This window comes from Photobacterium proteolyticum (assembly GCF_001939735.1).
GTDB lineage: Bacteria > Pseudomonadota > Gammaproteobacteria > Enterobacterales > Vibrionaceae > Photobacterium > Photobacterium proteolyticum.
The window spans coordinates 230,686-272,215 of record NZ_MJIL01000087.1; the positions used below are offsets into that span (position 1 = coordinate 230,686).

At 48.9% G+C, this 41,530-nt stretch carries 35 protein-coding genes (1 of these 35 cut by a window edge); 15 read left to right on the forward strand and 20 right to left on the reverse strand.

Going from position 1 to position 41,530, the window contains the following annotated elements; all coding sequences use genetic code 11:
- From lapB to aroA, 6 genes are all read right to left on the reverse strand, one after another.
- Positions 1-614: the 5' portion of a lipopolysaccharide assembly protein LapB gene (lapB, locus tag BIT28_RS19150; RefSeq protein ID WP_075766541.1), read on the reverse strand. The gene continues 556 nt to the left of window position 1, outside the view; the window shows 614 of its 1,170 coding nt (coding positions 1-614); the start codon lies at positions 612-614; its stop codon lies beyond the left edge, outside the window.
- Between the two features lie 6 nt (positions 615-620).
- Positions 621-905, reverse strand: coding sequence for a LapA family protein (locus BIT28_RS19155; RefSeq protein ID WP_075766542.1), 285 nt, complete (start codon positions 903-905; stop codon positions 621-623).
- A 130-nt stretch (positions 906-1,035) separates the two neighbouring features.
- Positions 1,036-1,329: an integration host factor subunit beta gene (gene ihfB, locus BIT28_RS19160; RefSeq protein ID WP_075766543.1), complete on the reverse strand. Its 294-nt coding sequence runs from the start codon at positions 1,327-1,329 to the stop codon at positions 1,036-1,038.
- Positions 1,330-1,401: 72 nt separating this feature from the next.
- Positions 1,402-3,072 (reverse strand): 30S ribosomal protein S1, encoded by a 1,671-nt coding sequence (gene rpsA, locus BIT28_RS19165; RefSeq protein WP_075766544.1) that lies wholly within the window; start codon positions 3,070-3,072, stop codon positions 1,402-1,404.
- Positions 3,073-3,171: 99 nt separating this feature from the next.
- The gene (cmk, locus tag BIT28_RS19170) at positions 3,172-3,855 is read right to left on the reverse strand and encodes a (d)CMP kinase (RefSeq protein ID WP_075766545.1); all 684 of its coding nucleotides are present in this window, start codon (positions 3,853-3,855) and stop codon (positions 3,172-3,174) included.
- A 254-nt stretch (positions 3,856-4,109) separates the two neighbouring features.
- Positions 4,110-5,390, reverse strand: coding sequence for a 3-phosphoshikimate 1-carboxyvinyltransferase (aroA, locus tag BIT28_RS19175; protein WP_075766546.1), 1,281 nt, complete (start codon positions 5,388-5,390; stop codon positions 4,110-4,112).
- Between the two features lie 166 nt (positions 5,391-5,556).
- Between aroA and BIT28_RS19180 the strand changes: the two genes are divergently transcribed.
- Positions 5,557-5,982, forward strand: a complete 426-nt coding sequence (locus BIT28_RS19180; RefSeq protein WP_075766547.1) for a nucleotide triphosphate diphosphatase NUDT15 — start codon at positions 5,557-5,559, stop codon at positions 5,980-5,982.
- A gap of 325 nt (positions 5,983-6,307) precedes the next feature.
- Here BIT28_RS19180 and BIT28_RS19190 read toward each other — a convergent pair whose 3' ends face one another.
- Positions 6,308-6,985, reverse strand: coding sequence for a hypothetical protein (locus tag BIT28_RS19190; protein ID WP_075766548.1), 678 nt, complete (start codon positions 6,983-6,985; stop codon positions 6,308-6,310).
- 312 nt (positions 6,986-7,297) lie between these two features.
- Here BIT28_RS19190 and BIT28_RS19195 point away from each other — a divergent pair, with 312 nt between their 5' ends.
- Positions 7,298-7,816, forward strand: a complete 519-nt coding sequence (locus tag BIT28_RS19195; RefSeq protein ID WP_075766549.1) for a lipocalin family protein — start codon at positions 7,298-7,300, stop codon at positions 7,814-7,816.
- 48 nt (positions 7,817-7,864) lie between these two features.
- Here the strand turns inward: BIT28_RS19195 and serC are convergent, their stop codons facing one another.
- Positions 7,865-8,947 carry a 3-phosphoserine/phosphohydroxythreonine transaminase gene (serC, locus tag BIT28_RS19200; RefSeq protein ID WP_075766550.1) on the reverse strand — a complete coding sequence of 361 codons (1,083 nt, stop codon included), beginning with the start codon at positions 8,945-8,947 and terminating at the stop codon, positions 7,865-7,867.
- 295 nt (positions 8,948-9,242) lie between these two features.
- Positions 9,243-11,894, reverse strand: coding sequence for a DNA topoisomerase (ATP-hydrolyzing) subunit A (gyrA, locus tag BIT28_RS19205; RefSeq protein ID WP_075766551.1), 2,652 nt, complete (start codon positions 11,892-11,894; stop codon positions 9,243-9,245).
- A 431-nt stretch (positions 11,895-12,325) separates the two neighbouring features.
- Here gyrA and BIT28_RS30215 point away from each other — a divergent pair, with 431 nt between their 5' ends.
- From BIT28_RS30215 to yfaE, 6 genes are all read left to right on the forward strand, one after another.
- Positions 12,326-12,460: a hypothetical protein gene (locus BIT28_RS30215; protein WP_281251582.1), complete on the forward strand. Its 135-nt coding sequence runs from the start codon at positions 12,326-12,328 to the stop codon at positions 12,458-12,460.
- Between the two features lie 222 nt (positions 12,461-12,682).
- On the forward strand, positions 12,683-13,390 hold the full coding sequence (gene ubiG, locus BIT28_RS19210) for a bifunctional 2-polyprenyl-6-hydroxyphenol methylase/3-demethylubiquinol 3-O-methyltransferase UbiG (protein ID WP_075766552.1): 708 nt from the start codon (positions 12,683-12,685) through the stop codon (positions 13,388-13,390).
- A gap of 191 nt (positions 13,391-13,581) precedes the next feature.
- Positions 13,582-14,268: an HAD family hydrolase gene (locus BIT28_RS19215; RefSeq protein WP_075766553.1), complete on the forward strand. Its 687-nt coding sequence runs from the start codon at positions 13,582-13,584 to the stop codon at positions 14,266-14,268.
- Positions 14,269-14,648: 380 nt separating this feature from the next.
- The gene (nrdA, locus tag BIT28_RS19220) at positions 14,649-16,916 is read left to right on the forward strand and encodes a class 1a ribonucleoside-diphosphate reductase subunit alpha (RefSeq protein WP_075766587.1); all 2,268 of its coding nucleotides are present in this window, start codon (positions 14,649-14,651) and stop codon (positions 16,914-16,916) included.
- 49 nt (positions 16,917-16,965) lie between these two features.
- Entirely contained in the window at positions 16,966-18,099 is a 1,134-nt protein-coding gene (gene nrdB, locus BIT28_RS19225; protein ID WP_075766588.1) for a class Ia ribonucleoside-diphosphate reductase subunit beta, read from the forward strand.
- A complete protein-coding gene (yfaE, locus tag BIT28_RS19230) occupies positions 18,096-18,389 on the forward strand; it encodes a class I ribonucleotide reductase maintenance protein YfaE (RefSeq protein WP_075766554.1) in 294 nt (97 codons plus the stop codon). The genes nrdB and yfaE overlap by 4 nt, the downstream gene beginning before the upstream one ends.
- A 7-nt stretch (positions 18,390-18,396) precedes the next feature.
- Here the strand turns inward: yfaE and BIT28_RS19235 are convergent, their stop codons facing one another.
- Together BIT28_RS19235 and BIT28_RS19240 are read right to left on the reverse strand one after the other, a co-directional pair.
- Positions 18,397-20,016 carry an EAL domain-containing protein gene (locus BIT28_RS19235; protein WP_075766555.1) on the reverse strand — a complete coding sequence of 540 codons (1,620 nt, stop codon included), beginning with the start codon at positions 20,014-20,016 and terminating at the stop codon, positions 18,397-18,399.
- A 362-nt stretch (positions 20,017-20,378) separates the two neighbouring features.
- Positions 20,379-21,593: a CinA family nicotinamide mononucleotide deamidase-related protein gene (locus BIT28_RS19240; protein WP_075766556.1), complete on the reverse strand. Its 1,215-nt coding sequence runs from the start codon at positions 21,591-21,593 to the stop codon at positions 20,379-20,381.
- Positions 21,594-22,140: 547 nt separating this feature from the next.
- On the opposite strand from BIT28_RS19240, the gene tyrP reads away from it, so the two are divergent.
- The 3 genes from tyrP to BIT28_RS19255 all read left to right on the forward strand — a co-directional run bounded on the left by tyrP (position 22,141) and on the right by BIT28_RS19255 (position 25,348).
- Positions 22,141-23,349 carry a tyrosine transporter TyrP gene (tyrP, locus tag BIT28_RS19245; RefSeq protein ID WP_075766557.1) on the forward strand — a complete coding sequence of 403 codons (1,209 nt, stop codon included), beginning with the start codon at positions 22,141-22,143 and terminating at the stop codon, positions 23,347-23,349.
- Positions 23,350-23,682: 333 nt separating this feature from the next.
- Positions 23,683-24,549, forward strand: a complete 867-nt coding sequence (locus tag BIT28_RS19250) for a DUF3943 domain-containing protein (RefSeq protein ID WP_075766558.1) — start codon at positions 23,683-23,685, stop codon at positions 24,547-24,549.
- A gap of 85 nt (positions 24,550-24,634) precedes the next feature.
- The gene (locus tag BIT28_RS19255; RefSeq protein WP_075766559.1) at positions 24,635-25,348 is read left to right on the forward strand and encodes a sulfite exporter TauE/SafE family protein; all 714 of its coding nucleotides are present in this window, start codon (positions 24,635-24,637) and stop codon (positions 25,346-25,348) included.
- A gap of 18 nt (positions 25,349-25,366) precedes the next feature.
- Here BIT28_RS19255 and BIT28_RS19260 read toward each other — a convergent pair whose 3' ends face one another.
- Complete coding sequence (locus tag BIT28_RS19260; RefSeq protein WP_075766560.1) at positions 25,367-26,569, reverse strand: methyltransferase; 1,203 nt, start codon at positions 26,567-26,569, stop codon at positions 25,367-25,369.
- A 147-nt stretch (positions 26,570-26,716) separates the two neighbouring features.
- Positions 26,717-27,691, reverse strand: coding sequence for an HTH-type transcriptional regulator CysB (cysB, locus tag BIT28_RS19265; protein WP_075766561.1), 975 nt, complete (start codon positions 27,689-27,691; stop codon positions 26,717-26,719).
- A gap of 322 nt (positions 27,692-28,013) precedes the next feature.
- Here cysB and BIT28_RS19270 point away from each other — a divergent pair, with 322 nt between their 5' ends.
- Positions 28,014-28,775: a DNA repair protein gene (locus BIT28_RS19270; protein WP_075766562.1), complete on the forward strand. Its 762-nt coding sequence runs from the start codon at positions 28,014-28,016 to the stop codon at positions 28,773-28,775.
- Positions 28,776-28,873: 98 nt separating this feature from the next.
- Here BIT28_RS19270 and BIT28_RS19275 read toward each other — a convergent pair whose 3' ends face one another.
- From BIT28_RS19275 to BIT28_RS19285, 3 genes are read right to left on the reverse strand one after another with little or no spacing between them, the layout of a single operon-like run.
- Positions 28,874-30,133, reverse strand: coding sequence for a quaternary amine ABC transporter ATP-binding protein (locus BIT28_RS19275; RefSeq protein WP_075766563.1), 1,260 nt, complete (start codon positions 30,131-30,133; stop codon positions 28,874-28,876).
- Positions 30,126-31,025, reverse strand: coding sequence for an ABC transporter permease (locus BIT28_RS19280; protein ID WP_075766564.1), 900 nt, complete (start codon positions 31,023-31,025; stop codon positions 30,126-30,128). Before BIT28_RS19280 ends, BIT28_RS19275 begins: the two co-directional genes overlap by 8 nt.
- A 57-nt stretch (positions 31,026-31,082) precedes the next feature.
- Positions 31,083-32,081: an ABC transporter substrate-binding protein gene (locus BIT28_RS19285; protein WP_075766565.1), complete on the reverse strand. Its 999-nt coding sequence runs from the start codon at positions 32,079-32,081 to the stop codon at positions 31,083-31,085.
- Positions 32,082-32,463: 382 nt separating this feature from the next.
- On the opposite strand from BIT28_RS19285, the gene miaE reads away from it, so the two are divergent.
- Positions 32,464-33,258 carry a tRNA isopentenyl-2-thiomethyl-A-37 hydroxylase MiaE gene (gene miaE / locus BIT28_RS19290; protein WP_075766566.1) on the forward strand — a complete coding sequence of 265 codons (795 nt, stop codon included), beginning with the start codon at positions 32,464-32,466 and terminating at the stop codon, positions 33,256-33,258.
- 125 nt (positions 33,259-33,383) lie between these two features.
- Here miaE and topA read toward each other — a convergent pair whose 3' ends face one another.
- Positions 33,384-36,029 (reverse strand): type I DNA topoisomerase, encoded by a 2,646-nt coding sequence (gene topA, locus BIT28_RS19295; protein ID WP_075766567.1) that lies wholly within the window; start codon positions 36,027-36,029, stop codon positions 33,384-33,386.
- A gap of 601 nt (positions 36,030-36,630) precedes the next feature.
- On the opposite strand from topA, the gene BIT28_RS19300 reads away from it, so the two are divergent.
- Positions 36,631-36,879 carry a YciN family protein gene (locus tag BIT28_RS19300; RefSeq protein WP_075766568.1) on the forward strand — a complete coding sequence of 83 codons (249 nt, stop codon included), beginning with the start codon at positions 36,631-36,633 and terminating at the stop codon, positions 36,877-36,879.
- Positions 36,880-36,944: 65 nt separating this feature from the next.
- On the opposite strand, the gene BIT28_RS19305 is transcribed toward BIT28_RS19300, so the two are convergent.
- From BIT28_RS19305 to BIT28_RS19315, 3 genes are all read right to left on the reverse strand, one after another.
- Positions 36,945-37,358 carry a DUF805 domain-containing protein gene (locus tag BIT28_RS19305; RefSeq protein ID WP_075766569.1) on the reverse strand — a complete coding sequence of 138 codons (414 nt, stop codon included), beginning with the start codon at positions 37,356-37,358 and terminating at the stop codon, positions 36,945-36,947.
- 9 nt (positions 37,359-37,367) lie between these two features.
- The gene (gene sohB / locus BIT28_RS19310; RefSeq protein WP_075766570.1) at positions 37,368-38,429 is read right to left on the reverse strand and encodes a protease SohB; all 1,062 of its coding nucleotides are present in this window, start codon (positions 38,427-38,429) and stop codon (positions 37,368-37,370) included.
- Between the two features lie 422 nt (positions 38,430-38,851).
- Complete coding sequence (locus BIT28_RS19315; RefSeq protein ID WP_075766571.1) at positions 38,852-40,222, reverse strand: hypothetical protein; 1,371 nt, start codon at positions 40,220-40,222, stop codon at positions 38,852-38,854.
- 263 nt (positions 40,223-40,485) lie between these two features.
- On the opposite strand from BIT28_RS19315, the gene BIT28_RS19320 reads away from it, so the two are divergent.
- Positions 40,486-41,244 (forward strand): YciK family oxidoreductase, encoded by a 759-nt coding sequence (locus BIT28_RS19320; RefSeq protein ID WP_075766572.1) that lies wholly within the window; start codon positions 40,486-40,488, stop codon positions 41,242-41,244.
- Positions 41,245-41,530: the final 286 nt, after the last annotated feature.

Consider the following 41,530-nt stretch of genomic DNA (forward strand, 5'->3'; position numbering starts at 1 on the left):
TTTTTCAGAAACTGTTTGGCTTTATCCGAGTTAAGGGCACTCATTTCGAGCATAGCCATCTCGCACCAGTAATGGGCGATGTCATGCTTCAGCTTGGTTTTGCCCATTTTCACCAACTGAGAGGCCACCTCGATGGCTTTTTCCCATTCTCGGGTCTGCTGGTAAATTGTCAGTAGCTGCTGCAGCGCCCCTTTGCGGTGATCGGGTTCATCCAATAGTTGTTCGAAAATTTTTTCGGCACGATCAAAAAAGCCGGCAGCCATGTAATCTTTTGCCAGTTGCTGTAGCGCCAGATTTCGCTGATCTATGGTTAGGTTGGGGCGGGCAATTAAATTCTGGTGAATACGAATGGCGCGATCAACCTCACCCCGGCTGCGGAAAAGGTTTCCCAGAGCAAGGTGAGTATCAATGGTTTCGCTATCAACCTGGAGCAGCTCTATAAACACGTCAACCGCTTTATCTGACTGATCAGATAACAGCAGGTTCAAGCCAGTCACATACTGGCGCGACATGTGGTGAGACTGCTCCTGTTGTTTGTTACTAGCGCTCCTGTTACCCATATACCAGCCATAAGCAGCGGCAATCGGGAGTAACAGGAACAACAGCTCTAGCATTAACGATTATTCCTTAACAGGCTCAGCACGTAGCTGGTTCAGCTCTTGCTGTTGTTTGGCTACCTTTTTGCTTAGGCGGTTTCTTGAGAAACGGGTTTTCAGATACAGCAGGCCACAAATCAACCAACCAATCGCAAAACCGGAACCGAATGCAATACCAAGCAAAGTAGATAGTTGGAACTCACCCTGAGCTACAAGAAAATCGAAATTTACCAGCTGCTGGTTCTGGGCACCAAGAGCCAGCGTGAGCAAAAAGCAAACAGCTAAAATCAGAAAGCTAATTATCTTCATCGTAAATCCTTCTCACTTGATCAAAAGTTTGATGGGTTGATTATGCAAGATTTTGACACATCAGACCATGATCAATAGACATAAAAAAACGGCATACTATCAGCATGCCGTTTTTTTGTTCTAATCACGCTTAACCAGCAGCAATTGCCGAGTTAACTCGATCGCGCAATTCCTTACCAGGCTTGAAGTGCGGGACGTACTTGCCGTCCAGCTCAACTTTGTCGCCTGTCTTAGGGTTACGACCGACGCGTGGAGCACGGTAATGCAATGAGAAGCTACCAAAGCCACGGATTTCAATACGATCGCCCTCAGAGAGAGTGGTCGCCATGTGCTCAAGGATTTCCTTGATTGCATCTTCTACCTGTTTGGCAGAAAGATGTGTTTGTTGACTACACAGTCTTTCAATTAATTCAGACTTTGTCATAAACACCCCGTTTTTAGTATGTTTCTCAATAGTATAACCGCTTAGGGGGAAAAGTGATCCCCCTTAGCTCAATTATTCGCCTTTAGCCGCTTTGAAAGCGTCAGCCATAGCGTTACCGAAAGAAGCATCTTCTTGCTTGTTCAGGTTAGCCATTGCTTCTTGCTCTTCAGCAACGTCTTTAGCACGAACAGATAGGTTGATTACGCGGTTCTTACGGTCAACGCCTGTGAACTTAGCTTCAACAGAATCGCCAACAGAAAGAACTAGAGTTGCGTCTTCAACACGGTCAACAGATGCTTCAGAAGCACGTAGGTAACCTTCAACACCTTCAGCTAGCTCGATAGTTGCGCCTTTCGCGTCAACTGCAGAAACAGTACCAGTAACTAGAGCACCTTTCTTGTTAACTGCAACGAAACCGTTGAATGGGTCTTCTTCGATCTGCTTAACGCCAAGAGAGATACGCTCACGCTCTGCGTCTACTGCTAGAACTACTGCAGAGATTTCGTCGCCTTTCTTGAAGTCACGAACTGCTTCTTCACCTGAAACATTCCAAGAAATGTCAGATAGGTGAACTAGACCGTCGATGCCGCCTTCTAGACCGATGAAGATACCGAAGTCAGTGATAGACTTGATCTTACCAGTTACGCGATCGCCCTTAGCTTGCATTTCTGCAAATGACTGCCATGGGTTAGCTTTACACTGCTTAAGACCTAGGCTGATACGACGACGCTCTTCGTCGATATCAAGAACCATAACTTCAACTTCGTCGCCCACGTTAACAACTTTAGATGGGTGGATGTTCTTGTTAGTCCAATCCATCTCAGAAACGTGAACAAGACCTTCAACGCCTTCTTCGATTTCAACGAAGCAGCCGTAGTCAGTTAGGTTAGTTACGCGGCCAGAAAGCTTAGTACCTTCAGGGTAACGCTTAGCGATTGCTACCCATGGATCTTCGCCTAGCTGCTTAAGACCTAGTGATACGCGAGTACGCTCACGGTCGAACTTAAGAACTTTAACGTTGATTTCGTCGCCAACATTAACGATTTCGCTTGGGTGCTTAACGCGTTTCCAAGCCATATCAGTGATGTGTAGAAGACCGTCAACACCGCCAAGATCAACGAATGCACCGTAGTCAGTAAGGTTCTTAACGATACCTTTAACTTCCATGCCTTCTTGTAGAGAAGCAAGTAGCTCGTCACGCTCAACGCTGTTTTCAGATTCGATAACTGCGCGGCGAGAAACAACAACGTTGTTGCGCTTCTGGTCAAGCTTGATTACTTTGAACTCTAGCTCTTTGTTTTCTAGGTGAGCAGTGTCACGAACTGGACGTACGTCAACTAGTGAACCAGGTAGGAACGCACGGATACCGTTAAGTTCAACTGTGAAGCCACCCTTAACTTTACCGTTGATGATACCAACAACTGTTTCAGCATCTTCGTAAGCTTTTTCAAGCTGGATCCAAGCTTCATGACGCTTAGCTTTTTCACGAGAAAGTTTAGTCTCACCGAAACCGTCTTCGATTGCGTCAAGTGCTACGTCTACTTCTGCACCGATTTCGATTTCAATTTCGCCAGCAGCGTTTTTGAATTCGTCAGCAGGGATAGAAGACTCAGACTTAAGGCCAGCGTCTACAAGAACGTAACCGTTCTCGATAGCTACTACAGTACCTTTAACGATCGCACCTGGGCGAGTTTCGATTTCGTTTAGAGACTCTTCAAAGAGTAAAGCAAAAGATTCAGTCATTATTTAATCTTCAATATGATTAACAACCATGGGTATCCTACCGCATGGGGTTGGTAGTAATGTCAGTATTCATCCGTGACACCGACGCCATCATGCTGATCACTCAGCAGATAATTTTTTTTCAACATAAGCCAATGCCTGGGCAGTAACTTGCTCTATTGACATCTCAGTAGAGTCTAGCACCAAAGCATCAGCAGCGGGACGCAACGGAGCCACCGCGCGGTTGCGGTCGCGATCGTCGCGTTCCTGAATTTCGCTTAAAAGACTGTCAAAGTTAACATCTAAGCCTTTCTGTTGCAACTGGTTCATGCGGCGATTTGCACGCTCTTCCGCACTGGCATCAAGGAAGATTTTCACTTCGGCACCCGGAAAGACCACGGTCCCCATATCACGACCGTCGGCAACCAGTCCTGGCGCCTCGCTAAATGCACGCTGACGACGCAGCAGTGCTTCGCGCACGCGTGGCAATGCGGCTACTTTTGATGCCGCCATGCCTGTTTCTTCTCGACGAAGCTCGCCGGACACATCCTCGCCTTCAAGAATAACCTTGACCAACTCGCCTTCGGCCTTGAACTGAACATCAAGGTGTGCCGCTAGCGGAACCAGCGCATCTTCAGATTCAAGATCAACACCATGGTGAATCGCTGCCAGTGCCAGTACGCGGTAGATCGCACCGGAATCAAGCAGTTTCCAGCCCAGTTTATCTGCCAATAGCATACATAGCGTCCCCTTGCCGGCGCCGCTTGGCCCATCAACAGTGATCACTGGAGCATGAGTAGACATAGGTTTTCTCCGAATTCGTTCAAATATCGAGCTTTAATACCAAACATTTAGCCAATGGCGCTGGCCAATAGGTTTGGTATTACAGCTCACAAACGGGGGCGTATTATACGGGAAAAAAATCGTGAGTACTATCAAATCGAATTACTCAAACCACCGAATGTTTGTTATCTGGCATTGTTGCTGGCCCACAGAAGACAAAAACCCGCCAGGTAGCGGGTTTCTCTAATAACAGAATGACTTAGCGGTTTGTCAGCTTAGCAACTTAGCTCGGCCAGCTTGTCAAAATAGTCCGGGAAGGTCTTCGAGGTACATTTGGGATCATTAATGGTCACCGGAGTATCGCTCAATGCCACCAGCGAGAAACACATCGCCATCCGGTGATCATCATAGGTGTCAATCGCCGCATGCTTGAGTTGCGCCGGCGGGGTAATGATAATGTAGTCACTGCCCTCCTCGACCTCGGCACCGACCTTTCGTAGCTCGGTAGCCATTGCAGCAAGGCGATCGGTTTCCTTGACCCGCCAGTTATAGACATTGCGGATTGACGTCACCCCGTCAGCAAACAGCGCTGCCGTCGCAATGGTCATTGCCGCATCCGGGATATGGTTGAAGTCCATATCGACAGCCTTTAGCTCACCACGGCGGGCAATGACATAATCGTCGCCCCACTCAATCTCAGCACCCATCGCTGCCAGTGCATCGGCAAACTGAACATCACCCTGGATACTCTTCTTGCCAATACCGGTTACTTTTACTTGCCCGCCCTTGATAGCAGCCGCTGCCAGGAAGTAAGATGCCGACGAGGCGTCGCCCTCGACCAAAAACTCGCCCGGTGCCTGGTAGATCTGACCTGCCGGAACAACAAACTCCTGGTAGTCACGGTTCTCTACGGTTACTCCGAACTGGGCCATGATATGCAGAGTGATATCAATATAGGGCTTGGAAACCAGCTCGCCTTTAATTCGGATTAAGGTATCGGTCTTGGCCATGGGTGCCGACATCAAAAATGCGGTCAGAAACTGGCTGGAGATAGAGCCATCGATTTCGACTTCTCCACCCTGAAGGCCCGTTCCCTTGATTTTAAGCGGTGGATAGTTGTCATTTTCCAGGTAGGTAATCTCAGCACCGGCAGTGCGAAGCGCCTCGACCAAGTGGCCGATCGGACGCTCCTTCATACGGGGTTCACCAGTCAGAACAAACTCTCCCTCACCGAGACATAATGCCGCGGCTAACGGACGCATCGCGGTACCGGCATTACCCAGGAAGAGTTCAAGCGCCTGCTCGGGTTTAAACGCCCGCCCCAACCCGGTGACTTCGCAGACTGTTTTGTCATCGGACAACTGATAGCTCACACCCAGCTGCTTGAGGGCATTGAGCATGTGACGGATATCGTCGCTGTCAAGCAAGTTGGTAAGTCGCGTGGTACCTTGAGCTAACGCCGCCAATAGAAGGGCACGGTTTGAAACACTCTTCGACCCTGGTAGATTTACTTCGCCATTGATCTGATTTATCGGCTGTAACGTTAAACTTTCCATCTGTTATCTATTCAATCCTGTTTTTTGGGCGTTCCAGCAGATTAGCGAATAATGTCTCAGTTAGCTAGTACTGATTAAACCCAATCGATATCACAGAAAATGGTAAGATGAGTCAGCCGTAAATTCACAGGCATCCAGAGAGATTTTTCGTTACAAGGAGAGAGATGTGTCAGCTGAAACACCCAAAGTCGGGGTCGGTGTGATCATTGTTAACGACCAGGGAGACGTCTTGATTGGCAAAAGGAAGAATAGCCACGCGCCCTACTATTCGATCCCCGGTGGCCACATGGACATAGGTGAGACCTTTACCCAGTGTGCTGCGCGCGAGATAGAAGAAGAAACCGGGCTGCTGATTAAAAACCCAAAAGTCATTGCCGTCACCAACAACCTGCAAACCTACCATGAGTCCGGCAAGCACTACATCAGTGTAACTGTGCTGGCCACCGAATTTAGCGGGCAGCTGGAGCTACGCGAGCCTGATAAGTGCGAGGGGTGGCAATGGGTTGATCCTGCTCACCTTCCCCTGCCGCAGTTTGACGCCAGCGAGCAGGCTATTCGCTGCTACCTGGAAAAACGCTTTTGCCTTGAGTAATACCAATCTATACCCAAACTACCTCAAGATGCAGAATTCAGAGTGAGTCCAGCGAGCTCAGTTCAAGGAAAATGACGGTAGGAATGGCTATTCCCTTTCAACGTTATTTGACACAGAAATGGGGTCGCTGGCTCACTCCCAAAGGGCGAGTTTACTTGGCTTCTATGCGTTGTTACCGATTATTAATTTAGAGCCACTAGATTTTCTAATCGGTGCCTAGCCTACAAGCCAAGTAATTCTCGCTGAAACGAGCATCTTGAGGTAGTTTGGGTATACATATATAAAAACCGGTGTCGTGGACACCGGTTTGTTTGTTTGTCTGGTTCTAGCACTCAAACTTGAGGGATGCATTATCCACCCAGTCTTCGCCAAGTATTTCAATGGCCAGGGATGAAATACGCTGCATGACAGGAAGTGTCGTCAGCCCGCTAAAAATCAGGCCGCAAGAGTCTGAAACAAAGAAGCGCTTTAAAAGATTGGCAAGCAAATTAATTCGAGCTTCCTGTTGACTATCGAGGCTCCTCGTCAGTGACAGGGTAAGATTGTCTGCACCGGCAACAATGCATAACTTTGCTATATCATTAAGCTCATACTCGGACGCAATTTCATCCAGCGGCAAGCGAAGGTTCAGCGTGTAATGGCCGCATTGTTCCTTAAGCGAAACCAGCATATTAAAAATGTCATGGCGCAGCGCGGAACGATACAGCGCAAGCGGAAAATCGACTTCTACTTCTGCAATAGCGCTGTCGCTTGCAGCCGCCGCATGCGGAAGCATCGCTTCGCTGTCGCTACCTGAAAAGTACCCAGTGCTCACTAGGTGCTTTTTCAGTGAATAAAAGAATGGCTTCTGCTGATTGAAAACCAGGTAACACGTTGCATCCTGCAGCTGTTGACTCGCCTTATGCTCGCTAAACAAAGAAGTCAGGCACTCCTTGTCGCGGCCTTGCAAACTCAGTAACTGAAAATCTGATGCTTTCTTTTGATATACATTTGAGCTCATCATCGTTCTAGCTAATCCCTCGCAATAATTTCCCCATATGATACAAGAAAATAGCCTCGACACTGTTTCCGCTGAGGGAAACTGTGTTTATCGGGATGGTTAAATTTCGTACAGTGATTGTGATGTATATCTGATGCTATCGGCAGAAATATGTATAAAATGGCATCGGGAACCTCTTGCCACTCGCTGAGCAACCATATTCTTCACCACTACCATTCCAGGCTGGAATAGTGATCTTATCCGTCAAGATCTTACGTACACTACGAGTATTACCCTAAAACATCACTCTTACAGTCACCCGACAAAAGGTAGAAGATGAACTTTATTACCCGTTTTTTGACTACAGTTGCTCTATTTTACTTGTCTGGCTGCACTGGTATGCCAGAGCAAATAACGCCGGTCAAACCGTTCAGCATAGACCGTTATCTTGGAACCTGGCACGAAATAGCACGTCTTGACCACAGCTTTGAACGGGGCCTTTCCCAAGTCTCAGCAACATACAGTCTTAATGAGGATGGCTCTGTCAAAGTAATCAACCGGGGCTATAACAAAGCGAAGAATGAATGGAAGGAAGCTGAAGGTAAGGCCAAGTTCGTCGGCGCCAACGATACAGCCCACCTCAAGGTGTCTTTTTTCGGCCCTTTTTACGGCAGCTACGTTGTCTTTCACCTCGAACCCGACTACTCCACAGCTTTGGTTAGCAGCTATAACACAGATTATTTCTGGATTCTTTCCCGCGACAAATCACTGCGCGAAGACAAGGTGCAATACTACCTCTCGATTGCCGAGCGAAATGGCTTCGATACCAGCAAGATCATCTTTCCGCAGCAGTGATAAAAAAGCCTCTCAAAAGAGAGGCCTTGATATATGGAATTCGAGCTCCTAGGCGTTTTCTTGCTCAAATTTCTGCATGAAGTCCACCAGCGCCTGAACGCCCTCAAGCGGCATGGCATTGTAGATAGACGCCCGCATACCGCCGACAACACGATGCCCCTTCAGTGCCTTCAGGCCGGCAGCATCCGCCTGCTCAAGGAACACCTTGTCCAATTCCGGCTTTTTCAGCTGGAACGGAACATTCATCAGCGAGCGGTTCGCAGGGTGTACCTCGTTGCGGTAAAAATCAGACTGATCAATAAAGCGATATAGCACTTCAGCCTTGGCCTCATTGCGCTTTTGCATCTCTTCGACCCCGCCGATCCCTTTCAGCCACTTAAACACTTCCCCGGCCAGATACCAGGCAAAGGTCGGCGGCGTATTGAACATCGAGTCCTTATCAACCAACACGGTATAGTCAAGAATACTCGGCAACACCTGCTTGGCCTTTCCGAGCAAATCATCACGCACGATAACAATCGTCAGACCGGCCGGACCGATATTTTTCTGGGCACCGGCATAGATCACACCGTATTTCGATACATCGATTTTTCGAGACAGAATGGTCGAAGACATATCGGCAACAATCGGTTTGTCTGTCACCGGCAGATCACGGATCTCGATACCGTCGATAGTTTCATTCGGACAAAAATGTACAAATGCAGCATCACCTGACAGCGGCCACTCAGATGCAGGCAATACCGCCTTCTTGCCGTCACGCTCACAGGTAATATCAACAACATTCGGCTGACAGTATTTCTCGGCTTCCTTGGCCGCACTGTTAGCCCAGTAACCACCATCCATATAGTCGGCGGTATCTGCCTCACCTAACAAATTCATCGGTACCGCCGCAAACTGGCCGCGAGCACCACCGTGACAGAAGAGTACATGGTAGTTAGCAGGGATCGACAGCAACTCTCGCAGATCTTTTTCTGATTGCTCGGCAACCGCAAGAAACTCCTTGCTGCGGTGGCTGATTTCCATCACAGAGGTGCCCAGGCCGCTCCAGTTAACCAATTCTTTCTGTGCTTTCTGTAAGACATCTGCTGGGATCATTGCCGGACCAGCACAAAAATTGTAGACCTTTTCCATGATGTAAGACTCGCTCCTGCTCTGCATAGGGATAATATAGCTATTTGTCACATCTGGAGCCCGCAGGCTAAGTGTGACAAAGATCAATTACTTTTGTTTTTACACCTTTATGCGTACGCTGAAAAGCCTTAACAACAAGTATTTCTGCAAAAAAGAACAACTGACCGGATATTCAGGGCAAACTGAACAATTCACAGACTCAACAGGAAAAATAGCAGCCGTTTGGGCTCCTCGTCAGACATAAAAAAACGCAGCCCGTAGGCTGCGCTCTTGTTAAGCAAGTCTGTCGTGAAGCTTATTCTTCGTCAGTAGAAGGTGCTTCATCAGAATCTGATTGCTCGGCTGAATCGGCGCCGGTATCAGCAGCTTGCGCTTCTGTTACTTCTGCATCTTCGATATCGGCATCAATGATGTCTTCCTCTTCAGGCTCATCGATACGCTGCAGGCCAACAACCAACTCTTCTTCAGCAGTACGGATTAGTGTAACACCCTGGGTATTACGGCCAACGCGGCTGACTTCAGAAACACGAGTTCGAACTAACGTACCACCATTGGTGATCATCATGAACTCATCGCCGTCTTCGGCCTGAACAGCACCGACAACTTTGCCGTTACGCTCAGAGACCTTAATTGATACAACACCTTGTGTCGCACGGCTCTTCGATGGGTACTCCTCGAGCGAAGTTCGCTTACCGTAACCATTTTCGGTTACAGTCAACACGTCACCCTCGTTGTGAGGAACGATCAGAGACACCACTTTGTCGCCGTCGGCCAGTTTCATACCGCGGACACCCGCAGCAGTACGGCCCATACCGCGTACTTGCTCTTCAGAGAAGCGGACCACTTTACCCGCTTCGGAGAACAGCATGATTTGATCGGTACTGTTTGTCACATCGACCCCAATCAGCGAATCGCCTTCGCGTAGGTTCACCGCAATGATACCTGCGCTACGCGGACGGCTGAAGTCAGTCAGAGGTGTCTTCTTAACGGTACCGTCTGCCGTCGCCATGAAGACGAACTTATCTGCTTCGTATTCTTTAACCGGCAGGATTGCAGTAATACGCTCGCCTTCTTCCAGAGGAAGGATATTGACGATAGGCTTACCACGCGCGGTACGGCTCGCCAATGGTAGCTGGTACACTTTCAGCCAGTACATACGGCCACGGCTAGAGAAGCACAGAATGGTGTCGTGCGTATTGGCAACCAGCAGGCGCTCAATGAAGTCTTCATCCTTCATTCGCGTTGCCGCCTTACCCTTACCACCACGACGCTGAGCTTCATAATCACTCAGCACCTGGTATTTCACGTAGCCTTCGTGTGAAAGCGTAACAACCACATCTTCCTGAGTGATCAGATCCTCAAGATCGATATCATGGCTAGCGGCAGTGATTTCAGTACGACGCGGATCATTGAACTGCTCTTTAACCAGTTCAAGTTCTTCACGGATCACTTCCATCAGGCGCTCAGAGCTACCTAGGATATGCAACAGTTCTGCAATTTCTTCCAGCAACGATTTGTATTCGCCCAGGATTTTCTCGTGCTCTAGACCGGTCAGCTTGTGTAGGCGCAGATCAAGGATTGCCTGTGCCTGCTGCTCTGTCAGGTAGTACTGGTTGTCACGAATACCGTATTGCTCTTCCAGCCATTCCGGACGTGCCGCATCGGTACCGGCACGTTCCAGCATTGCAGCAACGTTACCCAGATCCCAACCACGCGCAACCAGACCAGCTTTCGCTTCAGCCGGTGTCGGAGCACTCTTGATCAGCTCAATAATTTCATCGATATTGGCCAGCGCCAGTGCCAAACCTTCAAGGATATGGGCACGCTCACGGGCTTTGCGCAATTCGTAAATAGTACGGCGTGTCACCACTTCACGGCGGTGGTTCACGAAGCACTTCAGCATCTCTTTCAGGTTGAAAAGCTTAGGCTGACCATTGTCCAGCGCAACCATGTTGATGCCGAATGTCGTCTGTAGCTGCGTCTGAGCGTACAGGTTGTTCAGCACAACCTCGCCAGTCGCATCACGTCGACACTCGATAACAATACGCATACCGTCTTTGTCAGACTCATCGCGCAGTGCACTGATGCCTTCAACTTTTTTATCTTTGACCAGCTCTGCGATCTTCTCGATCAGGCGAGCTTTGTTCACCTGATACGGGATCTCGGTAACAATAATGGTCTCTTTGCCATTCTTGTCCGCTTCGATCTCGGCTTTTGAGCGCATGTAAACTTTACCGCGCCCGGTCTTATAGGCATCAATAATGCCCTTGCGACCGCTGATCAGTGCCGCTGTCGGGAAGTCCGGACCTGGAATATATTCCATTAGCTGATCAATGGTGATGTCTTCATCATTGATATAGGCCAGGCAGCCATCGATGACTTCGCCAAGGTTGTGCGGCGGAATGTTCGTCGCCATACCGACGGCAATACCCGAAGCACCGTTAACCAGAAGGTTCGGAATTTTCGTAGGCAGTACTGCCGGAATCTGTTCAGTGCCATCATAGTTAGGCACATAGTCAACCGTTTCTTTATCTAGATCGGCCAGCAGCTCGTGGGCAATTTTTGCCATACGAACTTCGGTATAACGCATCGCAGCCGCGGAGTCGCCATCGATAGAACCGAAGTTACCCTGACCATCTACCAGCATGTAGCGAAGAGAGAAAGGTTGCGCCATACGTACGATGGTGTCGTAGACCGCGCTATCACCGTGTGGGTGATATTTACCGATTACGTCACCAACCACACGGGCTGATTTTTTATATGCTTTATTCCAGTCATTGCCTAGCACATTCATCGCGAACAATACGCGACGGTGCACTGGCTTAAGGCCATCACGCACATCCGGAAGAGCACGACCCACGATAACTGACATCGCGTAGTCGAGGTATGAGCCTTTCAGCTCCTCTTCAATGTTTACGGGCGTGATCTCTTTTGCAAGATCGCTCATGGAGCCAATATCCCTCAGGTAATTTCTGTCGTATTTTTATACGTGCAAGGTGCGAGAATATAGCATAAATCAGCCTAGATAGGCACACCTTTCACAATTTATGTTGTGAGTAATTTAGCGGATTTACCAAAAATCAGACACTAACTTGACGCCTTTCTGGCATTAATCACGCTCAAACGGTTATTTTTCACCCACTTCGATGAATTGAGATTTTTCTCAAAATAAAAAAAGTGCTACCAATTGTAAAAAATGGATCTTGTCGCTTTTTATGCAACTTGGCGCAAAACCTGACTGAAAGCTGAATGGTTATCTGATCAAGGTCACTTTAATCATCATAATGCGGCGTAAAATTGCTGTTGCACCCAACCGTTTAGCAATATGAAACGGACCTGCACACTGATATTTTTCAAGGGAAAATAAGTGAGGTCACTATGTTAGGCAAAGCTATCAACACCATCGGACTGTGCATCATTGGCGGTAAATACATTTTAATGCTAATTCTCGCTGCAATGACGGTTTTTTCAGGCTCTCTCAGCCCTGAATTGCTGGCATTTAACAACAGTTAACAATGATCATACCCCAAGCACCCTACTCCCAGACTCGTATCAAACCGAACAGGGGAAAACCTGAAGCAGTAGCCTTGATCTGCTGCTTCCTTTTCTAGGAACGTCCAAAATCTGCGGCCTGCCCCCTCGCCGCTTATCGTCTGCCCAGGCAACAAAAACTATTATTTCCTGCTCCGGTCTTCCGCTATAATGTCGCCACCAATAAAGGAAATGGCGATAAGAATGACCAAGCAGTTGAATGTCGATCCGGCAGAAATCAGTAAATTTGAAGAAATGGCCTCCCGCTGGTGGGATCTGGAGGGTGAATTCAAACCACTTCATCAAATCAATCCATTACGCCTGAATTACGTCATCGATAATGCTGGCGGCCTGTTTGGCAAAAAAGTCCTTGATGTAGGTTGCGGCGGTGGCATTCTGGCCGAAAGCATGGCTGTAGAAGGCGCAGACGTAACGGGCCTCGACATGGGTAAGGAACCACTTACTGTCGCTCGCCTTCATGCACTGGAAACTGGCACCAAACTGGAATATGTCCAGCGAACCGCCGAAGAGCATGCCGACATGTTCCCGCAAACCTACGATGTCGTGACCTGTATGGAGATGCTTGAACACGTACCGGATCCCGCTTCCGTCATCGCGTCATGTGCCAAAATGGTAAAGCCTGGCGGCCATGTCTTTTTCTCGACCCTCAACCGCAACATCAAATCCTACTTGTTTGCCATTGTCGGGGCCGAGCAGCTATTGAAACTGGTTCCCAAGGGAACCCACGATCACAATAAGTTCATTCGGCCATCAGAACTGATTGACATGATCGACCAAACCCCGCTGCAGGAGCGCCACATTACCGGCCTCCACTATAACCCGCTTACCGACAACTACTGGCTGGGTAACAATGTAGACGTCAACTACATTGTCCATACCGTCAAACCCTAACCGGTTTCGCAAGGGCGCTTTTCGGCGCCCTTCAGTAAAACCCGGATACGACCTCTTCAGCGACTTTCAACACACCCGTGTTTTCTGCGGCTACAATAAGAAAAGTAACTCGCAATATTTTACGTTACCGCCAACTATTTCAATTGGATAAGGTACGATAGTCCCCTCTTTATGATAAGGATATTGTAATCATGAGCCTGCCTATCAGAGCCGTACTGTTTGATCTCGACGGTACTTTACTGGACACTGCGCCCGACATGGCCGAGGCCGCCAACAAAGTACTGGCGGACTATGACCACGGCCCGCTCACCGAGGAACAAATTCAGGCCAATACCAGTTACGGGGCTAAAGGGCTGCTAACCGCGGGCTTCGGCTCTATTCCCTCCCACCTGGATGCCCAGCAGCTCAGACGTGAGTTTCTCGGCTATTACCAGCAGAACATCTGCGACGGCACATCCATCTACCGCGGCATCAACCCGCTACTCGCCTATCTCGATCACCAGCGTATTCCCTGGGGGATCATGACCAACAAGCCCGGTTTTCTGACCGAGTTGCTGCTACCGTTTTTCCCTGAGCTGCAAAAAGCACAAGTCATTGTATGTGGTGATACGCTAACCGTTGCCAAGCCGCATCCAGAGCCATTGCTTCACGCCAGTGAAATGCTTGGCATCGCGCATACGGCGTGTGCCTATATCGGTGACATAGAAAAAGACATGATAGCGGCCAATGCTGCCCGTATGCATGGGTATGTTGCCGGTTGGGGATATATCGGTGAGGATCATACCCCGAGCACCTGGCAGGCCAAAGGTATCCTGCCAACGCCCGAAGCGTTGATAGATATGCTTGAGCTGCAGAACAATCATCAGGACTCAGAATAAGTCATTTCTTAATCAATAAGTTCACCGCATCTTGAGTACGTCAAAATTGATAAAAATCAAGGGAATTTTTTTTTATCCTGATAATTTTTCCCTCGGATTTTATTTGATTTTTTCTATTATATTGGCGCATCTGTCTAAATCAGTTAGTGAACGCTAACATTTTTTTTGCCATCCCCATGTTATCCACAGGCGGTTAAAAATTACCGCCTTGCCAAACGGCCCTTTCATCACTATCTTGTAACCCCATAAGCTCAACACCCCAATATATAGTGTTTTCGTTTCACCGCAGGAAGTGAACAAAGATCACAATCTTTGCTACTCTTAATGTGAAAGTTGCAAAAAACACTGTTATTCAAGAAATACTGGGAAAAAGACCAAAAATGAATCAACAGCTAACTGTTACCAAGCGTGATGGACGCAAAGAAAGTATCGATTTGGAGAAAATCCACCGAGTGATCACCTGGGCTGCCGAAGGCCTGGAAAATGTCTCCGTATCACAAGTCGAGCTAAAATCTCACATTCAGTTTTACGAAGGGATCAAGACTGAGGATATTCACGAAACCATCATCAAAGCAGCGGCTGACTTGATATCAGAAGAAACACCAGACTATCAGTACCTTGCTGCACGTCTTGCTATCTTCCACCTGCGCAAGAAAGCCTATGGTCAGTTCGAGCCACCAAAACTTTTTGACCACGTTACGAACCTTGTAGAAAAAGGTAAGTACGACAACCATTTGCTCGAAGACTATAGCAAAGAAGAGTTTGACCTGATGGACAGCTACATTGACCATTGGCGTGATATGAACTTCTCTTATGCCGCTGTTAAACAGCTGGAAGGCAAGTACCTGGTTCAGAACCGTGTGACAGGCGAAATTTTCGAAAGCGCCCAGTTCCTGTACATGATGATCGCTGCCTGCCTGTTCGGCAAGTATCCGAAAGAAACCCGCCTTGGCTACATCAAGCGTTTCTATGATGCGGTATCAACATTCAAGATTTCACTACCGACACCTATCATGTCTGGTGTACGTACCCCGACACGCCAGTTCAGCTCCTGTGTACTGATCGAATGTGACGATAGCCTGGATTCAATCAATGCCACAGCAAGCTCGATCGTACGTTACGTTTCCCAGCGTGCCGGCATCGGTATCAACGCTGGCCGCATTCGTGCTCTTGGCTCGGAAATTCGTGGCGGTGAAGCCTTCCACACCGGCTGTATCCCGTTCTACAAATATTTCCAGACTGCCGTAAAATGTTGCTCGCAGGGCGGTGTTCGAGGCGGTGCCGCAACCCTGTTCTACCCAATTTGGCACGGTGAAGTCGAGTCATTACTGGTTCTTAAGAACAACCGTGGTGTTGAAGAAAACCGCGTCCGTCACATGGACTACGGTGTTCAGATCAACAAGCTTATGTACACCCGCCTTATCAAGGGTGAAAGCATCAGCCTGTTCTCACCATCAGATGTTCCTGGCCTGTATGATGCATTCTTTGCCGACCAGGACGAATTTGAACGCCTGTACGTGAAGTACGAGCAAAACAGCAGCATCAAGCGCAAGACCATCAAGGCCATTGAGCTATTCTCGCTGCTGATGCAAGAGCGTGCATCTACCGGCCGTATCTACATTCAGAACGTCGACCACTGCAACACCCACAGCCCGTTTGATCCGGCTGTTGCACCAATTCGCCAGTCTAACCTATGTCTGGAAATTGCCCTGCCGACCAAACCACTGAACAACGTTGAAGACGAAAACGGCGAGATCGCCCTGTGTACGCTATCAGCGTTTAACCTGGGTGCTATCGACTCACTGGATGATCTGGAAGAGCTGGCCGATCTGACTGTTCGCGCGCTGGATGCCCTGCTTGATTACCAGGACTATCCGCTTCCGGCTGCACGCCGCTCGACAATGAACCGCCGTACCCTGGGTGTCGGTGTGATTAACTTTGCCTACTACCTGGCGAAAAACGGTGTTCGCTACTCAGACGGCAGCGCAAACAACCTGACTCACCAGGCATTTGAAGCAATGCAGTACTACCTGCTGAAAGCATCTGTCGGTCTGGCAAAAGAGCAAGGCGCGTGCCCGTCATTTAACGAAACCACCTATGCTCAGGGCATCCTGCCTATCGATACCTACAAGCAGGACATCGATAAGATCTGTAGCCAAGAGCTTCACTACGACTGGGAAACGCTGCGCGAAGAGATCAAAACACACGGTCTGCGCAACTCAACCCTGTCTGCCCTGATGCCATCTGAGACCTCCTCTCAGATCTCGAACGCAACCAACGGTATCGAGCCACCACGTGGTTTCGTATCAGTCAAGGCGTCGAAAGACGGTATCCTGAAGCAAGTTGTACCTGAGTACAGCAAGTACAAAGACAACTACGAGCTACTTTGGAACATCGGCAGCAACGACGGCTACCTGCAGCTGGTCGGTATCATGCAGAAATTCATCGATCAGGCGATTTCAGCCAATACAAACTACGACCCGAGCATCCAGCCGGGCGGCAAAGTACCGATGAAGCTCTTGCTAAAAGACCTGCTAACAGCGTATAAACTCGGCGTGAAAACCTTGTACTACCACAACACCCGCGACGGCGCTTCAGACAGCCAGGGTGATGCAGGCGCAGATGACTGCACCAGCTGCAAGATTTAACTGAATTGAAACGATGGGAGCTTAAGCTCCCATCGATGTTGAGGATATGATGGCATATAGCACTTTTTGTCAAACCAATAACGATCAGCTAAAAGAACCGATGTTCTTCGGCCAGTCAGTCAACGTTGCTCGTTATGACCAACAGAAATTTGAAATTTTCGAAAAGCTGATTGAAAAGCAGCTTTCCTTCTTCTGGCGTCCGGAGGAAGTGGACGTATCGGGCGACCGCATTGATTACAATAATCTGCCCGATCACGAAAGACACATTTTCATCAGCAACCTGAAGTATCAGACCTTGCTTGATTCCATTCAGGGCCGCAGCCCGAACGTTGCGCTACTGCCAATTGTTTCGATCCCGGAGCTTGAAACCTGGATTGAGACCTGGTCGTTTTCAGAAACGATCCACTCGCGCTCTTATACCCATATTATCCGCAACATCGTGACGGATCCGGCCATTGTGTTTGACGATATCGTTGATAACGAGCACATCATCAAACGTGCCGGCGATATCTCGAAATACTATGACGAGCTGATCTCTGCCACCAATGATTATCATCGCCTGGGCGAAGGTACCCATACCATTAACGGTGAAACCGTTACGGTTAACCTTCGTGAGATCAAGAAGAAGCTTTATCTTTGCATGATGTCGGTCAATGCGCTGGAAGCGATCCGCTTCTACGTCAGCTTTGCCTGCTCGTTTGCTTTCGCCGAGCGCGAGCTGATGGAAGGTAATGCCAAGATCATCAAGCTGATTGCCCGCGACGAGGCACTTCACCTAACCGGCACCCAGCATATCCTGAACCTGCTGCGTACCGGTCAGGACGATCCTGAGATGGCTGAGATCGCCCAAGAGTGTGAGCAAGAGTGCTTCGATATCTTCAAAGAGGCTGCCGAACAGGAAAAAGAGTGGGCGGAATACCTGTTCAAAGATGGTTCAATGATCGGTCTGAACAAAGACATCCTGTGCCAGTATGTCGAATACATTACCAACCTGCGCATGAAAGCGGTTGGCCTTGAGCATGCTTATCCGGGTGCGACGCAAAACCCAATTCCGTGGATAAACTCATGGCTATCTTCGGACAACGTTCAGGTTGCCCCGCAGGAAGCTGAGATCAGCTCATATTTAGTCGGTCAAATTGACAACGACGTCAGCGCCGACGATCTGGGTGACTTCGAGCTATGAGTCAATTGACCATCAAGGTTAACGGACAAACGGTTCACGGCAACAGCCGTGAACCGTTACTAAACCAACTGGAAAAAGCCGGCCTGCAACCTGAGTTCCAGTGCCGAAACGGCATGTGCGGTGCGTGCCGCTGCAAATTGAAGGCCGGTGCCGTCAATCAGGATGATGTGATGGCTTTTGTCGCCCCTAACGAAGTATTATCCTGCTGCTCGGTGCCCAAGAGCAACCTCGAGATCGAATTCGATTACCTGCTGGCAGAAAACCCACAGGCCGAAGCCGCCAACAGCTAGCAACTAACTACGACACCAACTCTACCTCTTCGCTCAGCGTAGGCCGCTTGAATGTATTCAACCATTCCAGCAATGTCCGCTGCGGCATTGGTTTAGCATAATAAAACCCCTGATGATAGTTCACCCCTCGCTGCAGCAGGCTCTCTGCCTGCTGAACTGTCTCCACGCCTTCGGCTATAATCGACATATCCAAGCGACGAGCCAGTTCTATCATCGAATCCAGAAGCGGAATGGCGGTGCCTTCTTCTACGAGCTCTTTAATAAAGACCTTGTCGATTTTAACCACGTCGAACGGAAAACGCCGGATCAAATCAAGCCCAGAATAACCGGTGCCGAAATCATCCACTGCAATTCGAAAACCGCAGGTCTGTAGCCGGTTGAGCTGGGCGATGACAGTCACCATCTCCGACTCCGAAAAGGCCAGTTCCTCGGTCACCTCCAGAAGCAAGTGCTTGGTGATCAGCCTGTCGTTATTGCAACGCTGGCAGATACGATCCGCAAACTCGTGATCGAGCAGTGAGTGACGGCTAATATTCACCGACAGATAACGCGAGTCCATCAGGGCTTCATTGTCTCGAATAAAATCGATAGCCGTGTCGAGTACGAAATCGGTGAGCGCGGAGATTTTTCCCAGTTGCTCGGCCAGCGGAATAAATATTAGCGGCGAAATCATCCCATGAACCGGATGTTGCCAGCGCAATAGCAATTCAAAGCCAAGGGGATTATCGATACGAGGATCAACGATTGGCTGAAAGTAGACTTCCAGTTCGCGATTTTTTAGTGCCCACTCAAACGTGGCCGGCAAAGACTGGCGTAATACCCTGCGGTGGCTCGCATAGGCATAAATAAGACTAAAAACACTACCAAGCAGTATCGATATCCAGTACTGCTCTATCAAATAATGTAATTTAAACCTCGGCGTCACCAGAAACTCAAGCTCTAGCGGGTACTGGGGAGAGGCAAAATTCAAGACACTCACCTGATGTTTTGCCTCATTAACATCAATGCTATTGTGATCACTCAGTTGAGGCTTTCCCGCAACAGTAACGACAAAGGGTAAATTATCAAACGGCAGCCCATTTCCAACTAACTCAGTAAGAACATCGGGCGGGATCAGTGCATTTGCCCCCATGCCATCCTGGCCACGCAGGTATACAAAAAAGGATTGGGTCTTCCCCGTTTTCGCCCGGGTTAAAGAAAGTGTTCTGCTGCCAGCGATTTCCGGCCAGCGCGCAATCGTACTGGGAAAAATACGTATCGATGTCCGGCCAAGGTTACTGGTACAGTATACTCTGTTATCCTGGTTAATCAGGCCTATCTCTTTCACACGATATAAAAGGAAAACCGTTTTACGCAACGCCCCGACATCACCCGGCGTACAGGCCATATTGTCCATCAGCAACGGCTGAAGGCTCGCAGCAGTATTATCAACAAAACTATTAATTCGAGATAGCGCATCTTCACCTAATATCGAAAGATCCGCATGGAGCTTCCAGAAATAAAAGGGCAAGCTAAGAAAAAATGTCAGTAAATAAATAACAACCACATCTCTAAATAAGGAGCGGTTAGTACCTGTCTGATTTCCTAAACCTTTTCGCTTCGATGTTTTATTATTATCACCATGCATCCAAGCCAACTTGTTTAGTTATTTTTCATTAAAATATGGAAGTGATGTCTAATTTTTATCTTTATAGTGGGGATACTACATACTATTTCGACAAATAAAAAGAGCGGATCAAACGAACAGTTCAAATATGATATTGACCTTATCATAGCAATGATAATATTCACATATTTTTGCAACCGACACTAAGTTGCAAACATTATTTTTTGCGATAAATATATCTTTTTACTTTAGATTTCAGCCAATATCCATATAAAACAAATACAATTCATTGTTAATTATAATGATAGTTCTATTAGTAATAGGGTCATTAGAATAAAAAATAAAAGCTGCCAAATGACAGCTTTAAATAACAATTTAACTTATTAAAGCAAGAGAAATACTTCCTGCTCTGTTGCCAGTGATTCATACTGGCCGATAACCGGACATTGATCTAGGTACCTTCTCAGCATATCTAACATGACGGTGGCAATGACACTGCGCTGGGCACGGTGATTATAGTTACGTTTAGGCGTGATCCGTTGTGCCCAACTCCCCGTCGGAGTCGACAGCGCTACAATCACTCCCCCGTTATAACAGGCTCCCGATACCAATGCCAACTGAGCTCCCACTTCTTCACAAACGGCAGCGGCTACCGCCGCGACTTCTTTCGGGCTTTCACTTTCTAAGTTTGGCTCTGCCGACATTGTCCAGGCCTGCTGTAAGGCATTTCTGCTCTCGTCATGATCCTGCAACCAATTTGCTAGCCAGCCGCCGGTAAAATGCTCAACAACCGTCAGGCGCTGATCGGTCGCCACCAGCTTTTGACCCACATGTTGCACCAAGTCAACATCAACGCTGACAACATTATCGCCTAACAACTCAATCATCTGTTGCTGTACCGAGGCTGCCAGCTCGGCTGCCCGGGGCGTAAATAGCTTTACTTCAATAAACGGTAGCGAAGAGCGATACCCGACTTCAAATCCGGCAGGCAGTTGCAAAGATGCCAGCGTTTGACCGATCCCTGACTCAGACAGACCAAAGGTGTAAAACCGATGGCAGTCAAGCGCATGAACAGTATCAAACTTTGACTTAAGACGAGGCAGAATTTCCTCCTGCGTCATCTTCTTAAACTCACTGGGAACACCGGGCGTAAAATAGACCCATGCCCGATTAAGCTTGATCACAAAACCACAGGCTGTGCCAATCGGGTTCTCGATCAATTCAGCCCCTTCAGGCAGCATTGCCTGCTTGAGGTTTGTTTTAGGCATCTCCCGCCCGAGAGCCTGATACTTGGCTTGCATCTGCCGGACCCAGTAGTCCGACTGCTCCAGGCCAGAATCAGCAGCAATAGCAGCCGCCTGAGCAGTTAAATCATCCGTTGTCGGCCCCAGCCCACCATTAACCACTACAATATCAGCCGTTAGGCTACAATGCTCAATTTCAGCCGCTAAGCCTTCAAGCTTATCGCCAACAGTCGTTCTGCGGGACAAAGGAAAACCATGTTGGAAAAACAAACGCGATAGCCATGCGGCATTTGAATCGACAATATCCCCATGCAGTACTTCTTCCCCGGTACTGATCATTGCTACTTGCAACATGCTTTCCCTCTTTTTGTCATTATGATCGGTATCTAATACACCTTATACCCAAGCTACCTCAAGATGCTAGTTTCAGCGAGAATTACTTTACTACTAGGTCGAGCCGCGCAGGCCAGGCACAAATATAAAGTTGATTTTATAGCCGGCCCCACGCACTTGTGTGTTTTTTGGAAAAGTCAACACCCTGACTTACCCACCACCCAAGACGTAAAGTAATATTTACAACTAAAAATACAATTGTTGACAGTCAGTATCACTACCTTTAAGGTAGCAAGCAGTTTCAATCAGGAGCAGACTTCGTATACGCAGGCTGTTTAACTATAGAAAGGTCAAATAACGTGAAAATTTGCTTCATCTACACCGACTATCGATAGCCACAGTGGCACGAACAGGTGTAAAGAATAGTTACCACCCGGTAATCAACATTCATCTCGATTCCGCCATTGTGGCCATTTCTCTTCCGGGAGATAAGAGCACAGGTATGTGCCTGTCAAACAGCAGCCATCTCCCCCACTAACTAGAACTAACAACAGGGAAATTTAACGCAATGACCATGAACAAAACACTCGGCAGCACATTGATTATTGCCGGAACCACCATAGGTGCCGGTATGCTGGCACTGCCACTGGCTTCAGCCGGACTTGGCTTCGCTACAGCGACACTTCTCATGTTCGGTATCTGGGCACTAATGATTTACACCGCGCTGCTTATGCTGGAGGTCCACCAGCACGCCGATCAAAATGCAACCCTGCACACCCTTGCTCACCAGTTACTGGGCCGTAAGGGCCAAGTCATTGCCAGCTTTGCCATGTTGTTCCTGTTCTACTCTCTCTGCGCGGCGTACATTGCCGGTGGCGGAGCCCAGCTCAATGACAAGCTAAACAACTGGATGGGAATGCATGTCGGCCCACAAACCGGTACAATTATTTTTACTCTGCTGATTGCTTCGGTCGTTTCGGTGGGTACTCACTCGGTTGATATGGTGAACAGGATCCTGTTTGCCCTCAAGATTGTCGCGCTTGCTACCATGCTTTTCTTGCTGGCACCACACGTACAGGGCGGACACCTCGTTGATATGCCAGTCCAAAAAGGCCTATTGCTTTCTGCTCTACCAGTCATATTTACGTCTTTCGGTTTTCACGGCAGCATTCCGTCCATCGTTCGCTACGTCGGCCTGGATATGAAAGCGCTTAGGAAAATCATGATTGTGGGCTCGGCAACACCTCTGATGATCTACGTTTTCTGGCAGGTTGCCAGCCAGGGCGTATTGAGCCAGCCAGATCTAATGGCCAGTACCACGCTTGGCTCTTTCATCGCGACGCTAAGCCAGATGCTACACAACCCTATGGTAAGCCAGTCTGTGTCTATCTTTGCCGATCTGGCACTGGCAACCTCGTTTCTGGGTGTAAGCCTGGGCTTGTTCGACTTTTTATCTGACAGCCTTAAACGCGGCAACCAGGCAAAAGGACGCCTGCAGACCGCCCTGGTTACTTTCGTACCACCTCTGGGCTTTGCCCTGTTCTACCCGCAAGGATTTATCATGGCACTGGGCTTTGCCGCCATCGCTCTAGTGATCCTGGCTATTTTCCTACCTGTCGCGATGGTAAAGGCCCAACGCAAACAGCGCCCGGGCAGTGAAACCGACTACCAGGTAAGTGGTGGCTCTGCAGCACTGGCGCTTGTCACTGGTCTGGGGATCATGATCATCTCGGCTCAGTTCCTGCAAATGGCCGGCATCATTCCTGCCGTGGGTTAATAGATAGCATCAGGTTAATAACGCAAGGTAAATAGACCCCAGATTAATAGACAGATACATAAATAGGCTGACAACCTAATGGGCACCCATTTATTGCCAGCTTGTTACAACCATAAGGCTTGCACATGCAAGCCTTATTCATTATCAGCGATAATGATAAATTTTGCAGGCAAAATTCACCATCTGACGCCAATTTCCGCGAAAAAGCAAAAACAACAAGTATTTCCTCTAGGAATTTCCCCCCATTTCAGTAATACTCTTGCCCGTCCTTAACCCCACCCTGATTTCGTTAATTCGGAGCGTACCTTGCGCACTACACACTTGTCCTCTGCGATGCTGGGCTGCTCGCTAAGCATGTCTGCTTTGGCATGGAATGATGTTACAACATCCTACGATACCTATACCCAACCTTTATTCTTGCACGCTTATACCGAGACGGTTCAGTACTCGGCCTCAAGTTCAGCCCCTCTTCTGGCTGCCAATGCTGACAACGAGCTGAAGGAAAATCCTCTGCCGCTGCATCTATCGGGCTCGTCAGAGAAAGACTGGGACTATTTGCTGGGCCAGTCGTATACCATTCTAGGACTTAGCGTTGCTACCGTCGGGCTAATGACACTGTTGCCGGAGAGTGTGACAAACTGGGACGAAGAAGATCGTAACCTGAGTAACCTTGGGAAAAAATGGTGGGACAATGTCAGTGCAGGGCCGGTTTGGGATGAGGATGCGCACTATCTTAACTACATTATGCACCCTTACTTTGGCGGGGTTTATTATACTGCGGCCCGCCATTCAGGCTTTAATGAGTGGGAATCGTTCTTATATTCCGCGACGATGTCGACGTTCTTCTGGGAGTATGGGGTAGAAGCTTTTGCCGAGGTCCCTTCCATTCAAGATATCATCGTAACACCGTTATTCGGTGCCGCCGTGGGTGAATGGATGTACCAGACCGAAGCCGATATTACTGCCAACGGCGGCGAGGTCATGGGATCAGAAAAACTGGGGAACATCAGCCTGTTCCTGCTAAATCCAGTCGGCCATATCCACTATTGGATGACGAACTGGTGGGAAGGAGATACCGAAGTCAGCTTCACCTATACCCCTTGGTTTGGCAACACAGAAGCAGCCAACTTCGCCCTGGACGCCGGCGCAAACTACGATAGCGCCTTTATCGGCCTGCAAGTCAGGCTCGACCTAAACTAGCCGACACAACCTCTTAATATATGGTGATTTTTCAGGCACGCTCCGACATAATATGGTTTCTGTAAATTGTCACACATAGGCTGAGATGGATTTAGGTATATTACTGGCGATGACGCTGATTTTTATTGGCTCGTTCGTACAAAGTTCAATAGGTTTTGGACTGGCGATAGTGACCGCACCTATCCTGTTTCAAATTTCACCCAGCTATGTCCCGGCCCCTATTACTGTCGTAGCGCTTTTCCTGTCCGTCATCAATGCCAGCCATCACAGGGCAACCATTTCCCTGAAAGGATTGTGGATGGCGTTCATCGGCCGGGTGCCCGGCTCGGTGGCTGGCGCATTTCTGCTCTATTGGGTTGACGCGAACCAATTGTCGCTTTGGCTGGGCGTGCTGGTGATCCTCGCCGTGGTCGTCAGTTTACTCCCTTTCCGTATTCAGCCAACGCCAAACAGAATGATGATTGCCGGCTTTTTTTCCGGCTTCTTTGGTACCAGCTCCGGGATCGGTGGACCGCCAATGGCGCTGTTGCTACAGCATCAGGAGGGAAACTTAATCAGAGCCAACCTGTCGGCCTTCTTCGTGGTCAGCAGTTTGCTATCTTTGATCGTCCAGATCCCGATCGGCTATATGACGATGCACCATTTTTATCTGTCATTACCACTGCTCCCGGCTTCCTATCTCGGGTACAAGGTCGCAATGCGCTATATAAACCGAATCCCCAAAAAAACCGTTCGCCAGGCCTCGTTGGCTATTTGCTTTGTGTCGGGGATAACGGCCATTGTCTCGGCCCTTTCTTAAAGGGACTATGGATTAGGATTAAAGGGATTCAGGCATCCACTCTGCATGAATTAATATATTCCTTGGCGTAATCGGCTTGGGACAAAAAGTGCCAACGGACACCTGATATCCCGACTCTTCCATATAGCAGGCCCGGTCGAACACCAGCCACATCTCCAGCGGACGCCTGAACAACTGGCGTACTAACTCCATTCGCTCCACAAGCGCAAAACGATTTTCACCCATCTGCTGCCAGTATTGATAGTCAATACCCGCAGGCAGAGTAACTTGCTTCTTGTCGGCTGCCCAACGGCAAAACTCCTCAAATCCGTTATTAAGCTGGGCTTTCTGGACATTTGGTACAGGCATATAGTCATCACAGCCTCGTACAAACCGTTGTAAGCTGTCAAAACCGAGACGAAAACTCACTTCGACAAAGCGCTGTTTGCGCACACGCTGGCCTGCCGTCACGGTCTCCTGCAACGGCAACCTCAAGTCATGCTTACCTAAAGTCAATGTGCTTTGCCGGCCGATCCGCGACAGTGGCTGATAATGGCTCGCTCGGATCAAGTGATAGCAACACGGAGAGATACTTACGGCCCGGCCTTGCTTGGCAGCCACACGCTGCAATAGCGATACATGCAAATCCCCACAAGCGTGGAGGGCAACCGCATGTTGCTGTGAGCAAATATGCTGCTCGCAGGCCGGATCAAAGGCATCACCCTGGACAAAATCAATCGGCAACTTAAGCTTACGGGCTGCCGCTTCCCCTTCTTCACACAATGCCTGTTGCCACTCCAAACTGGTAACCGCTGTGCCGTGACTCGCAGCCAGTACCCGGCCGAGATACCCTTTGCCGGCGCACCACTCTAGCCAGGGTAATTCCAGCGTCGGGATGACTTGATTAAATGCGGTGATCTGCTGCCACTTTCGTCCGGGGATCCCAATATCCAGCCCTTTAGGCAAAGGCTTTTGCTGACTGGGGTAAGACTCGGTCATTGCGAGCTGATACAGCTCCGCGGCATCAGGGATCCACTCGGCTAATGCCTGTGACAATGCGTCGCCGTCTTCGATATAGCGTGCAATCGCCTCGTCATCCAGCGACATCAGCCACTGGCAAAGCCCGGGATGACTTTGCGTCCAGATCAGTTGATTTGAGGCAAACGGCATGAACTGCCAAAACTCGCGATTTGAGGTTAACAGCGCATCAAGGCGGCTATACAGTGGGGAATACCCTGTCATGAAACGACTACTCTTCAGGCAAAATGGGGATCAGCCCGGCATTTTATAATAGAGCCGCTATTTTTACTCATTATTTTGACCAAGAAGAGGTTTGACCCAAAAGAAAGGGCCGCACAAGTGCAGCCCTTATCACGCTTTGTCTTGTTACTACTTAACCGGCAAATCCATGCTAGAGAACATCGCCTCGATTTCTGCGTTGGTTTTCAGCGCCACCGCCTGATCAACCACATTTCGCGTCAGGTGCGGGGCGAATCGCTCCATAAAGTCGTACATGTAAGTGCGAAGGAAGGTTCCCTTCTTAAAGCCAATCTTGGTCGTGCTGGCTTCGAAGATATGGCTGGCATCTATCGCCACCAGATCGTCATCGGTTGCCGGATCCATTGCCATGCTGGCAATCACGCCAACCCCGATCCCCAGTCGTACATAGGTCTTTATCACGTCGGCATCTGTCGCGGTAAACACGATTCTGGGCGTCAGTCCCGAACGGTTAAACGCGCTGTCCAGCTCTGAGCGACCGGTAAAGCCGAAGACATAAGTCACCAACGAGTAGGCAGCCAGGTCATGAATCGTAATTTCGGACTTCTTGGCCAGTGGGTGATCGGCCTTGACAACAATGGAACGATTCCAGTGGTAACACGGCAGCATGATCATATCTTGATATAAATGCAGCGCCTCAGTGGCAATGGCGAAGTCTGTGGTGCCCTTCGCAACGGCATCAGCAATCTGGGATGGCGTCCCCTGGTGCATATGTAACGAGACTTTCGGGTACCTTGCAGTAAAGCCCTGAATCACGGAAGGCAGTGCATAGCGGGCCTGAGTATGCGTTGTGGCAATATTCAAGGTTCCGATTTCCGGGTGGGTATGTTCACCAGCCACTGACTTAATACTTTCGACGCGTGACAGAATATCACGGGAAATTCGGACAATATCCTGACCAGCCGGTGTCACCTTGGTCAGATGCTTACCACTACGTTCGAAAATTTGGATCCCCAGCTCATCTTCCAGCAAACGAACCTGCTTACTGATGCCGGGTTGAGATGTGTACAAGCTCTCTGCTGTAGAAGAGACATTGAGGTTATGATTTACAACCTCAACAATATATCTTAACTGTTGTAGTTTCATGGTACCGCCCAACTTATAGTCCGTTACATCATATCAGTGCAACCATGTATTTCATCATGTTATATATCGAATCTCTTCATTTTCATAGCATTTCTTTACGATTTTACAGCATGTGAGCGCGGTTTTTGTTCAATAAAAAATAATACCGCAACCAGAGCTAGAACGAAGGGTCTGATAAGCCCTACCGGTAATGAATAAAACTACTTATCTATCCGAGCATTAGCGGACTACTGTAGCAAAATTGACTGTCATGCTATGCCGTAATTGCCAGATAGTGTATCTTATAGGGCTCGACCAAACGCACGGAAGACAGACGTATCTTATGAGTATACCTTTAATGATTGGCCTCATTTCGTTGTTGCTAATACTGATTGTTGGATACAACATCATCATTCAGTATCGCCAACGTCTAGAAAGCGCGAAGCACCAAGAGCTGGCCAAATTCATTGCAATCATTGATGCTACTGAAGATCTTATCGGTAACGCTCACCATTTGCCGTACAGCAAAGAACTTCTGGTGTGCCTGAACCAACGAATTTTGCACGCGCTGGAGAGTATGAGCGAAGCTGATCCTTCGGACAGAAACCTGCCTGCGCGAATCAAAAATGTTGCCGAGCAAATCAACCAGCTCCAGCAGAATTATTCCAATGCCGATGTGGCGAGCTTCAAAGTGCCGAGCACCGACAAACAGGCGATTGGAATGCTGCAACTTGTAAAACGTCTGAAAACCGTTATTAAGAGCGAACATAGCAAAGGTCGATTTGCTACTCAGGCTTTTGTGGCCGAGAATGCCCGCCTGGAAGGTATTCAGTTACGGATCAACATTGAAAATGTTATCAAGCGTGCCAACGATGCCCGCATGAAACGCCAGCTTGGTACGGCGAAACAGCTACTTAAAAAAGGCATTGATGTACTGGCGAGCAAAAATGACAATTACGCCAACCAGACCCGTGATAAGCTGCAGAAGATGCTGGGCGAAATTGACAGCAGCCAAAATCAGAACCATGAGCATGAACGCCAGCAAATCATCGAGAAAGAACAGGATGATTTGGATGTATTGTTCCAGCCTAAACGGAAATGGTAGGGCGACAGTTTAGGTAAGTTTCCGATACAAAGAACACCACAAACAAGGCCGCGTAATGCGGCCTTGTTTTATTTACATCATCTATACCCAAGCCACTATCAGGCAGCCAGCGACTTACTCGTCTTCAGCTTTTTTACCTTTTCATCGTCCTCTTCACTTCCCGCCTGATCACTGAGTACTTCCGCGAGCGTCGAACGGGACAATCGCCCTTCAACGTCACCGTCCGCGTTGATAACCGGCAACGGGTGCTCGCTGTCGAGCGTTTCAGGGATCACGGCTTCCAGCAAGGCGTCGGTATGAACCGCTGGCACACTATCGAGCAATGACGGGTCGATGGCCTTGTCATACTCAGACTGCTCGACACCCTCAAGCGTTTCTTGGGTGATCACGCCCTGATAGCCATCTTCGTTAATATAATAGCCATAATCATCCTTGGACTTGCGCATCTCGGCAAGTGCCTCACCGATAGTCTCAGCAGAAATACGGCAGACCTGCGGCTTCATGACCGTCTCGACAGTCAGAGCACGCGCCCGGTTGACATCCTTCACGAAGGCTTCAACATAATCGTCAGCAGGATGGAGCAAAATATCAACCGGCTCTCCCTGCTGTACCAACACGCCATCGCGCAAAATGGCAATACGATCGCCAAGACGCAGCGCCTCATCCAGATCATGGGTGATAAACACAATTGTCTTGTGTAGTTTTTCCTGCAACTCAATAAGCTGATCTTGCATCTCGCTCCGGATCAGGGGATCCAACGCCGAGAACGCCTCATCCATCAGCAAGATATCAGCATCGGTACACAAGGCTCTGGCCAGCCCGACACGCTGCTGCTGACCACCGGACAGATTTGCGGGAAAATGCTTGTCATAACCGTCAAGCCCTACGGTTTCTAACCAGTATCTTGCCAGCTTTTCACGCTCTTGCTTCGCGACCCCCTGGATCTGTAGCCCGTAGCCAATATTATCCAAGACACTACGATGAGGCATTAGCCCAAAGCGCTGGAATACCATCGACATCTTATGACGACGAAACTGCTGCAAGGCCTTATCGTCAAACGACATCACATCACTGCCTTCGACTTCTATTACCCCTGCGGTAGGATCTATCAAGCGATTGAAATGACGGATAAGGGTCGATTTTCCCGAGCCCGACAGCCCCATCACAACGAAGATTTCGCCGGGGTAGATATCCATATTGATGTCACTGAGTCCAACGGTATGCCCGGTTTCGGCCAGGATGTCGTCCTTGGACTTGCCCTCTTTCACCTGCTGCAATACTTTGCCGGCATTGGGACCAAAGACCTTGTAAAGGTTCTTTACCCTTATTAACGGGGTCTTTCGCTCTTTACTAGCCATGATCGTGGCCTCCTAAGTGCTGCTGAGTACGTTTGGCATAGCTTTGCGTGACCCGGTCAAAAATGATCGCCAGCGCCACAATCGCCAAACCATTAAGCAGGCCTAGCGTAAAATACTGATTGGTAATGGACTTCAAAACGGGTTGTCCCAAGCCTTTAACACCAATCATAGAAGCAATTACCACCATCGCCAGTGCCATCATAATGGTCTGGTTGATACCGGCCATAATATTGGGCAGTGCCAGTGGTAGCTGAACACCCAGCAACCTCTGAGTCGGACTGGCACCAAACGCCGTGGCCGCTTCCAGCACCTCTTTATCCACCAGCCTGATACCAAGATTCGTCAATCGAATCACAGGCGGAATGGCATAGATCACCACCGCGATAACACCGGGTATCTTGCCTATCCCGAGCAGCATCACCACCGGGATCAAGTAAACAAATGCCGGCATCGTCTGCATGACATCGAGCATCGGCGTCACAACCGACTGCACTCGGTTAGAGCGTGCCATCGCGATGCCTATCGGCACCCCGAGACCAATCGCCACCAGGGTCGAGACCAGAATAATACTCATGGTCCGCATGGTGTTCTCCCACATCCCGAAAACACCAATCAATACAAAAGCGACGATAACCCCAACCGTTAGCTTCCAGGAGCGGCTGGCAACATAGGCCAACGCGGCAAGCACCCCGATGACCAACCACCAGGGCGTGGCCAGCAATAATTTTTCAAAACCAATAAGAAAAGACAGCAGCGGGTCGAAAAACGCCTCGATACTGTCACCATATTCGCGGGAAAATGCTCGATAGGCACCATCCAACGTTTTGCGGATCTCCAGCAGCTGATGGCGGTCAAGCTGCGGAAATTCGGTAAACCAAGATTGATCAGACATAACCACTTAGATCCGATAGATTACAACAAGCCCGGCCTATAGCCGGGCACACTCCCACTACAGCTCCGACAGGGCCTGTTTCACTTTCTTCGCGACCTCAGGACTCACCCACTGGGTCCACGTTGACTCATACTCAGTCAAGAAGTGCTCCATCGTGATTTCACCGTCTGCCTGATAGTCTTCCATCCAGGCCAGCAAGGTGTTCATCTGCTGGTTGCCAAATGAACGCGACGACAGATATGCCAGTGCCTCTGGCGCTCGCTCGGCAAAGCTCTCAGTCACTACCGTATCAACCGGTGACGGCGGATACATGGTCGGCTTAGGATCTAAGCATTCTTCCTTGGTAATACAGGCCCGATAATGGTCTTCATCAATGCCGCTACCGAAATCAACCTTCACCATCTTGTATTTACCCAATACGGCCGTCGGTGCCCAGTAGTAGCCAAACCATGGTTCCTTGCGCTCGTAAGCTTTGGCAATAGCACCCGACAATCCGGCACCCGAGCCCGGATCGATTAGCTCAAACCCGGCTTTATCCAGCTCCATAGCGTGGAACAGATTACCAGCCGTTATCTGGCAGTTCCAACCCGCGGGGCATCCCATAAAGGCTGATTTTTCAGGGTCTTCCGGATGTTCAAACAGCTGTCGGTTTGCCTTGATCCCAGCAATAGTCGCCAGGCTCGGATCTTTTTCAACCAAATAAGCCGGCACCCAGAAGCCTTCTTCTCCCCCATCCGACAGGGTTGCACCGGCATAACGCAAGCGTCCTTCCTTGACCCCGCGATCCAGTGCCGCCTTCATTGAATTACTCCACAACTCAGGCGCGATATCCGGTTCCCCTTTCTCAATCATCGAGGTACCTGTCGGCATTGTGTCGCCTGGTACCAACTCGGCATCACAGTCAAACCCGTGCTGAAGAATAAACTTATCCACGTTGGCAATCAGCGTAGCTGAATTCCAGTTCATATCTGCAATAGTGACTGTTCCACACTCTTCTGCCGAGGCATTAAATGAGGCCGTAGCAAGTAAAACTGATGTTGCGAGAAGCTTTCGCATAACAATGTCCTTATTTCGAATTTCGGTCCTTCAGTTATCTGAAAGCATGGTGTTACAACATTTCAGTAACACACATGTTGTTAGTATACTAAGTAATTATGTTGTTACATGTAAAGCAACAACACTAAACAGCAGCAAGTTACGTTAGTTAACTCCAAATAAAAATAGTTAGTACTGTAATCATTTAAATGCAACCAAATGCCCCAAACCACTGTAACTCATTTAACATCTAGTCTAAAAAACTGCCTTTAGCTAGCCTCATAGTGCTCTATTCCAACACTATAGGGCTCTATGCCAAGGCTTTGATTTGTTATACTCCCTGTCATAAAAGGGCTGATTTCAGTTCCAACGACAATAAACCAGAGACTCAACAAGAATTCCCATGAACGACACTCAGCGCATGATTGACGAGCTGTTATCGCCAATCAGACTATTTCTCCAGTGCGACACGCCCGAAAGCTGGATTGAAGAAGCCAGAAAACCAGAGAACCTGATGGCTCTCCTTGTCGACCATTGCAATTGTGAACTGAAAGCCAGCCAGACTGCCATGTGGCTAATTCGCAAATACGCAGTTGATGAAGAGAGCGGCAAGGAACTACTGGCATGGGCCAAGCCTTACGAGGACTTTGTCTATGGCAAAGCGCGCTGCACAGATGCTTTCCACGGCAAGAAAAACGGCCTGTCAGCCCCGCTGGTTCCAAAGCCTGGCTTCATTCACGGCCAGGAACTCATCGACAAGATGGTTCGGCTAATCAAAGAGGAGTTTCATCACTTCGAGCAAGTGCTGGAGATCATGGAGCAACGTGATATTCCCTACAACAACTTGCGTGCAGGTCGCTATGCCAAGGGGCTAATGAAAGTTGTGCGGACCCACGAGCCTGCAACCCTGATCGATAAACTGATCATCGGTGCCTATATCGAAGCCCGCTCCTGCGAGCGTTTTGCCAAGCTGGCCCCTTATTTAGATGAAGAGCTGAAGAAGTTCTATATCTCGCTGCTCCGCTCTGAAGCGCGCCACTATCAGGACTACCTGACACTGGCCGAGCAAATTGCGGGCGAAGACATCTCTGTCCGAGTGAAAGCGATTGGTGCCAGAGAAGCCGAGCTGATTAGCACTCCGGATTGCAGTTTCCGCTTCCACAGCGGTGTTCCGGCCTTTGCTGAAGCAGGAGCCTGATGCCTCCCCCCCCCCTTAACAAGGAAGGCAGAGGAACCAGCGCACCGCCTCTTTTCAAGAGGAGACTGGAAGAGGTTAAGTTGCACTATACAGATATAAAAAAACCGCCTTTCGGCGGTTTTTTATTATTTCTCGGCTTTTTCTTTCTTCGGCTTCTTACGCTTGTCGGTAATTTCCCATTTACCGTCAATAAAGAGACCAGTCCAGCCCGATGGCTTACCATCAATTTCCGAACGGATGTAGTTCTCTTTCGTCTTGCGGCTAAAGCGCACCACTGTCGGACGACCATCCGGATCCTCGGTCGGTGCCTCGGCCAGATAAGTGAATTTCGGCGACAGGCGATCCTTGAATCGGGCAAGCTCTTCCACCAGCGGAGCTCGTGTCTCGCGTGATTTAGGGAAAGTGCTGGCTGCCATAAACAGGCCAGACGCACCGTCACGCAATACAAAGTAAGCATCCGGATCCTGGCTGCACGGCAGCTCAGGCAAGTGAACCGGATCTTCTTTCGGCGGCGCTATTTCACCATTCTTCAGAATCTTACGCGTGTTCTTACACGTTTCGCTGGTACAACCCATGTACTTACCGAAGCGGCCGTTTTTCAGCTCCATATCCGAGCCGCACTTGTCACACTCGATAACCGGGCCGTCATAGCCTTTCAGCTTGAACTCGCCTTTCTCGACAATGTAACCGTCACAGCTCGGGTTATTACCACAGACATGCAGCTTGCGCTCCTGGTCAATCAGGTAGGCATCCATTGCCGTATCACACTTCGGACAGCGCTTCTTGGCACGCAGAGCAGCAGTTTCGACGTCTTCTTCAAGAACGTTGACGATGCCTTCCTCGTCACCAAGGTTGATTGTCGTCTTGCAGCGCTCTTTCGGCGGCAGCGCATAACCGGAACAACCCAGGAATACCCCGGTCGATGCCGTACGAATCCCCATCGGACGCTCACACGTCGGACACTTGATATCCGTCAGTACGATATTGTTCGGCTTCATGCCGCCTTCATCTTCGTCACGCTCGGCTTTCTCAAGCTCGGAGGTGAAGTCGCTGAAGAAGTGATCCAATACGCCTTTCCAGTTCGCCTCGCCTTCCGCAATCTTATCCAGATTGCCTTCCATGCGAGCCGTGAAGTCATAGTCCATCAGATCAGAGAAACTTTCGTCCAGACGATCTGACACGATCTCACCCATTTTCTCGGCATAGAAACGGCGCTGATCAACGCGGACATAACCACGATCCTGAATCGTCGAGATGATTGACGCATAGGTAGAAGGACGACCAATGCCACGCTTCTCAAGCTCTTTAACCAATGCAGCTTCTGTAAAGCGCGCTGGCGGCTTGGTGAAGTGTTGCTTCGGTTCTAGCTCTTCCAGTGTCAACATGTCGCCTACGTGGACCATAGGCAGCGTTGTGTCTTCCGTTTTGCCAGACGGACGCTGGACATGAGTCCAACCCGCAAAGCGCATCGTGCGTCCCTTGGCCTTCAACGTGAAGTCGCCAGCCTGAACGGTGATTGTGCTCGAGTCATACTTCGCAGGCACCATCTGACAGGCAACAAACTGGCGCCAGATCAGATCGTAAAGCTTAATCGCATCCTGCTCCATGCCTTCAAGGTTTTCTGCTTTCACATCAACACTCGATGGACGGATCGCTTCGTGCGCTTCCTGAGCATTACCCTTGCTGCCATAGACATTCGGCTTGGCCGGCAAATAGTTATCGCCGTACTCGCTACTGATAAAGTCACGAGCAGATTCAACGGCTTCCTTCGACAGGTTAGTCGAGTCGGTACGCATATAGGTAATGTAACCCGCCTCATAGAGACGCTGTGCCAAACCCATAGTACGTTTTACGCCATAACCCAAACGGGTACTAGCCGCCTGCTGCAGGGTCGAGGTGATATAAGGTGCCGACGGCTTGCTGCTGGTCGGACGGTCTTCACGATCGACAACTTTGTAGGCGGCCTTTTCCAATAGCGACTTCGCCGCCATGGTATCGGCTTCGTTTTCCGGACGGAATGCCTTGCCTGCCTGTTGGGCAACCATCAGACGCAGTGCATCTTTGCCTACCGTCTGGGTATTGGCATGAATATCCCAGAACTCTTCCGGCGTGAACGCTTTGATTTCGCGTTCGCGCTCAACAATCAGTTTTACCGCAACGGACTGGACTCGGCCTGCGGAAAGGCCACGAGCGACCTTCTTCCACAACAATGGCGACACCATGAAACCGACAACACGGTCAAGGAAACGTCGTGCCTGCTGGGCATTCACACCATCGATGTTCAGCTCACCAGGCTGTTCAAACGCCTGCTGGATAGCATTTTTAGTGATCTCATTAAAAACCACTCGCTTATAACGTTCATCATCGCCACCGATGATCTCACGAAGGTGCCACGCAATAGCTTCTCCCTCGCGGTCCAAATCGGTTGCCAGATAAACATAGTCAGCGTCAGCAGCCAGTTTCTGTAATTCGTTAACGACTTTTTCTTTGCCCGGTAGCACTTCGTATTGCGCTTCCCAATCGTTGTAAGGGTTAACCCCCATCTTACCGATCAGCGCCTTACGCTCTTTTTCTTTCTTGATACGGGCCTTCTCTTCAGCGCTCAACCCCTTTGTAGAGGTGGCTGCCGCTTTTTTACCCGTACTACGTGCACCCGTTGGCAAATCACGGACGTGACCCACGCTTGACTTTACAATGAAGTCCTTACCCAAGTACTTATTTATAGTTTTCGCCTTGGCAGGGGACTCCACGATAACGAGAGATTTACCCATAATGACTCTATTACGTCCTCGTGCTCGCAAAACTTTCAATATAAAACAAATAGTTGCACGCTAATATTCACACAGTGGCACGGCAACGCTAATAAACCAAACTGATTAAGTAACTAATCACTAGAGGCATTCTCAATCACTGGAGAGCGGCACTCAGGATGAGTAGTTACTTAATCTAATTGGTATTTACATATTGGGCTACAATCCTAGAAGGTCAACTGCTTTTTGATCAAAACGGTCTGTTTGCTCGTCCCTTCCCCAGTTGTTAACATCAGGTTAAGGCCGATTTCGCCCCCCAAAACTGACTGTAATCCACGCCTCTTTCTCTTTATTTATAACCATAAAGTGGCTGAGGGCGCTAATCATTACCACCTCCTCCCGACTTTGACTATTAAAACCCATAAATTTTTGCCGTCGCTCACATAAATTGGTCGATTTTCCGCCTCGACCACACACTCTTTAACCAATTTTGATGTAATTCCCGGTACCGGGTAAGGGTTTGTTTTATCGTGTTAACTTCAATACACTGTGGGCCATCTATAGCGCCCTGAAATCATCGGCTGCTATTACATGATCACGCTACGATTCAAGAGATAACCGCATGAGCAATAAAAAAACCATTTCTTCCGAAGAGTTACTGATGATTGCTAACCAGCTAATTCAGGACCATGAATCCTATCAGGATGGTATGCGAGCCACTTCCGTTGAAGAGAAAGACGATGTGCTGGTGTTCAAAGGCGAATACTTCTTGGACGACAACGGATTACCGACTGAAAAAACCACAGCGGTTTTCAACATGTTCAAATTCCTAGCCCACAAGCTGTCACCAGAGTTCACGCTAAAAGGCTAGTTACCGCACTCTCCCAAACAAACAGCCCCGCACTTGCGGGGCTGTGACGGTAGCTAACACACCAATCAGATATCAATTGTCATGGTATCCTTGTTGCCGGCGCTGCCACCATTGGCAGGTGGCTCACCACGACCTTTCGGATCCGCTCCGAATTGATTCGGCCCTTTGGTTCCGTCTAGGATCCCTAACTCGACAATGACGAATATTGGCCCGATATACGGCAAAAATGTCACGATAACCCACCAAGCACTTTTGTTTCTGTCATGAAGTCGCTTGACGTTCAGAGCCGCAGAAGCCCAGAATACGAAGCCAATAATGACCAGCGACAGGACTTCCAGCACTGGATTACTCCCGGCATTTCCAGAGGCGCTGTAGAAGAGTACCGGCAGCGATACCAACAATACAGGCAGGCTGTATAGCCAGTAATCCCGACGTCGCATCCGCCCCTGAAACGAAAACAATGCCCATTTCTGATTCATCGACCGACCTTATACGATTGGACGCTGACCGCGGCTGATCCATTTCAGCAGCAGGTTATCAGCAGCCTCGCCCGTTGCACCTGCCAGCTTTTCGGCCAGCTTTTTACGCTGAACATAGCGAACCTGAAGTACTTCGCGATCTTTGCAGGCATGGGTAATAAAGTCATCACTGGTACCAATTTCATCAACCAGACCGAGTTCGTGGGCTTGCTTGCCAAACCAGTGCTCGCCGGTTGCCACCTTCTCCAGATCAAGTTCCGGACGGTGATCTTCAATGAAGTTCTTGAACAGGTCGTGGGTTTCTTCGATTTCTGCCTGGAACTTCTCACGCGCTTTATCGGTATTCTCACCGAACATCGTCAAGGTACGCTTGAACTCACCGGCTGTGATCTGTTCAAACTCAATATCGTTTTTCTTCAGCAGTTTGTTGAAGTTCGGCAACTGGGCAATCACCCCGATTGAGCCGACTACCGCAAACGGTGCCGAGATGATCTTATCGGCGACACAGGCCATCATATAGCCGCCGCTGGCCGCAACCTTATCCACCGAGATAGTCAGCTTGATACCCGCCGCTTTCAGGCGATCAAGCTGAGAAGAGGCCAGGCCGTAGCCGTGAACCATACCGCCGCCGGTCTCGAGACGCAGCAACACTTCATCACCTTCCATTGCAACAGCCAATACCGCCGTCACCTCTTCGCGCAATGCCGATACTTCACGGGCATCAATGCTGCCATGAAAATCGAGAACAAATAAACGAGGCTCACGAACGTGAGAAAGATCACCGGCTTTGGCCGCTTTTTTGATCTCGCTCTGACGCTCTTTGTTTTTTTCTTTTTCCGCCTTCTTTTCTGCCTTTTCACGGGCTTTTAGCAATGGCTTGTCAAATAAATGCGACTCTAACTGATGAACGGTATTTTTGTACTGCTCGGTCAGATCGGTCACTTCCAGCTCGCCTTTCTGCGTCCCGTGACGTCCGCTCAACCCTTTCGCTAATACAAGAATACTGACAATCGCAATCACCACTGTGGCGATTTTGGCTAGGAACAGCCCATAATCAAACAAAAAATCCAATGTTGAGTCCTCATTTTTGGCATTTTTACTATTGTCACGAGGGACAATGATTCGCTTACACTTCGCATCTTCTTAGAGATATGGGCAGCGCAGGTGTTCCTCAAGTCCTGCAACCTGCCAATAGACTTATAATGCTTCTCTATGACGCAGATAATACTTCAATCCTAACACAGCGCCGCCAATCTTTTAGTGCTTTTACTTCGCGACCAATCACCTCTCGCCTATCATCTGCAAGGAATGTACATATGGCATAAAAAAACGCGTGACGGGGATTCTTCGTTGCAGGTAGATAATACATATATAACGGAAAGGAAAATAAAACGCAGGCAAGCGTATTACTTTGAAGAATGTATAAAAAAAGCCAGTTCGACAGCACTAAAGGCTTATCAAACTGGTGCCATTTCGTGTCTTTTCGGGGGAAGCTAGTTAAGCCATTTTCTGTAAATCAGCCTGGCAAAATTTGCATCATTAATGACTATATTTTCATTGACTAGAGCAATACTACTGTGGTTTATCGCTACCGAAATCTCATTGGACACAAGTACCATTTCCAATATCATCGATTTTTCACTTTTTAAGCTGGCTCTATTTTGCTGATCTTCTGGAAACTCAATGTATATTGTCCGGAAGGTTTGGTCATTATGGTTTGTCCAGTCTTTGACCTGCCAAGAGGCTGTGAAGCCGCTCTCTCCTTCGGGTGTAACGACAACTTTATCTTTGCTATCGAACGCCAATTTTGTCAGTTTAGGAAGAGGAGCAGTGACGTCTGAGGTATTGATATCTCTCAGATGATATAACGTTTTCCCTGCAACAAAATCATCTTCAACCTGAACAGCCGGTTTGGGTGACGTTGAACCTTGAGTCCACAGTCCAGGATTATTATCTTCGGAGAAACTAAAAAGATAATCATCATTCATGATTAAAAATGTGAAACCCTTATTCCCATAGTGTAACGTGTTACCATCTAGTCGATACAGCTCCTGATTACCTCGATAACTTACAGTACCGTCGTTAAATGAGACGATCTCATCATAGTTGTGGCCATTAGCAATATAGTGATTACTGAATATCGAATAAATAAAAGCCTGCTCACTAATATGTGATTCAATACTTGTTAATTTGGGCTTCGAGTAAAAGACGCCTGAGTGAGTATCGTAGCTTATGTCAATGGCAGACAAGTCTATACCCGCATTTTCTTTTTGATGAATAAGAGTCCTGATCTCACCAGCTCTTTCATTCAAACTTGATGAATCATTGTCACTGACCTGCTCTTCTAAAAATGGGGTAATCGATCTTGCAAGAAGATGTGCAACTTGAGATTCACTCTGTTTATCACCCACAAAATCGCGACTAATTGCAGCGTAATCAACGCCTATCTTTTCTGCGAATTCTTGCAGGGACAAGTTGTCTAGATGAGCAAGCGTCGAAAATGGAGTTACATAGTTAGCATTTGCGGAAGCAATTAACGCATAGGATTGAGTTAAGGGCGTGACTTTATCACTATCTGTGGTGATACCTGCAATTGCCTTCGCAATTATTGGATACTGAGCATCAGCCAGATCAATCTTGACTTGTCCCATTTCATTTGTTCTTTGGGCTATTTCTTCATTTAAGTCACACCTTTTATTGTTGTTTTTATCAATACAAATAGTGGCATTTTGCAGATAGCCATCAATGACTGTAATTGTCCTTTTCTCTTGTTCCACTGAAGTGCTAGACGAATCTCCACCACAGCCAATAAAAAACAAAGGACATATCAGTATGGCCGTTCTTAATCGCTTCTGGTAATTCATAAAATCCCTTTTATTGATTAGTATTTCAGTCAACGTGTTCAGCCTGTATTAATTAAACAATGGAATTAGCTATAGGGTTAGAACAGAAAGGCGACTATTTGGGTATAACAGAATGCAGAAGCCGAGAGTCTATCTGTGAACTGGGTTTACTGGTTCAAGCCCGGCTAGGCCACAAAATGAAGTAGCCGGTTATGGGCAGATCCTGCATTTTGAAATGGTTTGGGTATAATAGGAAAACTAAAAAACAAATAAGGAAGTTACACGTGGAATATCAAATCGCTGCAGATTCTCTTAAAGATCGTGTCATTCTGGTGACAGGGGCTGGTGAGGGTATCGGCCGTCAGGCTGCCATCAGCTATGCAGCTCACGGTGCAACTGTTATTTTGCTTGGCCGTACCGTTGCCAAGCTTGAAGCCGTTTACGACGAAATTGAAGCGCTTGGCTATGCTCAGCCTGCGATTATTCCTCTGGACCTGCAAGGGGCAACCAAGCAGAACTACGACGACATGGCCGAAACTATTGAAGGCCAGTTCGGCCGCCTTGATGGCGTTCTGCACAATGCCGGTCTGCTCGGTGTGATGAGCCCGTTCGATCAACTCGGCGAAGATACCTTCGACGATGTCATGCAGGTCAATGTCAAAGCCCAGTTCCTGATGACCCAATCGCTGATGCCACTGGTCAAGAAAGCCGAGGACGGCCGTATTGTCTTCACGTCATCGACGGTAGGTCACCAGGGTCGTGCCTTCTGGGGCGCCTACTCGATCTCCAAGTTTGCCACCGAAGGCATGATGCAGATCCTGGCTGACGAGATGAGCAATACCAATGTCCGCGTCAATGCCATCAACCCGGGAGCGACCCGTACGGCGATGCGTGCCAAGGCCTACCCGGCGGAAGACAGCTCAGAACTGAAAACACCTGCCGACATTATGCCGCTGTATCTATACCTGATGGGTCCGGAAAGCAAGGATGTCAACGGCCAGTGCATTGATGCCCAGCCAAAGCGCAAGCCAGGCGCGGCTTAACCCCAGCGCTTGACTCAAAATGGACAATGGATTCAAGGTTGATACCCAATAGTCCTCACAACAACCCTCCCCAGCCCTCCCTTGGAGGCAGCATTAGCGAAAACAATCGCTTAACCGCTCAAGGGAGGGAGTCAACTTTGTCGCTGTAAATACAACGACAAAAGGTGCTCCTCCCACTTTCCAAGCGAGAGGCCGGGAGGGGGTTACAATCGAGTAGGAGGAGGCCTCGCGGCCTCCGTCCTCTCACACCACCGTACAAGCGTGGGTCGCATACGGCGGTTCCGAA

Bases quoted from the DNA above. Each gene is read 5' to 3' on its own strand.
- BIT28_RS19240 (WP_075766556.1), bottom strand. From the start codon at position 21,593: ATGTTGCAAGTAGCAATGATCAGTACCGGGGAAGAAGTACTGCATGGG.
- BIT28_RS19190 (WP_075766548.1), bottom strand. From the start codon at position 6,985: ATGATGAGCTCAAATGTATATCAAAAGAAAGCATCAGATTTTCAGTTA.
- cmk (WP_075766545.1), bottom strand. From the start codon at position 3,855: ATGTCTACTCATGCTCCAGTGATCACTGTTGATGGGCCAAGCGGCGCC.
- BIT28_RS19195 (WP_075766549.1), top strand. From the start codon at position 7,298: ATGAACTTTATTACCCGTTTTTTGACTACAGTTGCTCTATTTTACTTG.
- BIT28_RS19235 (WP_075766555.1), bottom strand. From the start codon at position 20,016: ATGCATGGTGATAATAATAAAACATCGAAGCGAAAAGGTTTAGGAAAT.
- BIT28_RS19305 (WP_075766569.1), bottom strand. From the start codon at position 37,358: ATGAATCAGAAATGGGCATTGTTTTCGTTTCAGGGGCGGATGCGACGT.
- ihfB (WP_075766543.1), bottom strand. From the start codon at position 1,329: ATGACAAAGTCTGAATTAATTGAAAGACTGTGTAGTCAACAAACACAT.
- BIT28_RS19270 (WP_075766562.1), top strand. From the start codon at position 28,014: ATGAGTATACCTTTAATGATTGGCCTCATTTCGTTGTTGCTAATACTG.
- miaE (WP_075766566.1), top strand. From the start codon at position 32,464: ATGAACGACACTCAGCGCATGATTGACGAGCTGTTATCGCCAATCAGA.
- BIT28_RS30215 (WP_281251582.1), top strand. From the start codon at position 12,326: ATGTTAGGCAAAGCTATCAACACCATCGGACTGTGCATCATTGGCGGT.
- BIT28_RS19215 (WP_075766553.1), top strand. From the start codon at position 13,582: ATGAGCCTGCCTATCAGAGCCGTACTGTTTGATCTCGACGGTACTTTA.
- yfaE (WP_075766554.1), top strand. From the start codon at position 18,096: ATGAGTCAATTGACCATCAAGGTTAACGGACAAACGGTTCACGGCAAC.
- aroA (WP_075766546.1), bottom strand. From the start codon at position 5,390: ATGGAAAGTTTAACGTTACAGCCGATAAATCAGATCAATGGCGAAGTA.
- BIT28_RS19250 (WP_075766558.1), top strand. From the start codon at position 23,683: ATGCTGGGCTGCTCGCTAAGCATGTCTGCTTTGGCATGGAATGATGTT.
- cysB (WP_075766561.1), bottom strand. From the start codon at position 27,691: ATGAAACTACAACAGTTAAGATATATTGTTGAGGTTGTAAATCATAAC.
- nrdA (WP_075766587.1), top strand. From the start codon at position 14,649: ATGAATCAACAGCTAACTGTTACCAAGCGTGATGGACGCAAAGAAAGT.
- BIT28_RS19285 (WP_075766565.1), bottom strand. From the start codon at position 32,081: ATGCGAAAGCTTCTCGCAACATCAGTTTTACTTGCTACGGCCTCATTT.
- BIT28_RS19275 (WP_075766563.1), bottom strand. From the start codon at position 30,133: ATGGCTAGTAAAGAGCGAAAGACCCCGTTAATAAGGGTAAAGAACCTT.
- BIT28_RS19300 (WP_075766568.1), top strand. From the start codon at position 36,631: ATGAGCAATAAAAAAACCATTTCTTCCGAAGAGTTACTGATGATTGCT.
- serC (WP_075766550.1), bottom strand. From the start codon at position 8,947: ATGGAAAAGGTCTACAATTTTTGTGCTGGTCCGGCAATGATCCCAGCA.
- gyrA (WP_075766551.1), bottom strand. From the start codon at position 11,894: ATGAGCGATCTTGCAAAAGAGATCACGCCCGTAAACATTGAAGAGGAG.
- BIT28_RS19260 (WP_075766560.1), bottom strand. From the start codon at position 26,569: ATGACAGGGTATTCCCCACTGTATAGCCGCCTTGATGCGCTGTTAACC.
- ubiG (WP_075766552.1), top strand. From the start codon at position 12,683: ATGACCAAGCAGTTGAATGTCGATCCGGCAGAAATCAGTAAATTTGAA.
- rpsA (WP_075766544.1), bottom strand. From the start codon at position 3,072: ATGACTGAATCTTTTGCTTTACTCTTTGAAGAGTCTCTAAACGAAATC.
- BIT28_RS19155 (WP_075766542.1), bottom strand. From the start codon at position 905: ATGAAGATAATTAGCTTTCTGATTTTAGCTGTTTGCTTTTTGCTCACG.
- tyrP (WP_075766557.1), top strand. From the start codon at position 22,141: ATGACCATGAACAAAACACTCGGCAGCACATTGATTATTGCCGGAACC.
- nrdB (WP_075766588.1), top strand. From the start codon at position 16,966: ATGGCATATAGCACTTTTTGTCAAACCAATAACGATCAGCTAAAAGAA.
- topA (WP_075766567.1), bottom strand. From the start codon at position 36,029: ATGGGTAAATCTCTCGTTATCGTGGAGTCCCCTGCCAAGGCGAAAACT.
- BIT28_RS19315 (WP_075766571.1), bottom strand. From the start codon at position 40,222: ATGAATTACCAGAAGCGATTAAGAACGGCCATACTGATATGTCCTTTG.
- BIT28_RS19280 (WP_075766564.1), bottom strand. From the start codon at position 31,025: ATGTCTGATCAATCTTGGTTTACCGAATTTCCGCAGCTTGACCGCCAT.
- BIT28_RS19255 (WP_075766559.1), top strand. From the start codon at position 24,635: ATGGATTTAGGTATATTACTGGCGATGACGCTGATTTTTATTGGCTCG.